Annotated in this window: 52 protein-coding genes (2 of these 52 cut by a window edge); 27 read left to right on the top strand and 25 right to left on the bottom strand. The window is 66.4% G+C overall.

All coding sequences use genetic code 11. From position 1 onward, the window contains the following. Positions 1-474 carry the 5' portion of a VOC family protein gene (locus IB273_RS02270; RefSeq protein ID WP_081516771.1) on the bottom strand. The gene continues 27 nt to the left of window position 1, outside the view, so 474 of the gene's 501 nt are visible here — the first part of the coding sequence; the start codon lies at positions 472-474; the stop codon falls past the left edge of the window. A gap of 302 nt (positions 475-776) precedes the next feature. Further along, positions 777-2,978: an OsmC domain/YcaO domain-containing protein gene (locus IB273_RS02265; protein ID WP_192223106.1), complete on the bottom strand. Its 2,202-nt coding sequence runs from the start codon at positions 2,976-2,978 to the stop codon at positions 777-779. Positions 2,979-3,139: 161 nt separating this feature from the next. Here IB273_RS02265 and IB273_RS02260 point away from each other — a divergent pair, with 161 nt between their 5' ends. Further along, the gene (locus IB273_RS02260; protein ID WP_225610063.1) at positions 3,140-4,375 is read left to right on the top strand and encodes an NAD(P)/FAD-dependent oxidoreductase; all 1,236 of its coding nucleotides are present in this window, start codon (positions 3,140-3,142) and stop codon (positions 4,373-4,375) included. Positions 4,376-4,685: 310 nt separating this feature from the next. Further along, entirely contained in the window at positions 4,686-5,327 is a 642-nt protein-coding gene (locus IB273_RS02255) for an HD domain-containing protein (protein ID WP_151186721.1), read from the top strand. Here IB273_RS02255 and IB273_RS02250 read toward each other — a convergent pair. Beyond that, positions 5,324-6,247, bottom strand: a complete 924-nt coding sequence (locus tag IB273_RS02250) for a LysR family transcriptional regulator (RefSeq protein ID WP_192223104.1) — start codon at positions 6,245-6,247, stop codon at positions 5,324-5,326. The two genes, IB273_RS02255 and IB273_RS02250, sit on opposite strands and share 4 nt — an antisense overlap. 144 nt (positions 6,248-6,391) lie before the next feature. Between IB273_RS02250 and IB273_RS02245 the strand changes: the two genes are divergently transcribed. From IB273_RS02245 to IB273_RS02230, 4 genes are all read left to right on the top strand, one after another. Continuing rightward, the gene (locus IB273_RS02245) at positions 6,392-7,150 is read left to right on the top strand and encodes an SDR family NAD(P)-dependent oxidoreductase (RefSeq protein WP_192223103.1); all 759 of its coding nucleotides are present in this window, start codon (positions 6,392-6,394) and stop codon (positions 7,148-7,150) included. A 413-nt stretch (positions 7,151-7,563) separates the two neighbouring features. Then, a complete protein-coding gene (locus tag IB273_RS02240) occupies positions 7,564-8,310 on the top strand; it encodes a gluconate 2-dehydrogenase subunit 3 family protein (RefSeq protein ID WP_192223102.1) in 747 nt (248 codons plus the stop codon). Positions 8,311-8,317: 7 nt separating this feature from the next. Further along, the gene (locus tag IB273_RS02235; protein ID WP_081516764.1) at positions 8,318-10,081 is read left to right on the top strand and encodes a GMC family oxidoreductase; all 1,764 of its coding nucleotides are present in this window, start codon (positions 8,318-8,320) and stop codon (positions 10,079-10,081) included. Further along, positions 10,078-11,304, top strand: a complete 1,227-nt coding sequence (locus tag IB273_RS02230; RefSeq protein WP_192223101.1) for a c-type cytochrome — start codon at positions 10,078-10,080, stop codon at positions 11,302-11,304. Before IB273_RS02235 ends, IB273_RS02230 begins: the two co-directional genes overlap by 4 nt. Before the next feature lie 149 nt (positions 11,305-11,453). Here IB273_RS02230 and IB273_RS02225 read toward each other — a convergent pair whose 3' ends face one another. Then, on the bottom strand, positions 11,454-11,774 hold the full coding sequence (locus IB273_RS02225; protein WP_081516762.1) for a DUF2025 family protein: 321 nt from the start codon (positions 11,772-11,774) through the stop codon (positions 11,454-11,456). A gap of 298 nt (positions 11,775-12,072) precedes the next feature. On the opposite strand from IB273_RS02225, the gene sfnG reads away from it, so the two are divergent. Beyond that, a complete protein-coding gene (sfnG, locus tag IB273_RS02220; RefSeq protein WP_192223100.1) occupies positions 12,073-13,167 on the top strand; it encodes a dimethylsulfone monooxygenase SfnG in 1,095 nt (364 codons plus the stop codon). A gap of 177 nt (positions 13,168-13,344) precedes the next feature. Here sfnG and ubiM read toward each other — a convergent pair whose 3' ends face one another. The 8 genes from ubiM to IB273_RS02180 all read right to left on the bottom strand — a co-directional run bounded on the left by ubiM (position 13,345) and on the right by IB273_RS02180 (position 21,836). Next, positions 13,345-14,517, bottom strand: coding sequence for a 5-demethoxyubiquinol-8 5-hydroxylase UbiM (gene ubiM, locus IB273_RS02215; RefSeq protein WP_151186714.1), 1,173 nt, complete (start codon positions 14,515-14,517; stop codon positions 13,345-13,347). A 124-nt stretch (positions 14,518-14,641) separates the two neighbouring features. Beyond that, positions 14,642-15,760, bottom strand: a complete 1,119-nt coding sequence (locus tag IB273_RS02210; protein WP_192223099.1) for a sigma-54 interaction domain-containing protein — start codon at positions 15,758-15,760, stop codon at positions 14,642-14,644. Beyond that, on the bottom strand, positions 15,757-16,962 hold the full coding sequence (locus IB273_RS02205; protein ID WP_192223098.1) for an acyl-CoA dehydrogenase family protein: 1,206 nt from the start codon (positions 16,960-16,962) through the stop codon (positions 15,757-15,759). Before IB273_RS02205 ends, IB273_RS02210 begins: the two co-directional genes overlap by 4 nt. 72 nt (positions 16,963-17,034) lie before the next feature. After that, positions 17,035-18,180 (bottom strand): FMNH2-dependent alkanesulfonate monooxygenase, encoded by a 1,146-nt coding sequence (gene ssuD, locus IB273_RS02200; RefSeq protein ID WP_081516757.1) that lies wholly within the window; start codon positions 18,178-18,180, stop codon positions 17,035-17,037. A 10-nt stretch (positions 18,181-18,190) separates the two neighbouring features. Then, a complete protein-coding gene (gene msuE, locus IB273_RS02195) occupies positions 18,191-18,748 on the bottom strand; it encodes an FMN reductase (RefSeq protein WP_081516756.1) in 558 nt (185 codons plus the stop codon). 165 nt (positions 18,749-18,913) lie between these two features. Continuing rightward, positions 18,914-20,029 (bottom strand): saccharopine dehydrogenase family protein, encoded by a 1,116-nt coding sequence (locus IB273_RS02190; RefSeq protein ID WP_192223097.1) that lies wholly within the window; start codon positions 20,027-20,029, stop codon positions 18,914-18,916. A 49-nt stretch (positions 20,030-20,078) separates the two neighbouring features. Then, positions 20,079-20,480 carry a GFA family protein gene (locus IB273_RS02185; protein WP_081516754.1) on the bottom strand — a complete coding sequence of 134 codons (402 nt, stop codon included), beginning with the start codon at positions 20,478-20,480 and terminating at the stop codon, positions 20,079-20,081. 216 nt (positions 20,481-20,696) lie between these two features. Continuing rightward, positions 20,697-21,836, bottom strand: coding sequence for an ATP-NAD kinase family protein (locus IB273_RS02180; RefSeq protein ID WP_151186709.1), 1,140 nt, complete (start codon positions 21,834-21,836; stop codon positions 20,697-20,699). A gap of 247 nt (positions 21,837-22,083) precedes the next feature. Between IB273_RS02180 and IB273_RS02175 the strand changes: the two genes are divergently transcribed. Next, on the top strand, positions 22,084-22,266 hold the full coding sequence (locus IB273_RS02175) for a PA1571 family protein (RefSeq protein WP_151186708.1): 183 nt from the start codon (positions 22,084-22,086) through the stop codon (positions 22,264-22,266). Positions 22,267-22,287: 21 nt separating this feature from the next. Here the strand turns inward: IB273_RS02175 and pdxB are convergent, their stop codons facing one another. Beyond that, positions 22,288-23,436, bottom strand: a complete 1,149-nt coding sequence (gene pdxB, locus IB273_RS02170; RefSeq protein WP_192223096.1) for a 4-phosphoerythronate dehydrogenase PdxB — start codon at positions 23,434-23,436, stop codon at positions 22,288-22,290. 143 nt (positions 23,437-23,579) lie between these two features. On the opposite strand from pdxB, the gene IB273_RS02165 reads away from it, so the two are divergent. Next, a complete protein-coding gene (locus IB273_RS02165; protein ID WP_192223095.1) occupies positions 23,580-24,983 on the top strand; it encodes an MATE family efflux transporter in 1,404 nt (467 codons plus the stop codon). A 153-nt stretch (positions 24,984-25,136) separates the two neighbouring features. Here the strand turns inward: IB273_RS02165 and rhtA are convergent, their stop codons facing one another. Further along, positions 25,137-26,012, bottom strand: a complete 876-nt coding sequence (rhtA, locus tag IB273_RS02160) for a threonine/homoserine exporter RhtA (protein ID WP_081516750.1) — start codon at positions 26,010-26,012, stop codon at positions 25,137-25,139. A gap of 52 nt (positions 26,013-26,064) precedes the next feature. On the opposite strand from rhtA, the gene IB273_RS02155 reads away from it, so the two are divergent. Then, entirely contained in the window at positions 26,065-26,667 is a 603-nt protein-coding gene (locus tag IB273_RS02155) for a helix-turn-helix domain-containing protein (protein WP_081516749.1), read from the top strand. 116 nt (positions 26,668-26,783) lie between these two features. Here the strand turns inward: IB273_RS02155 and phnX are convergent, their stop codons facing one another. Both phnX and IB273_RS02145 read right to left on the bottom strand, forming a co-directional pair. After that, positions 26,784-27,611 carry a phosphonoacetaldehyde hydrolase gene (gene phnX, locus IB273_RS02150; RefSeq protein ID WP_151186704.1) on the bottom strand — a complete coding sequence of 276 codons (828 nt, stop codon included), beginning with the start codon at positions 27,609-27,611 and terminating at the stop codon, positions 26,784-26,786. Between the two features lie 32 nt (positions 27,612-27,643). Beyond that, entirely contained in the window at positions 27,644-28,759 is a 1,116-nt protein-coding gene (locus tag IB273_RS02145) for a 2-aminoethylphosphonate--pyruvate transaminase (RefSeq protein WP_192223094.1), read from the bottom strand. A gap of 149 nt (positions 28,760-28,908) precedes the next feature. Between IB273_RS02145 and IB273_RS02140 the strand changes: the two genes are divergently transcribed. Beyond that, positions 28,909-29,769, top strand: a complete 861-nt coding sequence (locus IB273_RS02140; protein WP_151186702.1) for a LysR substrate-binding domain-containing protein — start codon at positions 28,909-28,911, stop codon at positions 29,767-29,769. A 159-nt stretch (positions 29,770-29,928) separates the two neighbouring features. On the opposite strand, the gene IB273_RS02135 is transcribed toward IB273_RS02140, so the two are convergent. Continuing rightward, complete coding sequence (locus tag IB273_RS02135; protein ID WP_081516745.1) at positions 29,929-30,807, bottom strand: LysR substrate-binding domain-containing protein; 879 nt, start codon at positions 30,805-30,807, stop codon at positions 29,929-29,931. 333 nt (positions 30,808-31,140) lie between these two features. Between IB273_RS02135 and IB273_RS02130 the strand changes: the two genes are divergently transcribed. The 7 genes from IB273_RS02130 (at position 31,141) to IB273_RS02100 (ending at position 38,599) form a co-directional block, all read left to right on the top strand. Next, complete coding sequence (locus tag IB273_RS02130; protein WP_081516744.1) at positions 31,141-32,499, top strand: MFS transporter; 1,359 nt, start codon at positions 31,141-31,143, stop codon at positions 32,497-32,499. A gap of 170 nt (positions 32,500-32,669) precedes the next feature. Next, positions 32,670-33,191, top strand: a complete 522-nt coding sequence (locus tag IB273_RS02125) for an RNA polymerase sigma factor (protein ID WP_192223093.1) — start codon at positions 32,670-32,672, stop codon at positions 33,189-33,191. 107 nt (positions 33,192-33,298) lie between these two features. After that, complete coding sequence (locus tag IB273_RS02120) at positions 33,299-34,222, top strand: FecR family protein (RefSeq protein WP_192223792.1); 924 nt, start codon at positions 33,299-33,301, stop codon at positions 34,220-34,222. Between the two features lie 123 nt (positions 34,223-34,345). Further along, positions 34,346-36,949, top strand: a complete 2,604-nt coding sequence (locus IB273_RS02115) for a TonB-dependent receptor (protein ID WP_081516742.1) — start codon at positions 34,346-34,348, stop codon at positions 36,947-36,949. Positions 36,950-37,141: 192 nt separating this feature from the next. Beyond that, on the top strand, positions 37,142-37,741 hold the full coding sequence (locus IB273_RS02110) for a biliverdin-producing heme oxygenase (RefSeq protein WP_192223092.1): 600 nt from the start codon (positions 37,142-37,144) through the stop codon (positions 37,739-37,741). A gap of 64 nt (positions 37,742-37,805) precedes the next feature. Continuing rightward, positions 37,806-38,171 (top strand): YbaN family protein, encoded by a 366-nt coding sequence (locus tag IB273_RS02105; protein WP_230986115.1) that lies wholly within the window; start codon positions 37,806-37,808, stop codon positions 38,169-38,171. Between the two features lie 59 nt (positions 38,172-38,230). Then, positions 38,231-38,599: a YajD family HNH nuclease gene (locus IB273_RS02100; RefSeq protein WP_192223091.1), complete on the top strand. Its 369-nt coding sequence runs from the start codon at positions 38,231-38,233 to the stop codon at positions 38,597-38,599. Positions 38,600-39,079: 480 nt separating this feature from the next. Here the strand turns inward: IB273_RS02100 and IB273_RS02095 are convergent, their stop codons facing one another. From IB273_RS02095 to IB273_RS02085, 3 genes are all read right to left on the bottom strand, one after another. Further along, on the bottom strand, positions 39,080-40,075 hold the full coding sequence (locus IB273_RS02095; protein WP_192223090.1) for an LLM class flavin-dependent oxidoreductase: 996 nt from the start codon (positions 40,073-40,075) through the stop codon (positions 39,080-39,082). Between the two features lie 343 nt (positions 40,076-40,418). Beyond that, positions 40,419-40,832 carry an arsenate reductase ArsC gene (locus IB273_RS02090; protein ID WP_081516738.1) on the bottom strand — a complete coding sequence of 138 codons (414 nt, stop codon included), beginning with the start codon at positions 40,830-40,832 and terminating at the stop codon, positions 40,419-40,421. Between the two features lie 79 nt (positions 40,833-40,911). Next, positions 40,912-41,403: a DUF1543 domain-containing protein gene (locus IB273_RS02085; RefSeq protein ID WP_081516737.1), complete on the bottom strand. Its 492-nt coding sequence runs from the start codon at positions 41,401-41,403 to the stop codon at positions 40,912-40,914. A 164-nt stretch (positions 41,404-41,567) separates the two neighbouring features. Here IB273_RS02085 and IB273_RS02080 point away from each other — a divergent pair, with 164 nt between their 5' ends. Together IB273_RS02080 and IB273_RS02075 are read left to right on the top strand one after the other, a co-directional pair. Next, positions 41,568-42,248 (top strand): TetR/AcrR family transcriptional regulator, encoded by a 681-nt coding sequence (locus IB273_RS02080; RefSeq protein ID WP_081516736.1) that lies wholly within the window; start codon positions 41,568-41,570, stop codon positions 42,246-42,248. 76 nt (positions 42,249-42,324) lie between these two features. Further along, the gene (locus tag IB273_RS02075; protein ID WP_081516735.1) at positions 42,325-42,618 is read left to right on the top strand and encodes a hypothetical protein; all 294 of its coding nucleotides are present in this window, start codon (positions 42,325-42,327) and stop codon (positions 42,616-42,618) included. Positions 42,619-42,625: 7 nt separating this feature from the next. Here IB273_RS02075 and IB273_RS02070 read toward each other — a convergent pair whose 3' ends face one another. Then, on the bottom strand, positions 42,626-43,762 hold the full coding sequence (locus IB273_RS02070) for a DUF1615 domain-containing protein (protein WP_412548055.1): 1,137 nt from the start codon (positions 43,760-43,762) through the stop codon (positions 42,626-42,628). A gap of 86 nt (positions 43,763-43,848) precedes the next feature. Next, positions 43,849-44,742 carry a DMT family transporter gene (locus tag IB273_RS02065; protein WP_192223089.1) on the bottom strand — a complete coding sequence of 298 codons (894 nt, stop codon included), beginning with the start codon at positions 44,740-44,742 and terminating at the stop codon, positions 43,849-43,851. A 130-nt stretch (positions 44,743-44,872) separates the two neighbouring features. On the opposite strand from IB273_RS02065, the gene IB273_RS02060 reads away from it, so the two are divergent. Then, the gene (locus tag IB273_RS02060; RefSeq protein ID WP_192223088.1) at positions 44,873-45,310 is read left to right on the top strand and encodes an Lrp/AsnC family transcriptional regulator; all 438 of its coding nucleotides are present in this window, start codon (positions 44,873-44,875) and stop codon (positions 45,308-45,310) included. 432 nt (positions 45,311-45,742) lie between these two features. Next, positions 45,743-46,000, top strand: coding sequence for a hypothetical protein (locus IB273_RS02055; RefSeq protein ID WP_192223087.1), 258 nt, complete (start codon positions 45,743-45,745; stop codon positions 45,998-46,000). 140 nt (positions 46,001-46,140) lie between these two features. Here IB273_RS02055 and IB273_RS02050 read toward each other — a convergent pair whose 3' ends face one another. The 3 genes from IB273_RS02050 to IB273_RS02040 all read right to left on the bottom strand — a co-directional run bounded on the left by IB273_RS02050 (position 46,141) and on the right by IB273_RS02040 (position 50,279). Further along, positions 46,141-47,511 carry a DUF1329 domain-containing protein gene (locus IB273_RS02050; RefSeq protein ID WP_192223086.1) on the bottom strand — a complete coding sequence of 457 codons (1,371 nt, stop codon included), beginning with the start codon at positions 47,509-47,511 and terminating at the stop codon, positions 46,141-46,143. 13 nt (positions 47,512-47,524) lie between these two features. Then, complete coding sequence (locus IB273_RS02045) at positions 47,525-49,486, bottom strand: DUF1302 domain-containing protein (protein WP_151186697.1); 1,962 nt, start codon at positions 49,484-49,486, stop codon at positions 47,525-47,527. 319 nt (positions 49,487-49,805) lie between these two features. Further along, positions 49,806-50,279: a DUF3859 domain-containing protein gene (locus IB273_RS02040; protein ID WP_151186696.1), complete on the bottom strand. Its 474-nt coding sequence runs from the start codon at positions 50,277-50,279 to the stop codon at positions 49,806-49,808. Between the two features lie 130 nt (positions 50,280-50,409). On the opposite strand from IB273_RS02040, the gene IB273_RS02035 reads away from it, so the two are divergent. The 5 genes from IB273_RS02035 to IB273_RS02015 all read left to right on the top strand — a co-directional run. Next, the gene (locus IB273_RS02035; protein WP_192223085.1) at positions 50,410-51,276 is read left to right on the top strand and encodes a pirin family protein; all 867 of its coding nucleotides are present in this window, start codon (positions 50,410-50,412) and stop codon (positions 51,274-51,276) included. Between the two features lie 146 nt (positions 51,277-51,422). Beyond that, the gene (gene fucP, locus IB273_RS02030) at positions 51,423-52,676 is read left to right on the top strand and encodes an L-fucose:H+ symporter permease (protein WP_151186695.1); all 1,254 of its coding nucleotides are present in this window, start codon (positions 51,423-51,425) and stop codon (positions 52,674-52,676) included. Between the two features lie 173 nt (positions 52,677-52,849). Continuing rightward, the gene (locus IB273_RS02025) at positions 52,850-53,341 is read left to right on the top strand and encodes a (2Fe-2S)-binding protein (protein WP_151186694.1); all 492 of its coding nucleotides are present in this window, start codon (positions 52,850-52,852) and stop codon (positions 53,339-53,341) included. Then, positions 53,338-55,575 carry a xanthine dehydrogenase family protein molybdopterin-binding subunit gene (locus tag IB273_RS02020; protein WP_192223084.1) on the top strand — a complete coding sequence of 746 codons (2,238 nt, stop codon included), beginning with the start codon at positions 53,338-53,340 and terminating at the stop codon, positions 55,573-55,575. The genes IB273_RS02025 and IB273_RS02020 overlap by 4 nt, the downstream gene beginning before the upstream one ends. Then, a protein-coding gene (locus IB273_RS02015) for a cytochrome c (RefSeq protein WP_192223083.1) crosses the window boundary here: on the top strand, positions 55,572-56,504 show its 5' portion. 348 nt of this gene lie beyond the right edge of the window; the window shows 933 of its 1,281 coding nt (coding positions 1-933); its start codon is at positions 55,572-55,574; the stop codon falls past the right edge of the window. Before IB273_RS02020 ends, IB273_RS02015 begins: the two co-directional genes overlap by 4 nt.

Genomic DNA, 56,504 nt, shown 5'->3' with positions numbered 1-56,504 from the left:
GGCGGCCATGTCCAGCTTCTTCATGCCCATCACCGCCTGCAGCGTGCGGCTGGCCTTCGCCGGGTTCGGGTCGGCCACCATGTCGCCGACGTGGCGCGGGCAGATCTGCCAGGACACCCCATAGCGATCCTTCAGCCAACCGCAGACCTGCGCCTCCTCCGGGCCACCGGCGCCGAGCTTGTCCCAGAAGTGGTCGATCTCCTTCTGGCTGTCGCACATCACCTGCAGCGACAACGCCTCGGTGAAGTTGAAGGTCGGCCCGCCGTTCAGCGCGATGAAGGTCTGCCCGTCGAGGACGAACTCCACCGTCAGCACCGAGCCGGGCACGCCGCCGTGGCGGTCCTTCTCGGCCTCGGGGTAGTAGGCGGTCTGGACGATCCGCGAGTTGGGGAAGATGGCGACATAGAACTCGGCCGCTTCCTCGGCCTTGCCGTCGAACCACAGGCAGGGGGTGACGCGTTGCAGGCTGGACATGGTGAATCTCCTGATTCTCGCGCGGTCGGCTTGACCGGCATGCAGCTTGGTCGCCTGGGCGACGGCGGAATCGACAAGTCTAGGCGGACTTTCGCGCTTCACCGGACGACCGGTCGAGCGGCATGCAGGACAGCCAACCCAATGGCCAGACATGAAAAAGGGCACCCGAAGGTGCCCTTTCCGTGCAGTTCCGTAGGGCGCATAACCCGGAACGGGTTATCCGCCGTTTGCTCCGCGGCGGATAACGCTGCGCGTTATTCGCCCTACTGACTCGCTGACTACGCGAAATCGACTTTGTCGGCTCAGCGGCCCGCCACCGCCCTGGCCCGTGCCTGGTGCAGTTTCTTGTAGCTGTCGATCAGGCGCAGGTGCTTGTCCAGCCCCTCCAGCCTGGTGCTGGTCGGCGTCAGGCCGTAGAAGCGCACGCTGCCGTCCAGCGAGCCGAGCACCGCGTCCATGCGCTCGTTGCCGAACATGCGGCGGAAGTTGGCCTCGAAGTCGGCCATCTCCAGCTCCTCGTCCAGGTGCACTTCCAGGGCGGCGCTGAGCGCCTGGTAGAACAGCCCGCGCTCGACGGTGTTGTCGTTGTACTGGAGGTACATTTCCACCAGCTCCTTGGCCGTCTCGAAGCGCTTCGCCACGAGATTGATCAGCAACTTGAGCTCGAGGATGGTCAGTTGGCCCCAGACCGTGTTGTCGTCGAACTCGATGCCGATCAGCGTGGTGATGTCGGTGTACTCGTCCACCTCGCAGGCTTCCAGGCGCTTGAGCAGCGACTTGAGGCGGACGATGTTCAGGCTGTGCAGGTTGAGGATGTCCGCGCGGAACGCCAGCGCCTTGTTGGTGTTGTCCCAGATGAGGTCTTCCACCGGGTAGATTTCCGAGTAGCCCGGCACCAGGATGCGGCAGGCGGTGGCGCCCAGGTGCTCGTACACGGCCATGTAGACCTCCTTGCCCTGCTCCTCGAGGATGCCGAACAGGGTCTGCGCTTCCTGCACGTTGGAATCGTCACCGTGGCCGGAGAAGTCCCACTCGACGAACTCGTAATCGGCCTTGGAGCTGAAGAAGCGCCACGACACCACGCCGCTGGAGTCGATGAAGTGCTCGACGAAGTTGTTCGGCTCGGTCAGCGCCTGGCTTTCGAAGGTCGGCCGCGGCAGGTCGTTGAGGCCTTCGAAGCTGCGGCCCTGGAGCAGCTCGGTGAGGCTGCGCTCCAGTGCTACCTCGAAGCTGGGGTGCGCGCCGAAGGAGGCGAACACGCCGCCGGTGCGCGGGTTCATCAGGGTCACGCACATCACCGGGAACTCGCCGCCCCGGGAGGCATCCTTGACCAGCACCGGGAAGCCCTGCTCCTCCAGGCCCTTGATGCCGGCGACAATACCCGGGTACTTGGCCAGCACTTCCTGCGGCACGTCCGGCAGCGCCAGTTCGCCCTCGAGGATTTCGCGCTTCACCGCGCGCTCGAAGATTTCCGACAGGCACTGCACCTGGGCTTCGGCCAGCGTGTTGCCGGCGCTCATGCCGTTGGACAGGTAGAGGTTCTCGATCAGGTTGGACGGGAAGTACACCGTCTCGCCATCGGACTGACGCACGAACGGCAGCGAGCAGATGCCGCGCTCGGTATTGCCCGAGTTGGTGTCGTAGAGGTGCGAGCCACGCAGCTCACCGTCCGGGTTGTAGACCTCCAGGCAGTGCTCGTCGAGGATTTCTTCCGGCAGCTCGTCTTTTGCGCCCGGCTTGAACCAGCGCTCGTCGGGGTAATGCACGAACGGCGCGTTGGCGATCTCCTCGCCCCAGTACTGGTCGTTGTAGAAGAAGTTGCAGTTCAGCCGCTCGATGAACTCGCCCAGCGCCGAGGCCAGCGCGCTTTCCTTGGTGGCGCCCTTGCCGTTGGTGAAGCACATCGGCGACTGCGCATCGCGGATGTGCAGCGACCAGACGTTGGGCACGATGTTGCGCCAGGATGCGATCTCGATCTTCATGCCCAGGCCGGCGAGGATTTCCGACATGTTGGCGATGGTCTGCTCCAGCGGCAGGTCCTTGCCCTGGATATAGGTGCTGGCACCGGCGGCGGTGCTCGGCATCAGCAGCGCCTGGGCGTCGGCGTCGAGGTTCTCGACTTGCTCGATGACGAAGTCCGGGCCGGTCTGCACCACCTTCTTCACCGTGCAGCGGTCGATGGAGCGCAGGATGCCCTGGCGATCCTTCTCGGAGATGTCCGCCGGCAGTTCCACCTGGATCTTGAAGATCTGCTTGTAGCGGTTTTCCGGGTCGACGATGTTGTTCTGCGACAGGCGGATATTGTCCGTGGGAATGTCGCGGGTCTGGCAGTAGAGCTTGACGAAGTAAGCCGCGCACAGCGCCGAGGAAGCCAGGAAGTAATCGAACGGCCCCGGTGCCGAACCGTCGCCCTTGTAGCGGATGGGCTGGTCGGCAATCACCGTGAAGTCGTCGAACTTGGCTTCGAGTCGGAGGTTGTCGAGAAAATTGACCTTGATTTCCATGCGGGCATTACCACGAAAAAGTAGAAAGCGAACTGCCGCGCATTATCCGGACAAAAGCGCCGCGGGGATATCCCGACGTGCCCGGCGCCGGTCGGGAAGCGTGCTTGCACAATCGACACGTGGTCGGCTACAGGCAGCCCGCACGGCGCCCTTGGGGTAAGATGCGCGGCTTTTGCGTCGCCCAGGCGCTCGTCCACGAGGAATCCACCGTGCTCAGATCCCAGGTCATCATCATCGGCGCCGGCGCCGCGGGACTGATGTGCGCCATGAGCGCCGCCGCGCGCGGTCGCCAGGTCCTGCTGATCGACCACGCCAACAAGGCCGGCAAGAAGATCCTCATGTCCGGTGGCGGGCGCTGCAACTTCACCAACATGTACTGCGAGCCGGTCAACTTCCTTTCGCAGAACCCGCACTTCTGCAAGTCCGCGCTGGCGCGTTTCACCCAGTGGGACTTCATCGCCCTGGTGGCCAAGCACGGCGTGCCCTACCACGAGAAGAAGCTCGGCCAGCTGTTCTGCGATAACAAGTCCAGCGACATCCTCGGCCTGCTGCTGGACGAGTGCGAGCAGGCCGGCGTCGACCTGCGCCTGGACACCTCGGTGAGCGAGATCGCCCGTCTCGACGAAGGCGGCTACCAACTGCAGACCAGCCTCGGCCTGGTGCGCTGCGAATCCCTGGTGATCGCCACCGGCGGCCTGTCGATCCCGACCTTGGGCGCCACCGGCTTCGGCTACCAGGTCGCCCGCCAGTTCGGCCACAGCGTGCTGCCGACCCGCGCCGGCCTGGTGCCCTTCACCATTACCGATCCGCAGCTCAAGGCGCTGTGTACCGAGCTGTCCGGCACCTCGGTGGAGGACTGCCGGGTCAGCTGCAACGGCCAGAGCTTCGTCGAGAACATCCTGTTCACCCACCGCGGCCTCAGCGGCCCGGCGATCCTGCAGATTTCCTCCTACTGGCAGCCGGGCGACACCATCAGCATCGACCTGCTGCCGCGCATCGACCTGCCCGTCTGGCTCGTCGAGCAGCAGCGCGAGCGCCCCAACAGCGAGCTGAAGACGCTGCTGGGCGAGCTGTTCACCAAGAAGATGGCCGGCCTGCTGGCCGAGCAGTGGTTCGTCTCCAAACCGATGAAGCAGTACACGCCGGCCGAGCTGAAGGCGATCGCCGAGCGCCTGGGCGACTGGCAGCTGGTGCCGGCCGGCACCGAGGGCTACCGCACGGCGGAAGTGACCCTGGGCGGCGTCGACACCCGCGAGGTGTCGTCCAAGACCCTGGAGTCGCTGAAATCCCCCGGCCTGTACTTCGTCGGCGAAGTGCTGGACGTCACCGGCCACCTGGGCGGCTTCAACTTCCAGTGGGCCTGGGCCTCAGGCTATGCGGCGGCGCAGTTCGTCTAAGGCAGACGCCCCACGCCGAGGCTTTCGAACGGTAGGACCGTAGGGCGCATAACCCGGAACGGGTTATCCGCCGATTGCCTGGCGGCGGATAACGCTGGCGCGTTATGCGCCCTACGATCTTCGCCCCGCATCGGCGCTCCTGCAGGTGAGCTCGATTTCAGAGGTTTACAGGCTGCTGGCAGCAAAGGATGCACGGCTGTCCGGATTTGCTCCCTCGCCCTCGTTGTCCCTCGGGGGGCGCGGATTTCCAATGGCATGGAGCGCGACGCAGCCCGCTTCGCGCCTTGGAAACCCAGCCCAGGAGCCCGCCATGAGCCTCGACCTGAACGGCGTCAAAGTCCCCGACAGCACCCTTGCCAAGGCCATCACCGAGATGGTCCGCGACAACGCCACCCCACTGCTCTTTCACCATTCCTCGCGCGTCTACTACTGGGGCGCGCTGACCGGCGCGCGCAAGGAACTGAAGTTCGACGCCGAGCTGCTCTACGCCGGCGCGATGTTCCACGACATGGGCCTGATGCCGCGCTACTGCAGCCAGTGCGAACGCTTCGAAGTGGATGGCGCCGACTGCGCGGCAGAGTTCCTGCGCAGCCACGGCATCGCCGAGAGCGATATCGATACGGTGTGGACCGCCATCGCGCTGCACACCACGCCCGGTATCCCGCAGCACATGAAGCCGGAGATCGCGCTGGTCACCGCCGGGGTGGAGATGGACGTGCTGGGCATCGCCTACCCGCAGTTCAGCGACGCCCAGCGTGACGCCGTGGTCGCCGCCCATCCCCGCGGCGGGCAGTTCAAGCAGGACATCCTGCAAGCCTTCTACGACGGCATCAAAGCCAAGCCGGAAACCACCTTCGGCAACGTCAAGGCCGACGTGCTGGCGATGAAGGATGCGGACTTCGTGCGTGGCAACTTCTGCGAAGTGATCCTGAATTCCGACTGGGCCAGCTAGGCCTTCACAGTCACGGGAGTACCCAGCACCCCGGGTTCGCCCAGCAACTGTGCCAGCCATTGCATGAACACCCGCACCCGCTGCGGCAGGCGGCGATGGGCGTAGAGCAGGGAGATTTCCATGGGCGGCAACGGGATGTGCTCCAGCACCGCCACCAGCCGCCCCGCTTCCAGGTCGTCCAGCACGCCATGGATCGGCACCTGGATGATCCCCAGCCCACCCATGGCCGCGCTTTCGTAGGCCTCGGCGTTGTTCACCGACAGCGCCCCGCCCATCGGCACGTAGCGCACTTCACCGTCGTGCAGGTACTCGAAACCTGGCGGCCGTGCTCCCAGCACCGTCACGTAGTGGATCAGCTGGTGCCCGGCGAGGTCGTCCAGCGCCTGCGGCACGCCGTGCTCAGCAAGGTAGGACGGGCTGGCGCAGGTCACCTGCGGGAACTGCCCGAGGCTGCGCGCCACCACCGAGGGGTCGTTCACCGAGCCGACCCGCACCACGCAATCGAAGCCCTCGCGCACCAGGTCGACGCGGCGGTCGGTGCAGCTCACCTCCAGCTCCAGCGCCGGGTGCCGCGCGAGGAATTCGCCCAGGCGCGGCATCACCAGCTTGCGCGCCATCACCGTCGGCATGTCCACCCGCAGGCGGCCACCGAGGGCTTCGTCGTCCTGTCGGAACAGGCCCTGCAACTCGTCGAGCTGGGCCAGCATGTCCTTGCTGCGCTCGTAGAGCACCAGGCCGTCCTGGGTTGCAGTGACGCGCCGGGTGGTGCGTTGCAGCAGGCGCGTGCCGAGCAGTTCTTCCAGCGCCTGGATGTGTTCGGACACGCTGGAGCGCGGCAGGCCGAGCTGCTCGCCAGCCTGGGTGAAGCTGGCCAGTTCGGTGACGCGGACGAAGGTGCGCAGCAGGTCGGGACGGATCATCGGGTAGCTCAGTCATTGTTCGGTACTGCCGACCAGTATTTCCGATTTATGCCGGTTTATCACCAGCAAAACGAACAATAAGCTTCACCTCAACCCCACCCGCTCTCCCGCCAACCCGCTCTCCCGCAAAAAAGGAATCTCGCCATGACCCGCAAGATCGCTCTCATCACCGGCGCCAGCCGTGGCCTTGGCCGCAACGCCGCCCTGCACCTCGCCGCTGCCGGCGTCGACATCATCGGTACCTACCGCAGCCAGGCTGACGAAGCCCACGCCGTCGCCACCGAGATCGAGCAGCACGGCGGCCGCGCGGTGATGCTGCAACTGGACGTGGCCGACAGCGCCAGCTTCGCTGCCTTCGCCGGGCAGATCCGCACCACCCTGGGCGACACCTTCGGCCGGCAGGACTTCGACTTCCTGGTGAACAACGCCGGCATCGGCCTCTACGCCAGCTTCGCCGAGACCAGCGAAGAGATGTTCGATCAACTGATGAACATCCAGCTCAAGGGCCCGTTCTTCCTGACTCAGAAGCTGCTGCCACTGATCGCCGATGGCGGCCGCATCCTCAACGTCTCCAGCGGCCTGACGCGTTTCTCGCTGCCCGGCTACGCCGCCTACGCAACCATGAAAGGCGCCATGGAAACCCTCACCAAGTACCAGGCGAAGGAGCTGGGCGCACGCGGCATCGCCGTGAACATCCTCGCCCCGGGCGCCATCGAGACCGATTTCGGCGGCGGCCAGGTGCGCGACAACGCCGAGCTGAACAAGCAGATCGCCAGCAACACCGCCCTGGGCCGCGTCGGCCTGCCGGACGATATCGGCGCGGTGATCGCCACCCTGCTCTCCGACGGCGGCCGCTGGATCAACGGCCAGCGCGTGGAGGCTTCGGGCGGGATGTTCCTCTGAACCCCCGCAGCTGCGTGACCTTGGCGTAGGAGCGGACTGCGTCCGCGATCGGTCCGCATCGCACCGGGTCATCGCGGACAAAGTCCGCTCCTGCACACCCTGTTAGTCCGCGGCGCGTCTGGCCCGCGGATTTTCTCAAAATCCGCAACAAGCCTTTACCGCGAAAAAACCTGCAACATTTTGTTACGGCCTCTAGTCTAAAAACGCGCGTGGAAAAGACGAAGCGCCAAACCGGCACAGGCCAGGGACCATTTCCGGCCAGCCGATCGGCACAGTGCCCCCTTGCGGGCCGACTTCGCACCCCCGCTCCGCTCGACTGCCGCGGCACAGAGCGCACCACCGTGAACAGACCTGGCAAGACCCTTCCATTCCCCCTCGACAACGAGCGGACGGGTATTGCCTCAGGAGCCGAAATGACCGAACACCCCAAGGGCTTCACCCGGCGCCAGCTGTTGAAGTCGTCCGCCGCCTCGCTGGCCGTCGGCGCTGCCGCCAGCGCCCAGGCCACCACCGTGATCGGCACGCCGAAATGGCTGCCCTTCGACCACAACGGCCCGCTGCACTACGACAGCCCCGGCTGGCAGTTCTTCACCGCCGAGGAAGCCACCGAGGTGGAAGCGATAGTCGAACAGCTGATTCCCGACGACGAGCTGAGCGTCAGCGGCAAGGACGCCGGCTGCGCGGTGTTCATCGACCGCCAGCTGGTCAGCGACTACGGCGACTTCGGTCGCCTGTACATGCAAGGCCCTTTCACGCCGGGCACTCCGGCCCAGGCCGATCAGTCGCCGCTGGTGCCGCGTGAGCGCTATCGCATCGGTCTCGCCGCGCTGGGCAAGTACTGCCAGGGCAAGTTCCAGAAGAACTTCAGCGCCCTGCCCGGCGAGCAGCGCGACCAGGTCCTGACTGACCTGGAAAAAGGCGCCATCACCCTCGAAGGCATCGACGCCAGACTGTTCTTCCAGCAGGTGCTGGACAACACCATGGAAGGTTTCTTCGCCGACCCGATCTATGGCGGCAACCGCGACATGGTGTCGTGGAAGATGCTCGGCTTCCCTGGCGCACGCTACGACTACCGCGACTACATCGCCCTGCACAACCAGAAGCTCGACCTCGTGCCGCTCTCCATCATCGGCAGCTCCGCCTGGACGAAAAAGGGATAACCACCGCATGGCCAAGAAACTACCTTCCACCGATGTGGTGGTCGTCGGACTCGGCTGGGCCGGTTCCATCATCGCCCACGAGCTGGCTGACGCCGGCCTCAATGTGATCGGCTTCGAACGCGGGCCGTGGCGCGACACCGCCGCCGACTTCAACCTCGCTTCGGCGGCTGACGAGTTGCGCTACAACCGTCGCCAGGAACTGATGCTGCGCACCCGGCAGAACACCTGCACGATGCGCAACAAGGAAACGGAAACCGCCCTGCCGATGCGCTCCTGGGGCTCGTTCCACCCCGGCAACGGCACCGGCGGCGCCGGCAACCACTGGGCCGGTATCACCTTCCGCTTCCAGCCCGAGGAATTCCGCCTGGCCAGTCATCTGAAGGAGCGCTACGGCAAGGAAGTGCCCGAAGAGCTGACCCTGCAGGACTGGGGCACCACCTGGGAGGAAATGGAACCGCACTACGACGCCTTCGAGCGGCTGGCCGGGGTTTCCGGCAAGGCCGGCAACCTCAAGGGCAGCATCGTCGAGGGCGGCAACCCCTTCGAGGGTGCGCGCTCGCGCGAATACCCCAACCCGCCCACCGCGCAGACCTACGCCCCGACCCTGTTCGCCGAGGCCGCGCGCAACCTGGGCTACAAGCCCTTCCCGGTGCCCTCGGCGCTGGCCTCCCAGGGCTACACCAACCAGCTCGGCGTGACCATGGGGCCGTGCACCTTCTGCGGCTTCTGCACCAACTACGGCTGCGCCAACTACTCCAAGGCCAGCGCCATCGTCAACGTGATGCCGGCGCTGATCCGCAAACCCAATTTCACCGCACGGACCAATTCCGAAGTGCTCAAGGTCACCCTCGACAGCACCGGCCAGCGCGCCACCGGTATCGTCTACGTCGACTCCAGCGGCGAGGAATGGGAGCAGCCGGCGGATATCGTGGTGGTCGCCGCGTTCATCTTCGAGAACGTGCGCCTGATGCTGCTCTCCGGCATCGGTGAGCCGTACAACCCGATCGCCAACACTGGCACCACCGGGCGCAACTTCGCCTACCAGACGGCCAACAGCGTGAAGCTGTTCTTCAAGGACAAGAACTTCAATCCCTTCATCGGTGGCGGTGCCATCGGCATGGGCATCGACGAGTTCAACAACGACAACTTCGATCACTCCGGACTCGGCTTCGTCGGCGGCGGCAGCACCCGCGTGACACCCATCGGTGCCGCGCCCATCGACTCGCGCCCGACGCCGCCGGGCACCCCGACCTGGGGCGCGAAGTGGAAGAAGGCCACGGTGGAAAGCTACCTGAGCAACATGTCCATCGGCTGCGAAGCCAGCAGCTACACCACCCGCGGCAACTACCTGTCGCTGGACCCGAACTACAACGACCCCCACGGCCGGCCGCTGCTGCGCATCACCTTCGACTTCCCGGAGAACGACCTGCGCATGGCGCAGTACTGCACCGACAAGGTGGCCGAGATCGCCCGCAGCATGAACCCGCAGCAGATCGTCCCGGCGCCGCGCAAGGGCCCCTGGTCCAACACCTCCTACCAGTCCTCGCACATCGTCGGCGGCTTCATCATGGGCGCCGACCCGAAAAACAGCTCGGTGAACAAGCACCTGCAGGTGTGGGGAGTACCGAATCTGTTCGTGGTCGGCTCCTCGGCCTTCCCGCAGAACCCCGGCTACAACCCGACCGGCACCGTCGGCGCCCTGGCCTTCAAGGCTGCCGATGCGATCCGCCGGCTCTACCTGAAACGCCCCGGGGAGATGATCAGCGCATGAAGACTCTCCTCTCCCTCGGCACCCTCGCCCTGCTCGGGCTCAACCTGCAATCGGCCGTCGCCGGCACGGCTGCTGACTCCTACAACCTGGTGGAAAAAGGCCGATACCTCGCCGTGCTGGGCGACTGCACCGCCTGCCACACGGTACCCGGCCAGGCGCCCTTCGCCGGTGGCGTGGCGATCGAGACGCCGTTCGGCAAGCTGGTGGGCGCCAATATCACACCCGATACGGAAACCGGCCTCGGCCGCTGGAGCTTCGACGACTTCCAGGCGGTGATGTCCACCGGCCATGGGCGCAACGGCAAGCGGCTGTACGGCGCGATGCCCTTCACCGCGTACACCAAGGTGCGACGCGAGGACAACCTGGCGCTCTGGGCCTACCTGCAGACCCTGGAGCCGGTGCGCAACCCGGTGGAAAGCAACCAGCTGCCCTTCCCCTTCAGCGTGCGCACCAGCCTCATCGGCTGGAACTGGCTGAACTTCACCCAGGGCGAATTCGTGCCCTCGCCGGACAAATCGCCGCAATGGAACCGTGGCGCCTACCTGGTGGAAGGCCTGGGCCACTGCGGTACCTGCCACACGCCGAAGAACCTGATCGGCGGCGACGACAACGACCGCTTCCTCGCCGGCGCCAACCTGCAGGGCTGGGTCGCCCCGGACATCACCGCCAACCCGCACAGCGGCATCGGCCAATGGAGCACCGAGGACCTCGTGCAGTACCTGAAGACCGGCGCCAACCGCTTCGACATCGCCTCCGGCCCCATGGCCGAAGCGGTGGAGAACTCGACCCAGCACTGGAACGACGAAGACCTGCTGGCCGTCGCGGTGTACCTCAAGGATGGTGCGGCCGACAAATCGGCACCGACGCCGGTGGCGGCCAGCGACGCGGCGATGGTCGCGGGCAAGGCGATCTACGCCGACCGCTGCTCTGCCTGCCACGTGAGCAACGGTACCGGGGTGAAGAACCTGTTCCCGACCCTCGCCGCCGCACCGCTGGTCAACCACGACGACCCGACCTCGCTGATCCGCGTGGTACTGGCCGGCAGCCGGGCCGGTGGCACCGAGGCTGCGCCCACCTCGCCAGCCATGCCTTCGTTCGCCTGGAACCTCGACGATGAGAAGGTCGCCAACGTGCTGACCTACGTGCGCAATACCTGGGGCAACGCAGCGGCGCCGGTCACCGCCGGCCAGGTGGCGGACCTGCGCAAGGAGCTCGCCCAGTAGGGTCCGGCAAGACACTCGAGCGGACGCCGTCCGCTCCGGCTGGTCCCGAATCCCGGTTTCTGCAGGAGCGGGCCCGCGAACCCCTCCCCGGCTTCGCGCTGCCCGGCGCTCCCCCGCCCCTGCGAACGCCCGGCGCGCGGGCGTGGTGATCACTTCAGGCAACGCTCGGCGGCGATCTCCGGCAGGTCGGTGCGGCGCAGGTAGGTCAGCAGCGCCTCGTTGAGGTTCAGGCGGTCGTGGATGTTCTGCTCGGCAAGAATCTGCAGGCACTCGCGGCTCAGGGTCATCACCACGCCGTTTTTCGGTGCCCAGACGAACTCGCAGGCCGGGCGGATACTGTCCTCGGCCACGTCCATGCCGAAGGAGTCCTCGCTGAAGCGCACGATGTACTTGCCGGTCTTGAGGTTGAAGCCGACGAAGCCGGACAGCCCGTCGGCGGCGTTGCAGATATCGCTGGAAGTGATGGCCATGCTGCCCCCTGGATTTGTTCTGTTATGGATTCGCACGCAGGAGGTCCCCGCTTCTGTGAGCGGGTGAACTTCGAATTCTGACAGCCTTGCCGGCGCCTGCTCAGGGGCCGGTTGTCGCACCCGGCACTGTTGCCTGACCAACACTTGCCCAGCAGCTGTGCGCCGTGCGGAACACCCGCCGCTGTCCTGGCCAAACGCCAAGCTGCTGATCCGCTGGGAATTTCCCCGCGTGGCACGGCTTTCGCTCTGCACAGCCTGCGGCACCTTCGCCGCTGTGCAGCCCCGAGGAGCCCGAGCCATGAGCCAACAACCGATCCGCTTCGCCTACTGGGTCCCGAACGTCAGTGGCGGCCTGGTGGTCAGCAAGATCGAGCAGCGCACCCACTGGGACATCGACTACAACCGCCAGCTCGCGCGCATCGCCGAGGACGCGGGTTTCGACTACGCGCTGACGCAGATCCGCTTCACCGCCGGCTACGGCGCCGAGTACCAGCACGAGTCGGTAGCCTTCAGCCATGCCCTGCTGGGCGCCACGGAAAAGCTCAAGGTGATCGCCGCCATCCTCCCCGGCCCATGGACGCCCGCGCTGGCGGCCAAGCAACTGGCGACCATCGACCAGCTCACTGGCGGGCGCATCGCTGTGAACATCGTCAGCGGCTGGTTCAAGGGAGAGTTCCAGGCCATCGGCGAACCCTGGCTGGAGCATGACGAGCGCTACCGCCGCTCGGAGGAATTCATCCGCGCCCTGAAGGGCATCTGGACCCAGGACAACTTCAGCTTCCACGGTGACTTCTACCGCTTCCACGACTACAACCTGAAACCGCGTCCACTGCAGCGCCCGCATCCGGAGATCTTCCAGGGCGGCAGCTCGCGGGCCGCGCGCGACATGGCTTCACGGGTCTCCGACTGGTACTTCACCAACGGCAACAGCGTGGAAGGGATCAAGGCACAGGTGGACGACATCCGCGAAAAGGCCGCGGCCAACGGTCATGCGGTGAAGATCGGGGTGAACGCCTTCGTCATCGCCCGCGATACCGAGGAGGAAGCCCGCGCAGTGCTCGCCGAGATCATCGACAAGGCCGACCCGGAAGCGGTAAACGCCTTCGGCCACGCTGCCAAGCAAGCCGGCGCCGCCTCGCCGGAGGGCGAAGGCAACTGGGCGAAATCCAGCTTCGAGGACCTGGTGCAGTACAACGACGGCTTCAAGACCAACCTGATCGGCACGCCGCAGCAGATCGCCGAACGCATCGTCGCGCTCAAGGCGGTGGGCGTGGACCTGGTGTTGACGGGCTTCCTGCACTTCCAGGAAGAAGTGCGCTACTTCGGCGAGAAGGTGCTGCCGCTGGTGCGCGAGCTGGAGCAGAAGAAGGCACGGCAGACCGAGGCTGCCTGAGGCGTCAGGAGCCGTACCATTCGCGAGCAAGCTCGCTCCTACAGTCACCGAGCCACTCGGTATGCTTTTCGTAGGAGCGAGCTTGCTCGCGAACGCTTTTACGCTCCAGAGCAAGCTCCGTAGGGTGCATAACGCCTACGGCGTTATCCGCCATTGTGGCGGATACCAAGCCAGCTATCAGGCCCCCTGGGTCAGATGCTTGGCAATCGCCGTGCGCAGCGGCGGCAGGTTCTGCGCCAGGCGCAGGCCGGCATTGCGCAGCAGACGCACCGGCGGGCGCGGGTCGGTGTACATGCCGACGATCAGCCGGGTGGCCTGGTACAGCGGCCAGGTCGCCAGGCGGTGGGCCATGGCGTAACGACGCAGCGGCCAGGTGCCGCCGATATCGCCGCCACGGCGATGGGTCGCGAGGATTTCATTGGCCAGCCGACGCTGGCTCTGCAGACCAAAGTTGAAGCCGTGGGCAGTGACCGGGTGCATGCCGACCGCGGCATCGCCGATCAGTGCGCTGCGCGGGCCGACGAAGCGGTCCGAGTACACACCCACCAGCGGGTAGCTGTGGCGCGGGCCGAGCAGCTGCATGCCACCCAGGCGGCGGTCGAAGCGGCGCTCCATCTCCTGGGCGAAGGCCTTCTCGTCCAGCTCCAGCAGCGGTGCCATCTCGCGCTGCGGCAAGGTCAGCACCACCGAAGAGCGGTCACCGTTGATCGGCAGCAGCGCCAGGGTCTGGCCGTAGCCGAACCATTCCCAGGCGACGTTGTGGTGCGGTTTCTCGTGGGCCATGCGGCAGACCATCATGGTCTTGCCGAAGTCCTCCATGTGCGCGCCGATGCCAAGCATGCGGCGGGTCTCGGAGAAGCGGCTGTCGGCCGCCACCAGCAGGCGCGCATGGACACGGCTGTCATCGTCCAGCGTCAGCGACACGCCATCCTGCTGCACCTGCAACGTGCGCAAGGCACGGCCGCAGACCAGCGAGACGTCCGCACATTCGTGCACCGCATCGAAGGCGGCGCGGCGGATCATCTGGTTGGACACGAAGTAACCCAGTTGCTCGGCGCCGGCGTGCTCGGCCTCGATGCGCAGGGTGAACAGCGAGGGGCCATTGAGCACCTGGGCATCGCGCAGCGGCGAGACTTCCTGCGGATCGATCCGCGACCACATGCCCAGCCGCTGCAGTTCGGCGCGGGAGGCGTGGGTCAGGGCGATCTCCCGGCCGTCCTCGGCGGGCTCGGACACGGCGGCCAGCGGCTGGCGGTCGATCAGCAGGATCGACAGGCCGTTGCCCGACAGCGAGCGGGCCAGGCAAAGCCCGGCGGGGCCGGCGCCGACGATGGCGATGTCCACGTGCATGGGAGACTCCTTTCGCGAGGGATGGGCGGTCCCGGAGTCTAGGCTGGCCACTGGTCCGTTTCGTTGCCGTGGATCAGTGGCCCGCGGCGAATACCTCCAAATAGACGGGCCCGAGCAGAGCGGGCTAGATCGACAGCCGCACGCCCCGCTGTGGATCGATCACCGCCGCGCTCCGGCGCTTGTTCACCACCAGCTCGCCGATCTCGATCAGCCGCGTGCGCGTGACGTTGCGGCTCAGGCCGAGAAGATTGGCGGTGTGGACCTGGTTGCAGTGGCAGAAGCGATAGGCCGCGCGCAACAGCGCATCTTCCACCCGCGCATGCAGGTTGCCGCCCTGCTCCTCGAACAGCCGCTGGAAGGCCTGCTGGAGAATCTGCTCGGCGCCCAGGGACTCCAGCCGTGGCTCCTCGCTGCGCTCGATGCGCAGGTTGGACAGGTGCAGGTCCTCCGCGCGCACCACGCCGTCGCGGCAGATCAGCAACGTATGGTGGATGACGTTTTCCAGCTCGCGGATGTTGCCCGGCCACGAGTAGCTGCGCAGCTTCTGCGCGGCCTCGGCGCTCAGCTGGCTCTGCCCGTAGCCCAGGCGCCGGCTGTACTCGGCGATGAAATGGCGGGTCAGCGGGAGGATGTCGCCGGGCCGCTCGCGTAGCGGCGACAGCTCCAGGCTGACCACGTTGAGCCGGTAGTAGAGGTCCTCGCGGAAATGCCCGGCGTTGATGGCCTTCTCCAGTTGCACGTTGGTGGCCGCGAGCACCCGCACGTCGATCGGGATGCTCTTGCGCGAGCCCAGGCGTACTACCTCGCGCTCCTGCAGCACACGCAGCAACTTGACCTGGATCGGCATTGGCAGGTCGCCGATCTCGTCGAGGAACAGCGTGCCGCCATTGGCTTCCTCGAACCAGCCGGCCTTGGCCGCCAGCGCGCCGGTGAAGGCGCCCTTCTCGTGGCCGAACAGCTCGGCCTCCACCAGCGACTCGGAGAAGGCCCCGCAGTTCACCGCCACGAACGGACCGCCGCGCCGCGCACTGAGGTTGTGGATGTGCCGCGCCACCAGCTCCTTGCCGGTACCGGTCTCGCCGATGATCAGCACGCTGGCCTCGCTGGGCGCGACCTGCTGCAGGTGGTCGAGCAGCGCCTGGGATTTCGGGTCTTCGAAGACCTGGGCGGTCGCGCGGATGGAGGTGGCCAGCGCGGGCGATTTGGGCAGGGTCAGCAGCCCCTCGGGTGTGGTCGCGTTCATGAGTAGAAGGTCGGTTGCGGCAGTTGCTGGTTCAGCGCCCAGTCGCCCAGCTCGCGGACCTTGTAGTCCACCGGGTCGTGCAGGGTCTGGGTGCGCAGGTTGCGCCAGTAGCGGTCGATGCGCAGCGCGGCATGGGTGGAGCGCGCGCCGGTGACTTCGAACAGGCGGTTGCAGATGTCCAGGCCATTGCGGGTGGCCGCGACCTTGGCGGTGGCGATGGCCACGGCGAGCCGGCCGCGCTCCTCGGCGTCCAGTGCCGCTCCTTTGTTCCAGGCTTCGTCGAGCAGTTGCGCAGCACGGCGCACCAGCAGGCGGGTGCTTTCCAGGCCAACCCAGAACTCGCCGTAGTGCGCGAGCACGTAGGGGTCTTCAGCCACCGTTGCGGCGCTGGAACGGAACCACGGGCGGGCCTCCTTGAGCGTGTACTGCCGCGCTTCCTCGAACGCGCCCTCGGCAATACCGAGGAAGACGTGGGTGAAGATCAGCTGGGCAATCAGCGGGCGCAGGCAGGCAAAGGGCGTGCTCAGCGGGCCCGGATCGAGCAGCAGCTCGCTCTCCTCCACCCGCACGCGCTCGAAGGTGGCGCTGCCGCTGTCGGTCTGGCGCTGGCCCATGTTGTCCCAGTCGTGGGCCAGGCTGATGCCGCTGCGCGCGGTGGGGATGGCGGCGATCAGCAGCTTGCCGCCCTCGCCGTCCAGCGCCGAGGCAATAAGCATCTGCGAATCCAGCGCGCCGGAGCAGAAGCTCTTGCGCCCGGAAAACTCGCGCCAGCCGGCGAAGCTGCGCGACACGGTACGGGTATCCAGCGGGTTGAGTGCGTTGCCCCAGAACCATTGATTGCGCGCGGTCAGCTCGAACCACGGCTGCCACTGCTCGGGGCGGGAGAACAGGCGCACGGTGGCCAGCATCAGGTGCTGGAAACCGAACACGTGGGCAATGGAACTGTCGACCACGGCGAACTGGCGGACGATGTCCAGCGTGGTGCTCCAGTCGGCGCCCAGGCCGCCGTACTCGCTGGGGATGATCAGCGACAGCAGGCCGCTCTGGCGCAGCTCGTCGCGCTCGGCCTTCGGCGTGCCGCCACGGATGTCGCGCTCGGCGGCGGTTTCGGCGAAACCGGCGGCCAGGCGCTGGGCAATCTGTCCGGGAGTCGCTTCGAACTGCCCGGATGTCTGTGCGTCGAGACGCGTCTTGGCGTTCACGCTCGCTTCCTCTTGAGTCTGTTCAGGGCAAGCCGGGCCTGTGCCCGGCAAGTCGGGGCGCGGAGAGCCGGGTCAGCCGGCCTTGCGTCCGGGCAGCACATCGTTGGCGATCATTTCGCCAAAGGGCCCGGTGAGGTTGGTCACGCCGCGCCCGGCAAGGCTGGCGTAGGGCTCAGGAAGCAGCGGGAAGACCAGCTCGGCGAAGCGATAGGCCTCTTCCAGATGCGGGTAGCCGGAGAAGATGAAGCTGTCGATGCCGAGGTCCGCGTACTCCCTGATGCGCTCGGCCACCTGCTGCGGGTCGCCCACCAGCGCGGTGCCGGCGCCACCACGGACCAGGCCGACACCGGCCCAGAGGTTGGGGTAGATCTCCAGCTGGTCGCGGCGCCCGCCGTGCAGCGCAGCCATGCGCCGCTGGCCTTCGGAGTCGAAGCGGGCGAAGGACTTCTGCGCATTGCTGATGGTCTCGTCGGAGATGTTGGCGATCAGCCTGTCGGCGGCCTGCCAGGCTTCCTCGGCGGTCTCGCGGACGATCACGTGCAGGCGAATGCCGAACTTCACGCTGCGCCCCTGCTTCGCGGCCTTCTCGCGGACGTCGGCGATCTTCTGCGCGACCGCTTGCGGCGGCTCGCCCCAGGTCAGGTAGACGTCGACCTGCTCGGCGGCCAGGTCGTGGGCCTCGGCCGAGGAGCCGCCGAAGTACAGCGGCGGATAAGGCTTCTGGATCGGCGGATAGAGCGCCTTGGCGTTCTCTACCTGCAGGTGCTTGCCGGCGAAGTCCACGGATTCGCCCTGCAGCACGCGGCGCCAGATGCGCAGAAATTCGTCGGTGACTTCGTAGCGCTCGGCATGGCTGAGGTGGATGCCGTCGCCACGGTTTTCATCCGGGTCGCCGCCGGTGACCACGTTGATCAGCAGGCGCCCGCCGGAGAGGCGATCCAGGGTCGCGGCCATGCGCGCGGAAACGGTCGGCGAGATGATTCCCGGACGGATCGCCACCAGGTAACGCAGGCGTTCGGTGAGCGGCGCCAGGGCCGAGGCGACCACCCAGGAGTCCTCGCAGGAGCGCCCGGTGGGAATCAGCACGCCGTAGTAGCCCAGGGAATCTGCGGCCTGGGCGATCTGCTTGAGGTACGGCAGCGACACCGGGCGCGCGCCCTCGCTGGTGCCGAGGAAGTGGCCGTCGCCGTGGGTGGGCAGGAACCAGAACACATTCATCGAAGGCTCCTCAGGCGGTCTTGCGCAGTTGCGGACGGGCGAACAGCGGCGCGGCGCGCTCGGCGGCCAGCTGGATGCGGGCGCGCAGGGTGTCGCTGGTGATCTGGTAGTTGGCGAAGTCCGCCTCGCTGGCGTACACGCCGATCGGCAGCGTGATCGACTGGAAGAAGCTGAACAGCGGGCGCAACTGATGATCGAGGACCAGCGCGTGGCGCTCGCTGCCGCCGGTGGCCGCGAGCAGCACCGGGGTGTCGATCAGGGCATTCATGTCCACCAGGTCGAACAGGTGCTTGAGCAGGCCCGGATAGGAGCCGCGGTAGACCGGCGAGGCCACCACCAGCAGGTCGGCGGTCTCGATCTCGCGCAGGGTGGCTTCCAGCTCGGCGGAAAGCTCCTGGCGCGACAGCGCGGCGCCCAGCGGGCGGGCGATGTCGGCCAGTTCGATGACTCGGGCTTCTACCGGAAGCTGCTCGCCGAGGGCGTCGAGCACGGCCTGGGTGAGCACCAGGGTGCGCGAGGGGCGATAGGTGCCGCCGGAGACGGCGACCACTTTGATGGGGCTGGTCATGGGTTTTCCCTGTTGACTGTTGCGCTAGGTACAGAAGCCTTGAGCAAGGGCCGTACCAACAGGGAAATGTATGATTTTCGGGCACTTCAGCCGGTTTTTCCGGCGCTTCATGTCACTCAGGCAACAACGCTGCTGATCGACTGTTGCCTGGGCAACAGTCTGCTATCAATGCGCAGCCAGTTCGCGCAGCCCCTGGGAGATGTCCAGCCCTTCCAGTTCGGCCACGTATTCATCCGTGGTGAGCAGGCCGATACAGGGGGTCGCGCCGCGCTGCCGCAACTGCCCGGCGGCGAGCTTGCGCGCCAGCGCCACCGCCGCCATGCAGGGGATGTTCGGGCCGTGGTCCTGATGCGCGAGAATTTCCCAGCACAGCGCCAGGGGTTTGCCGTCGCCATCGACGCCCTGCAGGTGGACGAACATGCCGCTGCGCCCATCGCCCAATGGCTGCATCGCCACAGCCAGGCGGTGCAGGCTGGCGCCCAGGCGCGCAGCGTCCTTCACCAGCCCGGCGCGCACCAGCCACGACAGTCCCCAGGTGCCGAACTGGGTGAGCTTCAGGCCGAGTCCGGCGGAGAAACGCACGTCCTGCACACCGGGGTAGCGCTGCGGGAACAGGTCGAGGTCCGGTACATCACAGTGGGCCAGCCAGCGTTTGCCCAGCGGGGCGGGAAAGCGGTGGCGATTCAGCCCCTGCCAGCCGTGCACGTCCTGCCAGCGCCCCTGGCGCCACTGGCGCAAAGGTTTGCCGCAGTAGCCCAGCACCGCGGAGACCGTGGCCTGGCCGGGAATCTTCGCCGAGGAGCTGATGCCGTGGTGGATGCTGTCCAGGCGCTGGAAGCGTGGCAACAGATCGTCGATCACCGAGGCCGCCAGAGCAGGCACCGAACTGGCGCCGCTGCATACCAGCACCCCCGCGCTGCGTGCGGCGCGGTCGAGTTCGTGGATGCCGCAGACGAACTGGCGGGCGTCGGCCAGATCGATGTAATGGGCGCGAGCGCCGATGGCAGCGCGGGCAACGCGATAGTCCTGACCCTGGAACGGCCCGGCGGTGGAAATCACCAGGTCGACCTTCAGTTCATTGAGGCGGCCGGCCAGCGTCGGCTGGTTCATGTCCAGGCACACCGCCTCGCCGCCCACCTGCGCGGCCAGTTCATTGGCGCGGCGCTGGTCGCGCCCGCCGACCAGCACGCGGATGCCTTCGATGCCGCTGAGGCGATGCACGATCAGGCTGCCGAAGTTGCCGTAACCGCCCAGCACCAGCACGCGAAATTTCCGTTCCATTGCCACTGACCTTATTGCTCCCTGACTGCTGCTGGCGGTGCCAGCTCCTTCATCCCGACCTGGCGCCCCCGTGATGGGGCAGATTGTCCTCCAGCGGCCACCAACTGGCGCGGGAGTCGACGTAGTAATGTGCTTCGAGCTTTGTCCGCACGGGCTCGTCCAGGGTTCCCGCACGCACCCGCAAAGTGTCCGGCAGCGCATCGCGAGCGCTGTAGATGGGCGAGCCGCAGGTGCGGCAGAACACGCGTTTCTTTTCCGGCGTGGCGCGGTACTCGGCCAGCTCCGACTCACCGCTGAGCAGACGGAACGCCGTGCGCTGCACCGGGACATTGGTGGCGAACGGCCCACCCTGCGCCTTGCGACACTGGCCGCAATGGCAGACCTGGATTGGCGCCAGCTCGCCGCTGATCTCGTAGCGCACCGCGCCGCACAGACAACCGCCCGAATGCATGCCCTGCCCCCTCTTCCGGTTTCGCGGAGCGAAGGAGTCTAGATCAGGCTCGGTTACCTGCACCACCGTACCGAGGAGTGGTTGTTCAGCTTTCGCGGCTCCGATCTCACCGCGTGCGGCCTTGGATGGATGCCAGCACCACCACACCCGTAGGGCGCATAACCCGGAACGGGTTATCCGTCAGCACGGCGGATAACGCCTCAGGCGCTATTAGCCCTACGCAGGCAGCTCGTCTTCGCTGCCCCAGCCCAGCGGATAGAGCAGTTCTTCCTTGTAGCCGGCCCACACCCGCACCGCCGCCGGGAAGCTCGCGTCCAGCCCGGCGTCACCACTGTCCACCAGCAGCGGCCGGCCCTCGAGGGTGCCGAGCTTGCGCTTGGTGGCGATCACCCGCAGTCGCTCGATGCCGATGGCGCGCAGCACGCGCGGGCTGATCTGCTGGTTGCCGCGCCCGAGAATGTGGCCCTGACCACCGATGGCAGTCACCAGCAGGAAGGCCGGGTGCCCGTCCACCAGCTCGAACAGCTGCGCCTCGGTGACGTCGCGAGCGATCACTTCGCCGTTCTCGATCACATCCACGCCCAGCAGGGTGGTGTCCAGGTGCAGGTCGGCAGCCAGCCCGTGCAGCGTCGAGCCGGGGCCGAAGACGTAACGCACATCGTCCTCCCAGCTGTCCTCCAGCCAGGCGGCGAGATCGGCGAGCACCAGCTCCTCGGTCTCCATGCCGGCCTGCTTCACGTGCTGCATGAAGTGGCCTTCCTCGGGCACCGTCAGTTCGGCGTACCAGCGCGCGGCGACGCGTCCCTCACGCAGCGCGGCTTCGTCGAGATCGCGCACTTCTCCCTGGGTCAGGCGCACCAGCCCGCCATCCACCAGCCGCCGCGCCAGCTCCCCGGCCGCGCGCGGGCTGATGGTGTAGACCCCGGAATGGATCTTCACCCCGGCGGGAATGCCCAGCACCGGCTGGCCTTCGCGTGCCACCTCGGCCACATCCCGCGCGGTGCCGTCGCCACCGGCAAAGAGGATCAGCGCCACGCCGGCCTCCTGCAGCGCCTGCACGGCGTGACGGGTATCCGCCGCGCTGCTCTGCTCTTTCTCCAGCGCCCCAACCAGGCGATGGGCGAAACCCATGTCCGCCAGCAGGTCGGCGCCCATCGGGCCGGGAAAGGTGAGGAACTCCAGGCGCTCGCGCACCGGCAGCAGGTGCTCCAGGGCAACCCGCGTGCGCTCCGCCGCCCGTGGTTCGGCGCCGCGGGCCAGGGCCAGCGAGGCCACGCCATCGCTGCCCTTGAGCGCAGTCGGGCCGCCGATACCGGCCAGCGGATTGATGATCAGCCCTATGCGAATCCTGTCCATACTCAACCTCGAGGGAAACTTCTTCGAACCACCGGCGCAACGCCGGGTCGGACCAGGGAAGCGGCAACTCCACTGACTATAACGACAAGCAAACGACCGGGGACCTCGCGATTGGCACGCAATCTGCGAGCGCTCGGGTCGTCTGTCTTCGGTGACGATTTTCAGGCGCTGCCCTTGGCCGCCTCTGTCACCGGGGTTTCATCTGATCTGCCTAGACTGCAATGCACTGATGTAGAGGAGATTGGCCATGAGCCTGCAAACCCACCGTGAATCCGCCCCCCGCCCCACTCCGCGCCAGCCGCAACAGCCGGTCGGCGGCTCGATCATCGATGCCCAGGGCCGTGAAGTGCCGATTACCGAAGACATGATCCAGCGCGCCTGCCAGGAACTGGACAAGACCTGCGAGCCGCCACACCGCCAAGCGGAATAACAGCGCGGCAGCACGTCCGCCCTACTCCCCGACCCGGTTGGCCCCCAGCGCGGTCAGCAGGCTTTCCAGGCGCGGCGAATCGCCCTGGATGTCTACCCACAGCCCGGTGATTTCCCGGCGCGGCGGGTAGTGCTTGCGCAGCGCGTCGAAAGCCGCCCGCCGGGTCTGGGTGTCTCCGATCAGACTGCGACGGAAATCGGCGTCATCGCTGCGCGGGTCGTACACCGCGCGGCAGAGCATCGCCAGCGCCCAGTCCGGATCGCATTCCTCTTTCAGACTCAGTTCGGCCAGCCATTGCGCCGGCAGCAGGTCGTCGAGATCGACGGCCTGCTCGCAACGCTGCCAGGCGCAGAACGCCTCGTAGATCTGCGCCGTGCCGCGCAACTTGCCATCCAGGCTGTAGCCGGCGATGTGCGGGGTGGCGATACGGCAGTGATGGGCCAGTTGCACGTTCACTTCCGGCTCGCCTTCCCAGACATCCAGCGCCACGTCGATATCCGCGCCGGACTCCAGGTGGATGCGCAGCGCCGTGTTGTCGACCACGCCGCCTCGGCTGGCATTGATCAGCCAGGTGCCGGGGCGCAGCGCCTTGAGGCGCTGCGCGTCGATCAGGTGGCGCGTCGGGTTGTCGCCGTCGCGGGTCAACGGTGTGTGCAGGCTGATCACGTCGCACTCGCGCAGCACTTCTTCCAGGCTGCGGAAATCACCCCCTTCGGCAGCGGCGCGCGGCGGGTCGCAGACGCGCACGTCCCAGCCCAATCCGCGCAGCACATCCACCAGGCGACCACCCACCTGCCCGGCACCGATCACGCCATAGCGGCGTTCGGAGAGCTTGGCGCCGTGTACGTCGGCCAGCGCCAGCAGGCTGCCCAGCACCCAGTCCACCACACCGCGGGCGTTGCAGCCCGGCGCACTGGACCAGGCGATGCCGGCCTCGGCGAAGTAGTCCAGGTCCAGGTGATCGGTACCGATGGTGCAGGTGCCGACGAACTTCACCTGGCTGCCCTGGAGCAGCTCACGGCTGACGTCCGTCACCGAGCGCACCAGTAATACTTCGGCATCACCCAGGGCGGCGCGGTCGATCGCGCGTCCGGGCAGGCGACGGATGTCGCCATGGGCGCCGAAGAAGGCTTCGACCAGGGGAATATTTTCATCGGCAAGGATACGCATGGACTGACTCCAGAAATCGTCACCGGCTACTTTACCAGCGCCGTTGCGCGCGGTCCCGCGCCACACACGCCAGGCTTTGCTGCCCGGGCGGACAGCCCTTAAACTGGCCGGCTTCCCGTTCATTTCTTCTGCCAAGGAAAGCCGTGACCAGCCTCACCCAGCCCGTCTCCCGCGGACGGCGCACCGCCACCGAACTCAAGGAACTGCTGACCCTCGCAGCGCCCATCATGATCGCCCAGCTGGCAACCACCGCCATGGGCTTCGTCGATGCGGTGATGGCCGGCAGCGTGGGCCCGCGCGATCTGGCCGCGGTGGCACTGGGCAACTCGATCTGGATTCCGATCTTCCTGCTGATGACCGGCACCCTGCTCGCCACCACCGCCAAGGTGGCCCAGCGCTACGGCGCCGGCGACCAGGCCGGCACCGGCCCGCTGGTGCGCCAGGCGCTGTGGCTGGCACTGCTGGTCGGCCCGCTGGCGGGGGCGACGCTGTGGCTGCTCTCCGAGCCGGTGCTGCGGGCGATGAAGGTCGAGGAAGCGCTGATCGAGCCGAGCTGCTTCTACCTGCGCGGCATCGCCTGCGGCCTGCCGGCGGTGGCGCTGTATCATGTGCTGCGCTGCTTCAGCGATGGCCTGGGGCGCACCCGGCCAAGCATGGTGCTGGGCATCTGCGGACTGATGCTGAACATCCCGATCAACTATGTGCTGATCTACGGCCACCTCGGCTTCCCGGCGCTGGGCGGCCCCGGCTGCGGCTGGGCCACCGGCTCGGTGATGTGGTTCATGCTGCTGGGCATGCTGGTCTGGGTGAACTGGGCGAAGGTCTACAAGCCGAGCCAGCTGTTCAGCCACTGGGAGCTGCCGAAGCCGCAGGTGATCGGCAGCCTCGTAGGGGTCGGCCTGCCCATCGGCATCGCGGTGTTCGCCGAGTCCAGCATCTTCTCGGTGATCGCCCTGCTGATCGGCGAACTCGGCGAGAAAGTGGTGGCGGGCCACCAGGTGGCGCTGAACTTCAGCGCACTGGTGTTCATGATCCCCTACTCGCTGGCCATGGCCGTGACCGTCCGCGTGGGGCAGTCGCTCGGTGCCGGTGCGCCGCGCGATGCTCGTTTCGCTGCCGGCGTGGGCATGGGCGCGGCGCTGGCGTACGCCTGCATTTCCGCCAGCGGCATGCTGCTGATGCGTGAGCATATCGCCGGGCTCTATACGCAGGACCCGGACGTGCTGGCGCTGGCCGCCACGCTGCTGGTGTTCTCGGCGCTGTTCCAGTTCTCCGACGCCGTACAGGTCACCGCCGCCGGCGCCCTGCGCGGCTACCAGGACACCCGCGCGACCATGATCATGACCCTGTTCGCCTACTGGGGCATCGGCCTGCCGGTGGGCTACAGCCTCGGCCTCACCCACTGGCTGCAGGAGCCCACCGGCCCGCGCGGCCTGTGGGAGGGCCTGATCGTCGGTCTGACCTGCGCCGCGGTAATGCTGTGCATTCGCCTGTCGCGCAGCGCCAGGCGGCAGATCGTGCTGAACGAGATGCGCACGGCGGGCTGATCGCCCACAACGCAGAAAGCCGCCCGAGGGCGGCTTTTTTATTTGGGAGTCGTGCAGGAAAAACACTGCGTAGGATGGCGTGGAGCGCAGCGATACCCATCCTACAAAAGCAAAAAGCCGCCCAAGGGCGGCTTCTTCGTAGCGCAGGGAGGATCAGTCGGTAACCAGCGCCGGCTTCGGCCGGCTGCTCAGCGTCGTGCCCACCGAGGCGACGATGATCGCGCCGATGGCGATCCACTGATGCGAAGTCAGCTGCTCGCCCAGGAACACCAGGCCGGACAGCGCGCCGAAGGCCGGCTCGATACTCATCAGGGTACCGAAAGTCCGCGCCGGCAGGCGAGTCAGCGCCACCATTTCCAGGGTGTAGGGCAAGGCGCTGGAGAGGATCGCCACGCCCAGCAACGCCGGGAACAGGCTGATGTCGAACAGCGCCATGCCGCTGTGCGCAAGGCCGATGGGCGCCACGCAGATCGCCGCGATGCTGATGCCCAGCGCCGCCCCCTGCGCGCCCAGGTCGTTACCGGCGCGCTGGCCGAAGATGATGTAGAGCCCCCAGCAGACGCCCGCCCCCAGCGCCAGCGCGGCGCCCTTGGGGTCGATGCCGTGGCCGAAGTCGGCGATCGGCAGAAGCAGGCCGAGGCCGACCACGGCGATGGCGATCCACAGGAAGTCGATCGGCTTGCGCGAATAGAACAGCGCGACTGCCAGCGGCCCGGTGAACTCCAGCGCCACGGCAACGCCCAGCGGAATGGTCTGCAGCGCCATGTAGAAGGTCAGGTTCATCAGGCCCAGCGTCACGCCGTAGATGAACAGCGGCTTGAGCGGCTTGCCGCGCAGCGAGGTGCGCCACGGGCGGAGGATCGCCAGCAGGAGGATGGCCGCGAAGATCAGGCGCATGGAGGTCACGCCTTCGGCGCCGAGCACCGGGAACAGGCTCTTGGCGACCGATGCGCCGGTCTGGATCGAGGCCATGGACACGATCAGGATGAGAATGGGAAAGGCAGTGGAAATAAAGCGAGAGCGAGGCATGATGCGGACCTGAACAGGCGTTGCAACGGTTGGGATTTCTTGGTTGACTGTTATGCGCAACATAATGCGCAAAAAGGCCAGAATGAGCAATATACTGCCCACTCCTTCCGAACGTCCCAGCGTGCTGGTGCACGTCGCCGATAACGTGAAGACGCACCGCCGCAATGCCGGCTTCAGCCAGGACGCGCTGGCCAAGGCCTCGGGCGTCAGCCGGCGGATGCTGGTCGGCATCGAGAGCGGCGACACCAACGTCAGCCTCGCCACCCTCGACCGCATCGCCGCCGCTTTGACAGTCACCTTCGCCGACCTGGTTCGCCCGCCGTCCACCGGCGGCCTGTCCCGCGTCGACGCCGTCGCCTGGGGCGGCCAACAGGCCGACAGCCGCGGCACCCTCCTCGCCAGCACCCCCGCCACCCGTCAGGCCGAGCTCTGGCACTGGACGCTCGCCCCCGGCGACCGCTACAACGCCGAGCCCGATGCCGAAGGCTGGTACGACATGGCCTATGTCATCGAAGGCCGGCTGACCATCGTCCTTGCCGAGGAAACGGTGGAGGTCGACGCCGGCGGTTTCCACGTATTCAAGAGCAACCAGCCGTTTTCCTACCAGAACCATGGGGATGTGCTGGTGCGGTTTGTGCGGAACGTTGTGAACTGATTACTGCTGACAGTCGCGCCTGTCGGCGCTGATCGCGGGCATGGCCCGCGACCGTATGCACTACCCCCCATGAAAAAGGCCCGCACAAAGCGGGCCTTTTTCATGAACACCAGGCGTCAGCTGCCCTGCGGCATCTCACCCCGCGCCAGGCGCGCATTGATGTCGGCAATCACCGCCGGCAGTTCGGCGATGGTGTCGATCAGGTAGTGCGGGCGCGAGCCTTCGAACATCTGGCCGATGCGGCGACGTTCCTGCTCCAGTTTCTCCGCCGGCAGCGCCTTGTACTGCTCATAGGTCAGCCCCAGGGCGTTGCCCGAGCAGGTCAGCGCCACGGTCCACATGCCGGCACTGCGGCCTTCGAGGATGCCCGGCCAGGTGTCATCGACCTTCACGCAGGCCGCCACGTCGTTGATGCCCAGTGCAATCACGTTGGCCAGTGCCTGGGCCGGGTGCGGACGGCCGTTGGGCACTTCATCGGTGGCCACCACGTGGTCGGCGACGTAGCCGTTGGTCTTTGCCAGGGCGACGACCTTCTCCATCACCACCGCGGGGTAGCCGGAGCAGGAACCGATCTTCAGCCCTTGCTTGCGCAGTGCGGCGATGGCATCCAGCGCGCCGGGAATCAGCGCCGAGTGCTCGGCGATCTTCTCGATCTGCAGCGGCATGAAGCGCTCGTAGATGGCGGTGACGTCATCGTCGCTCGGTACGCGACCGAACTTGGCCTTGTAACGTTCGGCGATGGCCGGGATGTCGCACAGGGTGCGGATGTGGTCCCACTTGCCCATGCCCATCGGGCCGCGGGCTTCTTCCAGGCTGACCTGGACGCCGAACTCGGCGAAGGCCTCGACGAATATCTGGGTCGGCGCGAAGGAGCCGAAGTCGACCACGGTGCCGGCCCAGTCGAGGATGACGGCTTGCAGTTGCTTGGGTTGTGCGTAATTCATGGCGTTCAATCCTGTGGGAATTCGGGCGGGCGTCAGATTTCGAAGACTTCCATTTCCTTCAGCGTCTCGGCGATGGCCGCGACGGCGGCGCGCATGCCGCTGGCGTCGACCTGGCCGATGCAACCGACGCGGAAGGTTTCCACCTGGGTCAGCTTGCCCGGGTAGAGGATGAAGCCCTTCTCGCGCACCCGGTTGTAGAACTCGGTGAAGGTGTAGCGGGCGTCACTGGGGGCATGGAAGGTGACGATGATCGGCGCCTGGATCTCGGCCGGCAGGAAGCTGCGGAACCCCAGTTCGGCCATCTCCGCCAGCAGAGTCTGGCAATTGTTTGCGTAACGCTGATGACGGGCCGCGAGACCGCCCTCTTCCTCGTACTGGCTCAGCGCTTCGTGCAGCGCGGCCACCACGTGGGTCGGCGGGGTGAAGCGCCACTGGCCTGTCTTGGCCATGTAGGCGTGCTGGTCCTGCAGGTCCATGGACAGCGAGTGGCAATTGCCGGCGCTGGCGTTCAGGGCGGTGCTGCGGGCGAAGACGAAGCCCATGCCCGGTACGCCTTCCAGGCATTTGCCGGAAGCGGCGATCAGCGCATCGAAGGGGATGTGGCGGGCGTCGATGTCCAGCGCGCCGAAGGAACTCATGGCATCGATGATCAGGCGCTTGCCGTGGGATTCGATGACCCTGGCGATCTCGGCCAGCGGGTTGAGGATGCCGGTGCTGGTTTCGCAGTGGATCAGCGCCACATGGGTGACGCTCGGGTCTGCGCTGAGCAGGCGGTCCACGTCGGCGGCGGTGGTCGGCACGTCTTCTTCGGTTTCGAAGGTGCTGAACTCGCGGCCGATCACCTGGCAGATCTTCGCCAGACGCTTGCCGTAGGCGCCGTTGATCAGCACCAGCACCTTGCCGTCACGCGGTACCAGGGTGCCGATGGCGGCTTCGACGGAGAAGGTGCCGCTGCCCTGCAGGGGCACGCAGGTGTGGGTCGCCTCGCCGTGGATGATCGCCAGCAGGCGCTTGCAGACGTCGGCGGTCAGGTCGTTGAAGTCGCGGTCCCAGGAGCCCCAATCGACCATCATGGCGCGACGGGTGCGGGGGGACGTGGTCAGCGGACCGGGAGTCAGCAGGATGGGGGCTCGCTCGGCAGTGCTCATGCTCGATTCCTCTTTCGTGGGAACGTCGTCAGGGCTGAATTCGGTTGGGCCGGGGCGGGTTCGCGGCGGCCTGGGCATAACTTGCCGGCCGGGCAGATATCGTTCAAATTGTTTATCACGATGCACTGCATAAGCCAGACATATACCTCATGAACCTCTTCCAGCTCCGCGCCTTCGACGCCGTCGCCCGCGAACGCAGCTTCACCCGCGCCGCCGAGCGCCTGTTCATCAGCCAGCCGGCCGTGACCGGGCACGTGAAGGCGCTGGAGGAGCACTACCAGGTCAATCTGTTCCGCCGCACCGCGCGCGGCGTGGAGCTGACAGAAGATGGCGTACGCCTGTCGGCCATCAGTCGCACCCTGTTTGCCCTGGAGGAGGAAGCCGAAGCCGTGCTCGACGCCAGCCGCGAGCTGGTGACCGGGCGTATCGAAGTGGCCGCCGACGGCCCGCACCTGGTGATGCCGATGCTTGCCCGGCTGCGCGCGCGCTACCCCGGCATCACCGTCAACCTGCGCCTGGGCAATGCGCAGGAGACCCTCGCCGCGCTGATGGACGAGCACGTCGATATCGCCGTGCTGACCGAGGTGGAGCCGCGCGCCGGACTGTTCCTGCGCGAGCTGGTGGAGTCGCGCATCTGCGCCCTGGTGCCGGCCAGCCACGCCTGGAGCGAGCATGCTGGCGAACTACCGCTGGGGGAGCTGGACCGGCAGATCATGGTGCTGCGCGAGCCTGACTCAATCACCCGGCGCACCTTCGATGCGGCCTGCTCGGCGGCATCGGTCGAGCCCCGCGTGCTGCTGGAACTGGACAGCCGCGAGGCCGTGACCGAAGCGGTGGCAGCGGAGCTGGGGATCGGCATCGTGTCGTCGCTGGAGGTCAGCCCGGACCCACGGGTGAAGGCCATTCCACTGGGTGGCGATGGGTTGCTCAACCGCCACGCCATCGGCTGCCTGGAGCGGCGCCGGGGGTTGCGGGTGGTCAGTGCGTTTCTGGAATTGGCGGAGGGCTGAGGGTCATCGCCTGAATCGACTGCAGGAGCGCCGCGCGCCGATATCCCCTGTAGGGCGCATAACGCCCAGAGCGCTATCCGCCGTCCTGGCGGATAACCCGTTCCGGGTTATCCGCCCTACGAGTGCGACGGAACCTTCGGATGGATGCGAACAGCCGCCCTACTCCGCTGGCAAGTCTTCCTTCACCAGATCAAGAAAGGTCGCCACGATCCGCCGGGTGCTCTGCTCACGCAGGCACACCAGCGTCTCGCTCATGCGCCAGTGGCAATCGAGGATCGGCAGCGCATGCACACGCGCATCGGCCCCCAGTTCGGCAGCCGACACCACGCCGACGCCAATTCCCACCGCTACCGCTTCCAGCGACGCTTCGCGGCCCTCCACCTCGATGGCCGGGCGGATGCGCCAGCCAGCGCGGGCCATTTCCGCCTCGAGCATCTGCCGGGTCACCGAGCCCTGCTCGCGCAGCACCAGCGGCGTGTCGTCGAGGTCGGCCAGTTCGATGGACTCGCGCCCGGCCCAGGGATGGCTGCGGCCGACGAAGGCGACTATGGGGTCGCTGCGCAGGGTGAAGGTCAGCAGGCGCTCGTCCTGCACCTCGCGGCCGAGCAGCGCCAGGTCCGCCTGGTAGTCGAACAGGCGTTGCAGGGATTCGTCGGTATTGCCCGTTTCCAGCTTCACGCGGATGCCCGGATGGCGCTGGCAGAAGCGCGCGATCTGCGGCAGCACGTGCACCGGCGCGTCCACCGCCAGGGTCAGGCTGCCGGTCTGCAACGCGCTGGATTCCTGCAGCAGCTCCTGCGCCTCCGCCTCGATCACGAACAGCCGCTGGGTCACCGCCAGCAGGCGCTCGCCCAGTTCAGTCAGGCGTACCGAGCGCTTGTTGCGATGGAACAGCAGCACGCCGTAGCGCTCCTCCAGCTTGCGCACCTGGTCGGAAACCGCCGGCTGGGTGAGGAACAGTCGCTCGGCGGCGCGAGTGAAGCTGCCGTGTACGGCAACGGCATGGAAGGCCTTGAGTTGAGCGTGGGAAACGGACATGGGCACGCCTCGGCGGGAAGGTTCTGACCGTCTTTTCACCAGCAGACGGAAAGCGACTACAAAGTCATTCGCGCGGAACACTAACGTCATGGCCCTCTGTCATACAAGCTCAGCTTATTTTTGAAATCTGATAAATCGATTTCAGTTATTTATTCGAAATTGTTTCCATCCCTCCACCGCCGCCGAACCTGATGGGTTCAGCAAGGCGGTACAGAACAGCTCCAGCGCTTCTGACCCGCACCGCAAAGACGGTGCGACGTGCTTCGAAAACAAAAATAAAAAAGGCGTTACCCACTGACTGCCGGCACAGCACAACAACAAAGAGGTCAGATCATGCTCAACCCTCACGGCACCGCTTCGCCGCGCGCTTCGCTGGCGCGCTGGAAATGGCAGATCTTCGCCATCACCTGGCTGGCCTACGCAGCCTTCTACTTCACCCGCAAAGCCTTCTCGGTGGCCAAGCTCGGCATCGCCGAAGACCCCACTTTCCATCTCGACAAGATCGCGATGGCCAACCTCGACGCCATCTACCTCACCGCCTACGCGGTGGGCCAGTTCACCTGGGGTGTCTTCGCCGACCGCTACGGCCCCCGCGTGGTGGTGTTCGGCGGCCTGCTGATCTCCGCCGTCGCCGCGCTGGTGATGGGCAGCTTCGCCACCCTGCCGATCTTCGCCACCTGCATGGTGGTCCAGGGCCTGGCGCAATCCACCGGCTGGTCCGGGCTGTGCAAGAACATCGGCAGCTTCTTCGCCACCCATGAGCGCGGCCGCGTGCTCGGGCTGTGGAGCACCTGCTACGCCTTCGGCGGACTGGTCGCCTCGCCCTTCGCCGGCTGGTGGGCCTATGAGGTGTTCGGTACCTGGCATGCGGCGTTCTACTCCACCGCCGCGGTGGTCGGTGCGGTCGCCATCCTGTTCCTGCTGCTGCAACGCAACCGCCCGCAGGACGTCGGCCTGCCGCCGGTGGAAGCCGATGTGCAGCAACCCGGGGCGGTGAACTACGCCGGCTTCAAGCAGGAGGGCGCGAACGGCAAGTCCCTGCGCATCCTCGGCAAGGTGCTGCGCAACCGCACCGTGCTGACCCTGGGGCTGGCGTACTTCCTGCTCAAGCCGGCGCGCTACGCGATCCTGCTGTGGGGCCCGGTGATCGTCTACGAACGCATGCCGGGGCTGGGCAAGGTCGGCGCGGCGATCCTGCCGTCGGCCTTCGAGGTTGCCGGGCTGCTCGGGCCGATCCTGATCGGCTATGCCTCGGACCGCATCTTCGGCGCGCGGCGCATGCCCGCCTGCGTGATCAGCCTGCTCGGCCTGACCGTCTGCCTCGCGCTGTTCGTCCCGGCCATGCAGACCGGCAGCAGCCTGCTGGTGCTGGCCCTGCTGTTCATGATGGGCCTGACCCTGTACGGACCGGACTCGATGATCAGCGGCTCCGCCGCCGTGGACTTCGGCACCGGCGAAGCGGCCGGCACCGCGGCGGGTTTCGTCAATGGCTGCGGCTCCGTCGGCGCGATCCTCGGTGGCCTGCTGCCAGGCTACTTCGACACCTACACCGTGTTCATCGGCTTCACCGTCACCGCGCTGATCGCCGCCGGCATCCTCATCCCGCACTGGAACAGCCGCCCGGAAGCAGCCGACCAGGCACAACCGGCCAACGATCAGCCCCGCCTGAACGCACGCCCCGTGCGCTCCTGAGTCCCGCTTACCCCTCACCGGCCGGCTGAGGGAATGGGCGAGGCGCCCCGCGCGCCTCGCCCTTTTTTCGTTGGCGCCTACACATCCGGAACCACGGATGGACTTGTGCCATGCGCCTCCTCTGAATAACATTGATTATCATTTAAAAGTTATTCCTGCTGGACGCCCTTGTGAGCACTTCCAACCTCGACGCGGTCTTCCTGGCCCAGCGCCTGCCTTTGCTGCGCACGCTCGTACGGATGGTGAAGAACCCGAGCATCGCCGAAGACCTGGTGCAGGAAACCTACCTGCGCGTCGCCCGCACCCTGCTCGATCGCCGCATCGATCACCTGGAACCCTTCCTCTTCCAGACCGGCCGCAACCTCGCCCTGGACCACCTGCGCCACCTGCGCATGCAGTCGCGGACCATGCTCGAGGACGTGCCTTTCGACGTGGTGCAGGCCGTGCCGGCGCCCGCCTCCAGCGCCGAGGACCAGTTGCACGCGGAAAAGCTGCTCGAACGCCTGGGCGCCACCCTCGAAGAGCTCAGCGAGCGCCAGCAGCGCATCTTCATCCTCAGCCGCCTGCACGGCTGCGGCTACGCGGAGATCGCCGAGCAGCTCGACATCTCGCCCAGCACCGTGCAGAAGGAACTGAAACTGATCATGGCGATCTGTGTCGGACTGGTCAGCCGCCTTGAGGAATCGGTATGACGGACTACCGTTCGCCGGCCGATTCGACAACAATGCGCGGCTCACCACCCCAGCACCGCCCCGAGGATCGCCCCTTGCCCTACGCCGCGCCGCCCGACGACCAGCAGATGGCCGAAGCCCTCGACTGGCTGATCCTCGAGGACGACATGGACGCCGCCACCCGCGCGCGCTTCGATGCCTGGCTCGCCGCCAGCGAAGGCAACGCGCGTGCCTACCAGCGCGTGCGCGATGCGTGGCAGTCACCGTTGCTGCCGGTTGCCGCTGCGCGCCTGGAACGCAAACGGGCGCAGGAAAAAGTCCGGCCGCTGCGTCGCCCGCGGCGCTTCTGGAAACCCGTCGCCACGGCCGCGGCGCTGGTACTCGCCATCGGAGTCGTGGTGCAGGGCGACCTGCTGACGCGCCTGCGTGCGGACCATCTCACCGCGGTCGGCGAACGCCAGAAAGTCCAGCTGGCCGACGGCTCGAACGTACTGCTCAACACCGACACCGCATTCTCCAGCAAGGTCGACGACCAGCAGCGCGTTGCCCGCCTCTACCGCGGCGAAGTCTTCTTCGACGTCGCCCATGACCGCAGCCACCCCTTCGAGGTGGAGGCCGGGCCGGTGCAGGTCACGGTGCGCGGCACCGCGTTCGCCGTGCGCTACCTCGGCAACGAGGCGGAAGTCAGCGTGCAGCGTGGCGAAGTGGACCTGCGCACGCGGCTGGACGACGCCCGCGTCAGCCTCGGTGCCGGCGACAGCATCCGCGTCGGCCCGCAGGGCTTCGGCGAGCGCCAGCACGGCGCCGAGGCCGAATCCCAGCTGGCCTGGGTAAAGGGCCGCATGGTGTTCGAGAACTGCCCGCTCAGCCAGGTGCTGGCCGAATTGCGCCGCTACTACCCCGGCTGGATCGTGAATACCAACGAGCGCCTGGAGAACGTCAGCGTCACCGGCAACTGGCGCCTGGACGACCCGCTGGGCGTGGCACGTTCGCTGGCGCAGATCACCTCCGCCGAGCTGCACGAATACCCGAAACTGCTGATCCTCAACTGAGCCCCCGCCACACGGCAGAAAGTTTTTTTACGCGATCCGAAAGGCTCGTTCGTTTAGTCAGAAGCCAATGCAATAGATTCGCATTTACGAATGCGAACAAAGACTGACTAAGAGAGCCCTTCGATGACCATTGCTTCTTCGCGTGCCCCTCTGCGCCGGCTGTCCGCGCCGGCCAGCATCTCGCTGCTCGCCCTGTCCATCGGCCTCGCCAGCCTGCCGGCCACTTCCGCCCAGGCGGCGGAAGCCAGCCAGACCCAGGCCGGCTACAGCTTCGACATCGCCCGCCAACCACTGCCACAGGCACTCAACGCTTTCAGCGCGGTGACCGGCTGGCAGGTTGGCGTGGCCGGTGACCTGGCTGACGGCGTGGTCTCTCCGGGCGTCAGCGGCCGCCTGCCGGCGGAGCGCGCGCTGAAGACCCTGCTCGGCGGCACTGGCCTGACCGTGCGCCAGCTCGGCCCGCGCAACGTGGTGCTGGAGCGCAACCTCTCCTCCGTCGCCGAGATGCAACCGCTCACCGTCACCGCGACCCGCCAGGCACAGAGCGTCACCTCGGTACCCTCCACGGTGAACGTCGTCGGCCGCGAAGAGCTGGATCGCAAGAACGTCAACAGCATCAAGGAGCTGGTGCGCGATATGCCCGGCGTCTCTGTCGGCGGCACCGGCAACCGTGCCGGCATCACCGGCTACAACATCCGCGGCATCGACGGCGACCGCGTGCTGACGCAGATCGACGGCGTCGAGATCCCCAACAGCTTCTTCAACGGCCCCTACGCGCAGACCGAGCGCAACTATGTCGACCCGGAAATCGTCAAGCGCGTGGAAGTTCTGCGCGGCCCGGCCTCGGCCCTGTATGGCAGCAACGCCATCGGCGGCGCGGTGAGCTACTTCACCCTCGACCCGGACGACATCATCAAGGACGGCCAGGACGTCGGCGCGCGCCTGAAGACCGGCTACAGCTCCGCCGATGACAGCTGGCTGACCTCCGCCACCGTCGCCGGCCGCCACGACGACTTCGACGGCCTGCTGCACCTGAGCCAGCGCAACGGCCACGAGACCGAGTCCTACGGCAGCACCGGCGGCACCGGTCTTTCGCGCACCGAAGCCAACCCCGAAGACGTGCGCACCACCAACGTGCTGGCGAAACTGGGCTGGAACTACGCCGAAGGCAGCCGCTTCGGCCTGGTCTACGAGAAGTACAAGGACGACGTCGACACCGACCAGAAGAGCGCCTACGGCGGCCCGTACTTCAACGGCGCACCGACCATCCCCGACAGCGTGCTGCCCGGCGGCATGTACCAGTGGCGCACCGGCAACGACACCATCACCCGCGAACGCTACGGCCTGGAACACCAGATGCTGCTGGACAGCGCGGTGGCCGATCACCTGAAGTGGACCTTCAACTACCAGATCGCCAAGACCGACCAGAGCACCGACGAGTTCTACTACCCGATCACCCGCCAGGTGCTGCGGACCCGCGAGACCCAGTACAAGGAGCGCCAGTGGGTGCTCGACCTGCAGATGGACAAGGCCTTCGCCCTGGGCGACACCGACCACCTGCTGACCTACGGCACCACCCTCAAGCGCCAGAAGGTCACCGGCTACCGCGAAGGCGACGCCACCTGCCTGGCCGTCAGCCGCACCTGCACCACCATCGGCGGCCCGAGCTCGGTGGCCTCCGACCGCCTGGCCCGCAGCAGCGACTTTCCCGATCCGACCATCGACACCTACGCCCTGTTCGCCCAGGACGAGATCCGCTGGAACGACTGGACCTTCCTGCCCGGCCTGCGCTACGACCACACCCGCCTGAAGCCGCACATCACCGACGAGTTCCTCAACACCGTCGACCAGAGCGGCGAAGGCGAAGTGAGCAGCGAAGACAAGAGCTGGCACCAGCTCTCGCCCAAGCTCGGCGTGACCTATTCGTTCAACGACAACTACCTGTGGTACGGCCAGTACGCCCAGGGCTTCCGCACCCCTACCGCCAAGGCGCTCTACGGCCGCTTCGACAACCCCACCACCGGTTACCGTGTAGAGCCCAACCCGGACCTGGACCCGGAACGCAGCCAGAGCTACGAGACCGGCCTGCGCGGCAACTTCGAGGAAGGCTCGTTCGACGTGGCGGTCTTCTATAACAAGTACCGCGACTTCATCAACGAAGACGCCATCACCCCCGGCTACGACGAGCCGACCTTCACCAGCAACAACATCAAGAACGCCATCATCAAGGGCGTGGAGCTGAAGGGCCGCCTGGAACTGGGCGCCTTCGGCGCGCCGCAGGGCCTCTACACCAAGGGCTCGGTGGCCTATGCCTACGGCCGCAACAAGGACACCGGCGAGCCGATCAACAGCGTCAACCCGCTCACCGGTGTGTTCGGCCTGGGCTACGACGAACAGGCCGGCCGCTACGGCGCCCTGCTCGACTGGACCCTGGTCAAGCGCAAGACCCGCGTGGACGACAGCCAGTTCAACGCCCCCGACGGCACCAGCAGCCAGTTCAAGACCCCGGGCTTCGGCATCCTCGACCTGACCGGCTACTACAAGCTGACCGACGACCTGACCCTCAACGCCGGCCTGTACAACCTCACCGACAAGAAGTACTGGCTGTGGGATGACGTGCGCGGCTACGACGGCGTCGGCGAAGCCTCGGTACTGGCCCCGGCCAACCTCGACCGCCTGACCCAGCCGGGCCGCAACTTCGCGATCAACCTGGTGTGGGATATCTGATGCACACGCGCCCTCGCTGAGCGTAGGGCGCATAACCTGGAACAGGTTGTCCGCCGCCCGGCGCGGCGGATAACGCTGACGCGTTATGCCCCCTGCAAAAGCGCGCCCGCACAGTGAACGCCGACAATCTTTACGCTTTCCCCGAATTCGTTCGTCTCGTCTGTAAAGACCTGTAATTTCAAGGAATTGGACATGACCACCCTGGAACTCCCCGCCCTGCGCTCGCAGCGCCTGAACGCGCTGACCCACGCCCCCCACGAGCGTCTCGACCACGCCGTAAAGGCCCGCGAGCCCTTCTCCAGCCGCGAGCGTTTCGCCCGTTTCGTGGTCGCCCAGTACCTGTTCCAGTCCGAGCTGCAGGCCCTGTATCAGGACGCCGAGCTGGGCAAGATCTTCCCCGACCTGCCGCAGCGCTGCCGCGCCGAACAGGCCCGCCTGGACCTGGCCGACCTCGACACCGAAGTGCCCGCCCCGGTTGCCGGCGCCATCAGCAACCCAAGCCAGGCCCATGCCCTGGGCTGGCTGTTCGTCTCCGAAGGCTCCAAGCTCGGCGCGGCCTTCCTGATCAAGCGCGTTGCCGCGCTGGGCCTGGACGAGAACACCGGTGCCCGTCACCTGGGCGAGCCCGAAGGCGGCCGTGCCGAAGGCTGGAAGCGCTTCACCCGCACCCTCGACGGCCTGGAGCTGAGCGACGCCGAAGAGCGCGAAGCCGAAGCCGGCGCCGTGGCCGCTTTCGAGCGTTTTTCCCAACTGCTGCAACACAGCTACGACAGTGCTCCCGCCACCGTCTGAGGCCCTCGAGCGCGCGCCTGCCGATGCGGCGCGCGCCAATCCCTTCGGCCCCGCGCGCTCGCGGCTGGCCCGACTGGCATTCGCGTTGCTGGCTTACACCAGCCTCGGCGTGGGCATGGTGGGATTGGTGGTGCCGGGGTTGCCGACCACCGAGTTCGTCCTGCTCGCCGCCTGGGCCGCGTCGAAGAGTTCGCCGCGCTTGTCCGCCTGGCTGGAGAACCACCGGCTGTTCGGTCCCATCCTGCACAACTGGCGCAATGGCCGCGCCGTCGCGCGCCGCGCCAAGATCAGCGCCAGCCTCGCGATGCTCGTGGCGCTTGCGATCATGCTGATCACCCTGCCCCACGGCCTCTGGCTGTATGCAGTGATCCTCGGTATGGCAGTTGGCAACCTGTGGATCTGGTCGCGCCCGGATACGCCCAGGCCGTAGCCAGCGCGCGGCAGCGGACTTATGCTGGAAGTCCGATTCCACACTCTCTTCTACGAGCCATGAACCAGCCCACCAGCAAAGTCGACGCCGTCCTCGCCGAAGCCCAGCGCCGCCGCGAAACCAGCTACCGCGAAAAAGCCCTGAAGATGTACCCCTGGATCTGCGGGCGCTGCGCCCGCGAGTTCAGCGGCGTGCGCCTGCGCGAGCTGACCGTCCACCACCGCGACCACAACCACGACAACAACCCCGAGGATGGCTCCAACTGGGAGCTGCTCTGCCTGTTCTGCCACGACAACGAGCACCAGCGACAGGTGGACCTGCATTACCAGAACAGCAACGACGCGGGCGCCAAAGGGCCGAAGGTCACCCACAAGGGCCTGGCCGGGTTGGCGGATCTGCTGAAGAAGAAGGATGACGGCGAGGTCTGAGGCCCCCCCATTTGCTGCCGCAGGTTTCTGCCGATCCAGGCGGATGGGTAGGAGCGGACTCCGTCCGCGATTGGCCTGCATCGCGCCGGACACTATCGCGGACAAAGTCCGCTCCTACCGGATAGATCTGCGCCCTCACCCTAACCCTCTCCCAGGGGGAGAGGGGACCGTTCGGTGCCGGATGAAACCACAGCGTCAGCCGGCACGATTTGCTCCCTCTCCCTGAGGGAGAGGGCTGGGGTGAGGGGGAAAGCACAAACACCGAACTACCAGGGAAAGACAGTTGCTCCTACGCCATTCTCGGACGCTGAATCTCCCTGTAGGAGCGGGCCATGCCCGCGATCGCGCCCATGGGGCGATCCTGAAGGCGAGGCTCGGCGCAGTCCTGTAGAAGCGAGCTTGCTCGCGAACCCAGCCCCGCTGCGAGACCATTCGCGAGCAAGGGCTAGGCGCCCCCCTCGGTCCTACGAAGAGCCTCGATCAGCGCAGGCCGGCAACGATCTCCAGCGAGCGCAGGCGCAGCTCGTGGTCGTAGATGTCGCTGGTGAAGATGATCTCGTCCACACCAGTCTGCTCCAGCAGGATTTCCAGGCGGCTGCGCACCTTCTCCGGGCCGCCGATCACCGCCAGGCCGAAGAAATTGCCCACCGCATCCTGCTCATGGGGCAGCCACAGGCCGGCCATGCTCTTCACCGGCGGTTTCTGTTTCAGGCTGTCGCCACGGATCAGCGCCAATACGCGCTGGAAGGCGGTGGTCGCCAGGTATTCGGCTTCCTCGTCGGTCGGCGCGGCCACCAGCGGTACACCAATCATGGCGTAGGGCTTGTCGAGCACCGCCGAGGGCTGGAAGTTCTCGCGATAAATGCGCAGCGCGTCGTGCAGGTAGCGCGGCGCGAAGTGCGAGGCAAAGGCGTAGGGCAGACCTTTCTGCGCGGCCAGATGGGCGCTGAACAGACTGGAGCCCAGCAGCCAGATCGGCACGTTGGTGCCCTCCCCCGGAATTGCCAGCAGCGACTGCTGCGAGCGGCGCGGGCCGAGGAGCATTTCCAGTTCGGCAACCTGCTCGGGGAAGTCCGCGCCGTCGCCCAGGCGATCGCGACGCAGCGCGCGCATGGTCGCCTGGTCGGCGCCGGGCGCGCGGCCCAGGCCCAGGTCGATACGGCCGGGGTACAGAGTTTCCAGGGTGCCGAAGTTCTCCGCCACCACCAGCGGCGGATGGTTGGGCAGCATCACCCCGCCGGAGCCGACGCGGATGCGCTCGGTCTTGCCGGCGATGTGGCCGATCAGCACGGCGGTGGCCGAGCTGGCGATGCCGTCCATGTTGTGGTGCTCCGCCAACCAGTAGCGGGTAAAGCCCAGGCGCTCGACGTGCCGGGCAACCTCGACGGCGTTGTTCAGCGCCTCGGCGGCGCTGCCCTGGTCGCGCACGGGCACCAGGTCGAGCATGGAGAAGGCAACATCTGACAGGGACTTCATAGGCACTCCGATTCGGGTCACACAGGCGCTGACACGCAACGCCGCGGACATGACTTTGACCGTGACTCTATCGAGGCACTCCGCGCCTGACCACTTGTCGGGATCGATAGTGCTCATGCCGCCGAGTGATACAGGGCCGCCAGCGTATTGCCATCACCTGTTCACCGGACGGTCACCGCTCTGTCATGCGGAGTGGCCAGAATGCCCTTGCGCTGAAGGACCAGCGCCCCATCTCTACGGGAATCCGCCGCCAATCCTCCCCAGGCAACGGCGAAATCCTGTGGCCTACGAAGCAAAAAGCCCGCATCCGTGCGGGCTTTTTGCTTTGTCATCGCCGGAAGCTTCAGTCGCGGTTCTTCACCATTTCGAAGAGCTTCAGGCGATCGCTGATTTCCTGCAGGGTGTGGCGGAACGGGTCGTGCTGTTCGCTGTGGGCCGGATCGGCGAAGTTCCACACGATCACTTCGCTGGAGGTCGGCAGTTCGTCGCCCTCGTCGGTGGACTTGTCGCACAGGTCGATCAGGTAATCGAAGTGCTGGCCGCGGAATTCGTCGATGGACTTGCTGCGCAGGCCTTCGGCGGAGATACCGGCGTGCTCCAGCACGTTGCGCGCGCGGGGGTCGATGGCGGTCGGGTGGATGCCCGCGCTGAACGCTTCGAAATGCTCGCCATCGGCGTGCCGCAGCAGTGCTTCGGCCATCGGCGAGCGGGCGTCGTTGGCGATGCAGACGAACAGGACTCGGCGTTTCTCGGTCATCTTTACCTCGGCACTGGGGCGGCTATGCGCCCTATATACGTCAGGTTTTATGACAGGGCCGTGTCAGCAGCATGAAGGCTCACAACACGATGTAGTCGCTGCGCTGCACAATGCCGCGGCTTTCGCCTTCCACCAGGTGCACGTAGCGCCCGCCGACCTGGTCGATGGCGATGCAGTCGTCGACGTCGATCACCGCGTCGGTGTGCGCCTTGTCCCAGCTGCGCGGCATGCGACGCTTGGCGCGCACCTTGGCGTCGGCGGCGTCGCGCGCGGCCACCAGCACGTACTGGTGCGCCTCGCCGAAGCTGCCCAGTTCATAGCCGCCCAGGTTGACGAAGAACAGCCGTTGCTCGCCCGGCGCCGGCATTGCCTCGCTGAACTCGACGCGGTAGGCCTCGACGCCGTCCACTTCCAGCCAGGAGTCGATGTGCAGGCCATCCGGGCTACCGAACCAGGACTCGCGCAATTGCGGGTAGGTGGATTTCAGGTTGTCGCCAATGACGAAAGCCACATCGTGGATTTCGATCCGCGCGCGCGGATGGCGTCCGCCCAGCATGACTACGAACAGCATTTCAGACCCTTCCCAGGTTTCAGATTTGGTCTGACAGATCCGTCATACGGCAGGTTCAATCTACTGGCGGATAAATGGCCATCCGCCAGTCAATCCGGTGGGTGGCAATCGCTATATAGAAAGTTATATTCTGAATCTTCGTTTCACTGCCCCGATGTTTTCCCATGCCCCAGACCGCGCCTGCCCCGACGCGACGCCGACAACGCCCTGCCCTCAGCATCCGTGATCGCAACCGTCAGCGCATCCTGCTGGCCGCAGGCGAAGAGTTTGCCGAGAAGGGTTTCACCGCCGCCAAGACCCAGGACATCGCCAGCCGCGCCGAGCTGCCCAAGTCCAACGTCTACTACTACTTCCAGAGCAAGGAGAACCTCTACCTGCGCCTGCTGGAAAACGTGGTGGACGCGGTGCTGGAAGCCGCCGCCCTGCTGCGCGAGTGCGACGACCCCGCCTGGGCGCTGCCCGCGCATATTCGCGCGCGCCTGCACATCGCCCGGCAGTGGCCGCACGCCTACAAGGTGTTCGCCAGCGAAATGCTCCACGGCGCACCGCACCTGCCGCCGGAGTGGCTGCAGCGCCTGCGCGCGGGGTCGCGCCGCAACGTCGAATGCATCGCCGCCTGGATCGACCGCGGCCTGCTCGCCCCGGTAGACCCGCAGCACCTGCTGCTGAGTATCTCCGCGGCCACCCGCACCTACGTCGACTTCGACTGGCAGATCGCGATGATTACCGGCAAGGCGCAACCCGCCGCCGATGACTTCGAGGCGGCAGCGGCGACCATCACCCGCCTCGTCCTGCGCGGCACCGAAGCAGAACCGGCGGCGCGCCTGCGTCCCTTGCCGCTGTAGCGGCCAACGGCGGCTGCACTAAGCTGAGAATGTCCGCACGGCCATGCGCCGTGCCTGCATTCGTCTGGGAGACGCCATGAAATCGCTACTGATCGCCGCATCGCTGATCGTTGTGCAGCCCGCCTTTGCCGCCATCCCCATGCTCAACTACGACTGCCCGAACGATATCCAGATCCACACCGACGAGAACGGGCCGGTCTACATCAATGGCCAGGAAGCCAAGGTCACGCAGAACACCGACAGCACCGTGGTCGCCAAGGGTGAAGGCGTGACCGTGCAGATCAGCACCAACGACGACGGTACTGTCAGCGTCTCCTACACCGGCCCGAACGGCGACAGCGGCGTCTGCGACCCCGCCGAGGGCGACTGATCAAGCGCTACGGCGCCCGCCCCAGGCAGCGCTGGTAGCGCTCGTCGACGCGCTGGGCGAACCAGGCAGTGGTGAGCTGACGGGTGATCTTCGGGCTGTGCAGCGTGATGCCCGGCAGCATCGCCCGCGGCATCGACTTGCCAGCAGCGCGTTCGGCCACCGCGAAAACCTTGGTGTAGAGCTCCGACTTCGTGAACTCCGGCTTGTCGCCGAGCTCCAGGTCGCGGCGGATTTCCCTTTCGCTCATGCCCAGCTTCGGCCCCAGTGTGCGCACCGCCTTTTCAGTGCTGCCGGCGTCGTAGCTGCCGTAGAGGATCAGGTCGCCATCCAGTGCCAGGGTGATGCCGGTGAGGTCCGCCACCACGCGCTGGAACGCCGCGTTGCGGCTGGCGTACCAGCCCGCGTTGAAGTCGGCGAAACGGTACAGCTGGCGCGGGTAGTTCACCGGGTAGCCGAGCAGATGGGCGATGCCGAAGTACATGCCGCCACGACGGCTGAACACCTCGCGGCGGATGCTGCCGTCCACCGGATACGGATAGCCTTCGGCATGGGCCTGGGCGAATTCGATGCTGACCTGCATCGGCCCGCCGGTATGCACCGGGTTGAAGCGGCCGAACAGCTGCTGGCCCAGCGGTACCCCGCCGATGAAGTCATCGAAGATCGCGCTCAGCTCCCGCTCGGTTTTCGCACTCGCCAGGCGTTGGCTGTAGGTGCGGCCGTTCGGCGATTTCAGCGCCAGCGCGGTATCGATGAGGAAGCCCGGCACATGCACCTTGCTCGCACGCCGGTCGATCTCGGCGCGGGCGATCTTGCCCAGTCCCGGCACGGGCGGGTCGGCCTTGAAGTTGGACTCCTGCTCGGTGATCGCCACCACCGAGCAGAGGTTTTCGGTGGTCGCCGGAATGCGCTGGGTGGTGAAGGCGACCTGGATGTCCTTCGCCCAGCCCTGGCGGTCGGACGCGCCAGCGGGAATCAATTTGATCAGCTTGCCGCGTATTTCTTCCGGGGTCGGCTCCGGCACGCTGGGTGCGCGGCTGCTGCAGCCGGCCAGCGCCAGCAGCGCGGCCACGCCCAGCAGATGAATGAATCGTGATGAAGGCCTTTTCAGGCTGAATGAATCTGCCGTCAGGGCAGCCGCAGTCATAGTCCGTTCCTTGCTTGATTTCTGCCGCCTACAGGACCTGTGCCCGGCGGCACAGGTTCCCCGGCATTGTCAGGCAAGCACGGATTTCAGCGCCAGGCCAGGCGCCGCAGGTTCAGGCTCCAGCCGCGCTGCATGCCGGCAGCGGCCAGCAGGATGGCGGCCACGCCCAGCCATTGCAACGGAGTCAGGCGGTGGCCGAAGGCGAACCAGTCGACGAAGATCGCGGCTATCGGGTAGATGAACGAGAGAGCGCCGGTCAGCGCCGTGGGCAGTTTCTGGATCGCGCCATAGAGCAGCACGTACATGATGCCGGTATGCACGATACCCAGGGTCGCCAGGCTGGCCCAGGCGCTGGTGGCCTGCGGCAATGGCGACAGGTTCGCCCAGGGCGCCAGCAGCAGGACGCCGGTCACCGCCTGGATCAGCGCGATCAGGTGCGGCGGCACGCCGCTCAGGCGCTTGATGATCAGCGCCGCCACCGCATACAGGGCCGCCGCGCCGAGGGCCAGGGCGATGCCGCCCAGATAGTCGCTGCCCACCTGCCCCGCCTCGCCGTGTGCGCTGACGATGGCCAGCATGCCGACGAAGGAAACGCCGAGCCAGGCGAGCTTTTGCGCAGTGACCTTCTCGCCGAGGAACAGCGCGCCCAGCAGCACCAGCAGGAACGGCTGCACGTTGTAGACCGCCGTGCCGATGGCGATGGACGCCCGCGAGTAGGAGCCGAACAGCAGCACCCAGTTGCCGACGATGGCCGCGCCACTGAGCAGCGCCAGGCCGAAGGTGGCGCGGGTGAGAATGCCGGGGCGCAGGAATCCCATGGCCGCGCAGATCACCAGGAGCGTCGCGGCGCCGAACACGCAGCGCCAGAACACCACGTCCAGCACCGGCTGGCCCGAGACCACCACCAGCCAGCCGATGGTGCCGCAGATCAGCATGGCGCTTATCATTTCCAGGGTGCCGCGTCTGATGGATTCGTTCATGGATCACCTCCGCTTGTTGGTGATCAGTATGAACAGGTGGATTCGTGCACTCCATCGCCTGGCGCAGGCAAATCCCAGAGATCACCTTTATTATCAAGGCAACTCTTCGACTTCACCTTTCGAGGCAAAGATGACCGACGACATCGACCAATTGCTTCTCTCCGCGCTCATGGAGGATTCGCGCCTTTCCCTCAAGGCCCTGGCCCAGGTCAGCGGCCTGAGTTCGCCCAGCGTCGCCGAGCGCCTGCGCAAGCTAGAGGAGCGCCAGGTGATCACCGGCTACACGGTGAACGTCGACCCGCGCGCCTTCGGCTACCAGCTACAGGCCATCGTCCGGGTGCGCCCGCTGCCGGGGAAACTGCAGGATGTGGAGAAGCAGATCCTGGCGATCCCCGAATTCACCGAGTGCGACAAGGTGACCGGCGAGGACTGTTTCTACGCCCGGATGTGCGTGCGCTCCATGGAGCAACTGGACGAGATTCTCGATCACCTCAACGGCTTCGCCGAGACCAACACCGCCATCGTCAAGAAGAGCCCGGTGAAGCGGCGGTTGCCGCCGATGGCGTGAAGCCCGCCCTACGATCTCAGCCCTACCCGGCGCCGAAAATGATCCAGGCTCGACGTAGGATGGCGTGGAGCGCAGCGATACCCATCAAGCCCGTCCGGCGCCGCATTTCCGAGCCTGCGCACTCCGCAGGGCGCATACAGCGACGCGTTTAATCCGCCCGACCTCACGGCCAGCACGGCTGGATTGACACCCTACCCTTGAGTCCCTAACTTTGCCTCGCTGCCCCACCTTGGCAGTTCGGGATTGGCGTCCCGGAAATAGGAAGGTGCCGAGAATCTCTCGGTACCTGGCATGGTTGCACCTGCGTTATGGGGGGACCGTGCAGGGCATCTTCGGATGCGCCGGTCTCCTATTCCGGTACGCCAACCTGTACGGTCCACCCACCCTGATTGGCGTCAGGACGTGGAAACTCCGCAAATAGGGGATACAATCATGAATTTCACAGCACCATCCCTGCTCCACCTCAAAGACGACATTTCCAACCTGTCGCTCCAAGACGCCGCCGACTGCCGTCATCAGGCCCTGTGCAATATGCTCACTTTCCTCGCCGGTATTTCCGACCACGGGAATCCGTCGACGGATGTGCTGGCCGGCACATTCGCCTGCCTGGAATACCTCGCAAAAGATTCAGCCCAGCTGTACGCCGCCGCCGAAGCTCGGTCTCGGGCAAAGGCACAGGCACGGGCGTAGCGGAAGGTTCGGAGCGCTGCCGGACGATGGGTATCGCTGCGCTCCACGCCATCCTACCCGGAGCGCCTGCCTGACCCGTCACAGCGCCCGGGAGACGAAAAAGACAAAGGCCCCTTTCGGGGCCTTTGTCGTTCACACGCTTAGCGCGATGCCTTGCGGCGCAGCGCCGACGGGCTGAAGTTGGAATCGTCCGGCGCCGGCTGACTGAAGTCAGCGGTGCCCGGCTCCTCGTTGTCCAGCCACTGGATGCTGTAGCGGTGTGCCTGGAGGTCGTGGAAGGTGTCCAGCGCAGTCCACACCATCGGCTGCTCGTAGAAGCCCTTCAGGTAGGCCAGCGACACACGCCACAGTTCACCGCGACCATCGTACTGGTCCACCACGGCGGCACCCCAGCTGTCCTCGTCGAGGTAGAGGGTGCGGCGCGAGTAGATGTGCCGCGCGCCGGCCTTCAGCTTGCCATCCACCACCCAGACGCGGTGCAGCTCGTAGCGGGTGTACTTGGGATTGACGTGGCCGGGGGTGAGCAGGTCCTTGTACTTAACCTCCGGGCTGGTGATCTGGTAGTTGTTGTAGGGGATGTAGATTTCCTTCTTGCCCACCAGGGTCCAGTCGTAGCGATCCGGCGCGCCGTTGTACATGTCGGTGTCGTCGGCGGTACGCAGGCCATCGGAGTCTTCGATCGGGGTGTCGTAGGCCAGCGTCGGGGCGCGGCGCACGCGGCGCTGGCCGGGGTTGTAGCCCCAGGCCTGGCGCGGTTCCTTGACCTGGTCGAGGGTCTCCTGCACCAGCGCGCCGTTACCGGCCAGGCGGGCCGGGGCGGTGGTGAAGGTCATGTAGTAGAACATGGTGTTGCCGAGCTTCTCGAAGCTGCCCTTGGGGTCGTAGAAGCGGAACAGCGCCTCGTCCTGCGAGGTCACCAGCGCGTACGCGCCGTTGCGCTGTACACCGGCCTGGGATGAGCGCCGCACGATGTAGGTACCACGGTAGCGGGCGATGTGGTTCCACACTGCTTCCACGCCGCTCTGCGGGATCGGGAACGGCACGCCGCCGTAGGCATCGGAGAAGCCGTTGCCGCCTTCCACCAGTTTGGCGCTGGTGGCGTTCTTGTAGATGTTGTCGTAGATCCACTGCGGCGCCGAGCCGGTGCGGTGGGTCTCGTAGACCGGCATCTGGTAGCTGTCCGGGTAGGCGTTGAACAGCGCGATCTGCCCCGGTGTCAGGTTGGCCTTGTACTGGTCGAGGTTGGCCTTGGTGATGACGAACTTGGGCTTCTCGCCGGCGAACGGGTCGACATGGTGCGAGCCCGGCCCCTTGTAGCCGGCGGGCGCAGAAGTCAGGCCGCCGCTCCAGGCGGGAATGCTGCCGGCGGCATTGCCGGCCTTTTCCGCGCCCATGGGCGTCAGGCTGCTCTTGAGCTGGGCGGCCTGGTCGGCCGAGACGGCAGCACGCGCATCGGTGACGGCCAGGGCCGTCAGCGTGGCAAGGACGATCAGGGAACTCTTCTTGTACATGGTTCTCTCCGGATCAGAACGAGTATTTCGCGGTGATCGAGACGTTGTCGCGGTCACGCGCGGAGTTGCTGGAGCCGGCGCCGTAGTAGCTGGTGTACTGGGTGCCGACCTCGAAGGTGTTCAGGTAGCTGGCGTCGATGCCGAGGGTGTAGGCCTTGCGGCCTTCGATGAAATTGCCGGTGCGGTCGGAGTTGCCGCTGAAGTCCTCCTGGTAGACGGCGTAAGGCGAAAGCTTCACCCCAGCGTAGACGTCGTTCCAGCTGCCGGTGAGCAGCAGCGTGTAGCCGTAGCTGTCGCGGCTGATCTGCACGTCATCGTCATTGCCGCCGACGTAGGCCTTGTCCTGGGCGCCGACGAACTTGCGCTTGCTGCCGTCCCAGGCGGTGTATTCCAGGCTGCTGCCGCGGATGTGCTCGGAGGCCAGCTCGGCCACGCCGGTCATGGAGTCGAAGGTCAGGTGCGGGCCGAAGTTGTAGATGGTCGACAGCGAGATGTTGTAGGTCTCGGCACGCTCGTAGTTCTCGAACAGCTCGCCACGGCACAGCTGCTTGCCGGCCACCGGGGCGCAGGCCTGGCCGGCCGGCGTGTTGGCATCGAACAGGTTGGTCTGGCCAAGCACGCCCTGGGTCAGCAGGTCGCCCAGCAGGTCGTCGGTGGCGGAGATGCTGATCGGCATGTTCGGCCGGTAGGCAATCTCGCCGGACACCGAGGCATCGCCCAGGGTCGTGTTGAAGCTGAAGCCGTACATACGGATGTTTTCGACGTAGTCACGGCGTGCTTCGGCGTTGCTCGCCATGTCCAGCGTGGCCAGCCCCGGCACCGCTTCGCCCAGGCCCAGCGGGCCGAGCAGCGAGTTGAGTTCGTCGACATCAACCCCCTGGTAACCGCGCAGGTCGACGGCGATCTGCGGCTCCTTGGCGTGGTAGTTGACGAAGTAGAAGCCGAACTCGGTGGAGTTCAGTTCCTCGGCGATGTAGCGGAACGCCACGCCGAACTGGCCGCTGTCGCTGGCTTCGATGTCCTTGCCGACGTTGGCGACCTTGAAGGTGCCGGTATTGGGGTTCAGGTAGGAGTTGGGCCCATGCGGCCCGTTGCCCAGCAGGCCGAGGGAAGCCACGGTCGGGTAGCCGGCCAGCAGCTCCTTGATCAGCGGGTTGTCCTCGGTGGTGTAGGCGGTGTTGCCGCCGTCGCTGAACAGGTCGGTGTCGGAGAAGTAGGTGCCTACCGAGTCCAGGCGGGTCTCTTTCCACTTCCACTGGTAGAAGCCTTCCATGGAGAGGTCGTCGGTGAGGCCGAAGTTGAGGCTCAGCGCCTCGGTCGGCACCAGCACTTCCTTGAGTTCCGAGCCCGGCAGGTGGAAGCGCGCGGCGTCCACCGGGTTGATGGTATTGATGCCGCCCCGGTAGAACACACCCTCGCCCCAGTTCAGCACCTGGCGGCCAACGCGGCCGGTCAGCGGGTGCTCGGCGACGTCCCAGCTGCCGGACAGGTAGGCATCCAGCAGCTCGGCCTTGCGCCCGGCGATGTGGCGGGTGTCGTCGGTGAAATGATCGTCCTGCGGGAACGACTGGCTGGGACGCTCCACGCCATTGGTGGTGTCGTAGTAGTCGTTGCGCTTGTCCATGATCTGCGTGTCGTAATAGGCAGTGCCACGCATGAACAGGCCGTAGTTCTGGTACTTGGCCGAGAGATCGGAGGTGAGCTTGAAGACCTGGGAGACCAGGCCCGTATCGAAGTTGCGGTTGCCGTCGTCGGCGTTGATGTCGCTGATGTTGCTCTTGTCACGCCCCTGCACGCGCCACATGGCGCCGTAGGACAACGTACTGTCGAGCGAGCCGGTGATCTCGTTCTCGGCCAGCTTGAACTCCAGGGCCTGGGCCGACCCCGCCACCAGCAGCGGCAAGAGTCCCATTACCGCCCCCGCCCGCCGCGGCGCCCAGAAAATGGACGAACGCGCACCCAATCGACTGTTCATAGACAGCATTACCTCCATGGCCAAGATTTATCGCCCCGGTCATTGCGGCCGGCGCTGTTCTTATTCGTTTCTCGGCTGCCGACGACCTCGGAATAACCGGGCCACCGTGCAGTAACACTCCTGCCAGAGCGCTTTCGGGCGCCTTGGCCCCCTCTCCTCTTCTGCTTGCACGCCGGGAGTTGGGACTATCGTGCAGGCAAAGTAACAAACTGTTTCTCCCCTGCCAATGGAAAGGATGTAATCCGTGCCTTTCAAAGGGCAAAGAAAAGCCCGGCACATGGCCGGGCTTTTCTCTTACAGAGAGTTCACACAGCGAGATTTACTCGACGGTGAAGGTCTTCTCTGCCAGCAGGCGGTCGCCCTGGAACACCATGAAGCGCCACTGGCCCTGCACCACCTCGTGGTTCTCGGTGAACTGGTAGGCCATCACGTCAGTGGGCGCGCCCACGACCAGCTTCTGCACGACCTCGAGCTTGTCGTGACGCTGGCCGTCCGGGGTCACCACGCCGGGGGTGAAGTACAGCAGGGTCAGCGGGGTGTCGCCTTCCTGCTTGCCGCTGAGCTGGTAGCGCATGCCGAACTTGGTGCCCAGCTTGGCCGGAACGCGGGTCGTGGACTCCAGCTGCTCCTTGCTGCTGGTCAGCACGCGCTCACCGGGCTGGTAATCCTTGTAGTTGCTGACGAAGACGCCGTACTCCACCGGGCCGTTGACGCGCACTTCGGCAAAGGCCGAGGAAGCGAAGGCACAAGTCAGGGAGAGAGCCAGGACTGCTGGCAGGCGGGAAATGGACATGTCGCGCTCCTTGTTGGGGTCCGCGCGAGGCTATGACATCGCCGTGACAGCCTGATGACAGCTTGACGCCGCGCGGGTCGGTGCGGCGCCAAGCGTCTATCATGCGTGGATCGGACCACTGGACACCATCATGAGCGACAGCCTGCTAGCCATCCGCCCACGCGCCGAAGACGTCGAGGGCGTGCCTATCCTGCGGCCCCTGCCCTCGGCCCAGCGCCGCAGCGTCGGGCCCTTCGTGTTCTTCGACCACATGCTCGAGAGCAGTTTCGCGCCGGAGCACGGCATGGACATCCGCCAGCACCCGCACATCGGCCTGTCCACCCTCACCTACCTGTTCGAAGGCCAGGTCCAGCACAAGGACAGCCTCGGCTCGGACCAGCTCGTGCTGTCCGGCGACGTCAGCTGGATGACCGCCGGGCGCGGCGTTGCCCATGTCGAGCGGACCCCGGCCGACCTGCTGCACAGCGGCTCGCGCCTGCATGGTCTGCAGGTCTGGCTGGCCCTGCCGCGCGAGCTGGAAGGGTGCGAACCCAGCTACAGCCACCACGCCAGCGCCAGCCTGCCGGAGAGCGACAGCCTGGGCGTGCGCGTCCGCATGATCGCCGGCTCCGGCTTCTGCCTGGAGTCGCCGGTGCCGGTGCGTTCGAAGACGCTCTACGCCGACCTGCAACTCAGCGCCGGCGCGACCCTGGCGATCCCGGACGAACATCCCGAGCGCGCGCTATACCTGATCGAAGGCGAAGCGCTGCTGGACGACGAATCGCTGCCGCTGCACCAGTTGATCGTGCTGCCGGAAGGCGAGACTTTCACCCTTTCCGCCTGTGGCGACTGCCACGCCGTGATGATCGGTGGCGACGCGCTGGACGGGCCCCGGCGGATGAACTGGAACTTCGTCGCCAGCGACCCCGATCTGATCGACAGCGCCCGCGCCCGCTGGGCCGCCCGTGACTGGCCGACGGTGCCGGGCGAGCAGGAACGCATCGAACTGCCGCGCTAGCCATACAGAGACGCCGATCAGAAATCGCCGCCACGCAGCCAGAACCGGCGAATGCCTGAGGACTTGCGCAGCGGCTTGCCGCACCATCGCGCGCCCCGAACCCTTGCCGACGGCAAGCCCGCTACTTCTGGCCCAAGGAGTCCGTGATGGACCAGTCGACCGCCAACCGCCACACCAGCGCCCTCACCGTGCTGACCCTGCTGTTCTTCATGTGGGGCCTGATCACTTCGCTGAACGACATCCTCGTGCCGCACCTCAAGGCAGTCTTCACCCTGTCCTACGTTGAGGCCTCGCTGGTGCAGTTCTGCTTCTTCGGCGCCTACTTCATCATGTCCTTCCCCGCCGGGCGACTGGTGGAGAAGGTCGGCTACAAGAGCGGCATCATCGTCGGCCTGGCCACCGCCGGCATCGGCTGCCTGCTGTTCTACCCGGCGGCCGGCGCGCAGTCCTACCCGTTCTTCCTCGCCGCGCTGTTCATCCTCGCCTCGGGCATCACCCTGCTGCAGGTCGCGGCCAACCCCTACGTGAACATACTCGGTCCGGCGGCCACCGCCGCCAGCCGGCTTAACCTGACCCAGGCCTTCAACTCGCTGGGCACCACGGTCGGCCCGCTGGTGGGCTCGGTGACCATTCTCGCCATCGGCGCCGGCGCCGCCTCGCAGATCGGCAGCTCCGCCGCCAGCGAAGCGGACTCTGTGAAGACCCCCTACCTGGTGCTGGCCGGCCTGCTGTTCGCCATCGCCGTGCTGATCGCCCTGTTCCGCCTGCCGAAGATCCACCACGGCGAGCCCACCGACGGCGTGGCCGGGCGCCAGTCGATCTTCGCCCACCGCCACCTGGTCTTCGGGGTCATCGCGATCTTCTGTTACGTCGGCGCCGAGGTGTCCATCGGCAGCTACCTGGTCAGCCTGATGGGCCAGCCGGATATCGCCGGGCTGCCGGCGGACCAGGCCGGCAAGTACCTGTCGTTCTACTGGGGTGGCGCCATGGTCGGCCGCTTCATCGGCAGCGCACTGATGCGCGCCATCGCGCCGAACCGCCTGCTGGCCTTCAACGCCGTGGCCATCGCCGTGCTGATCGGCATCGCGCTGAGCATCGGCGGGCACGTGGCGATGTGGGCGCTGATCCTGATCGGCCTGTTCAACTCGATCATGTTCCCGACCATCTTCTCCCTCGCCCTGGAAGGCCTGGGCAACCTCACCAGCAAGGGTTCCGGCCTGCTCTGCATGGCCATCGTCGGCGGCGCCGTGATGCCGCTGGTGCAGGCCTTCTTCGCCGACCGTATCGGCCTGCTGCCTTCGTTCGCCGTACCGCTGGTTTGCTACCTGTACATCGTCTGGTTCGGCGCACGCGGCTATCGCGCCGACCAGGCCTCCACGGCTCCCGCCGGCAACGCCTGACGCAGATCCCTGACGGGGCGCAGTACCTGCGCCCCTATCACCTGATTCCTACAGCCCTTTCGGCCTGCGCGCCCTAGCTGGCGTCAGGCTGCTCCCGAAGACTTCCTTCCTTTTCCCTATGCCCGGCCGACGCCAGGTGTCGGGCACGACACTCTCAGGAAGGAGCCCACCCCATGGCTGATCCCCTCTCGCTGGTCGTCAACGGCCAGCCCCGACAGCTCGCCGTGGCAGCCGATACGCCCCTGCTGTACGTCCTGCGCAACGACCTGCAGCTCAACGGCCCCAAGTTCGGCTGCGGCCTGGGCGAGTGCGGCGCCTGCACCGTCCACCTCGATGGCGTCGCCACCCGCTCCTGCATCACGCCGGTCTCTGCCGCCCTAGGGCGCCAGGTCACCACCCTGGAAGGCCTCGGCACGCTGGAGGCCCCGCATCCGGTGCAGCAGGCCTTCATCGACGAGCAGGCCGCGCAGTGCGGCTACTGCACCAACGGCATGGTCATGACCAGCGCCGCGCTGCTCGCGCGCAACCCCAAGCCCAGCGACGATGAGATTCGCCAGGAACTGGCCTACAACCTGTGCCGCTGCGGTACCCATATTGAAATCCTCAACGCCGTGAGAAGGGCCGCCGGCCGCAGCGGTGACGACGGACAGGGGAGCCCCGCATGACCCTGCTCAGCCGCCGCAACTTCCTCAAGGCCGGCGGCGTGCTGCTGGTCAGCGTCCAGCTGCCACGCCTGTCGCTCGCACAGGGCACTGACGCCACGCTGCCGCTCGATCAGGTCGACAGTTTCATCGCCATCGCCGCCAACGGCACCATCACCGCGGCCTGCGGCCATGTCGATCTGGGCACCGGCATCCGCACCGCCCTGAGCCAGATCGTCGCGGAGGAGCTGAATGTCGATATCCATCAGGTGACCCTGCTGCTGGGCGATACGCGCTACACCCCCGACCAGGGGCCGACCATCGCCAGCTCGAGCATCCAAGTCAGCGCCATTCCCCTGCGGCGCGCGGCGGCCGAAGCACGGGAATTCCTGATGCAACGCGCGGCACAGGTCCTGAGGACCGACATCCGGCAGCTCGACTGCGCTGACGGCGCCATCTTCGTCAAACGCAAACCGGCGCGCCGTATCGGCTATGGCGAGCTGCTGCAAGGGCAGCGCTTCGAGCTGAAGATCAACGCCAGCGCGCCGCTCAAAGCACACAGCGAATACCGGGTGGTCGGCCATTCGGTACCGCGCCTGGATATCCCGGCCAAGGTCACCGGGGGGCTGACCTACGTGCACGACATGCGCCTGCCGGGAATGCTCCACGGCCGCGTGGTGCGCCCGCCCTACACCGGGGCCGACGTCAACGCGCCCCTGGGCCGGAGCCGGCTGGAAGTCGATGAGCAATCCGTGGCCCGGTTGCCCGGCTTCGTCCGCCTGGTGGTGATCGGGGACTTCATCGGCGTGGTGGCCGAGCGCGAAGAGCAGGCGATCCGCATCGCTCGGGCGCTGAAGGTCCGCTGGAAAAGCTGGAGCGACCTGCCGCCGCTGGGCCTCGACGACCTGGAAAAGACCCTCCGCGAGCACCCCAAGCAGCCACGCATGCTGCAGGACGACGCGCAGATGGATGCCGTGCTCAGGCAGGTCGACCGTCCGCTGCAGCGCACCTACGTCTGGCCCTACCAGCAGCATGCTTCCATCGGCCCGTCCTGTGCGTTGGCAAACCTCGAGGACGGCGTGATGAAGGTCTGGTCCGGCAGCCAGAATCCCCACGACCTGCGCGCCGACCTGATAACGCTGCTGGGCATGCAACCCGAGCAGGTCGAAGTCATCAGGATGGAAGCCTCCGGCTGCTACGGGCGCAACTGCGCCGATGACGTGTCCGCCGACGCCGCCCTGCTCGCCCTGGCTGTCGGCCGCCCGGTGCGTGTGCAATTGATGCGCGAACAGGAACACGGCTGGGAACCCAAGGGCTCGGCGCAACTGATCGAAGTCCGTGGCGGGCTGGACAAGGACGGCAACGTGGCCGCCTACGACTTCGCCACCTGCTACCCCTCCAACAACGGCATCAACCTCGCGCTGCTGCTCACCTCGAAGGTGGACGCCAAGCCCCAGGTGACGCGGATGGGCGACCGCACCGCCGTGCCGCAGTACGCCTACCCGCACATGCGCGTGGTCTGCAACGACGCCGCGCCCATTGTCCGGGCGTCGTGGATGCGCGGGGTGTCGGCATTGCCCAACGTCTTCGCTCACGAGTCCTATATCGACGAACTGGCACAGATGGCCGGCGCCGACCCCATCGAGTTCCGCCTGCGCTACCTGCACGATGAGCGCGCGGTCACGTTGATCAGGGCACTGGCCGCGTCCGCCCACTGGCAGCCGCGCGCCTCACCCAATCCGCAGGCGCGCCAGGGCAATCTGCTGGTCGGCCGCGGCTTCGCCTATGCGCGGTACTTCCACAGCGACTTCCCGGGGTTCGGTTCGGCCTGGGCCGCCTGGATCGTCGACGTCGAGGTCGAACCGCACACTGGCGCCGTCCGCGTAACCGACGTCCACGTCGCGCAGGACTGCGGGCAGATGGTCAACCCCGACGGCGTGCGCCATCAGGTCCACGGCAACGTGATCCAGGCGACCAGCCGGGCACTGATGGAGTACTCGACGTTCGACCGCAGCGGGGTCACCAGCCTGGAATGGGGCGGCTATCCGATCCTCGGGTTCCCACAGGTGCCGAAGATCACCGCGCTCCTGCTCGACCGCCCCGGCACCCCGCCGCTGGGGGCCGGCGAGTCCACCTCGGTGCCCAGCGCCGCAGCCATCGCCAATGCCCTGTACGACGCCACCGGCGTGCGTTTCACCCGTCCACCGTTCACGCCCGAGCGGGTTCGCGCCGCGCTGCAGGAGAAACAAGCGTCATGAACAAGACCTCTCTGGCCATTATCGGCGGGCTGGCCGCACTCGTCGTGACGGGAATGATCGCCACCGGGAAACCGAGCATCGCTCCGATCGACCCGCCGGCTGCCCAAAGCTTCAGCGCCGAAGCCATCGCCCGCGGGCAGCAGCTGGCTGCGCTCGGCGACTGCGCGGTGTGCCACACCCGTGACGGCGGCGCGCCACTGACCGGCGGTCGCGCCATGGTGACGCCCTTCGGCACGCTCTACACCTCCAACCTCACTCCGGATCGCGAGACCGGTATCGGCGTCTGGTCCTTCGAAGCCTTCAAGCGGGCGATGCGCGAAGGCATTTCGCGCGAGGGCGACTACCTCTACCCGACCTTCCCCTATACCGCGTTCACCCGTGTCGGAGACGAAGACCTGCGCGACCTGTACGCCTACCTGATGACCCGCCCGGCCGTCGTAGCGGATACGCCGGACGACCGCCTGCCCTTCCCCTACAACCAGCGCCGGATCATGGCGGGCTGGAACTTCCTGTTCTTCGACAAGGGCGTCTTCCAGCCGCAGCCGCATCGCGATGCCGCGTGGAATCGTGGCGCCTATCTGGTGGAAGGGCTGGGTCATTGCAGCGCCTGTCACACGCCACGCAACGCGCTGGGCGCCGAGCGCACCGGCAAGGATCGCTTCGCCGGCGCAACGGTGGACGGCTGGCAGGTTCCGCCGCTCAACGGTGGCAGCAAACCCGCCATCCCGTGGACCCAGGCGACGCTGTACGACTATCTGCGCAACGGCTTCTCGCGCTACCACGGAGCCGCCGCCGGCCCGATGGCGCCGGTAGCCGCCGGGCTCACGCAGCAACCGGACGCCGACTTGCAAGCCATGGCGCGCTATCTTGCGACCTTCCTCCCGGAGCAAACCGGCGACTTCTCACCGGAGCAACGGGCCGTCGAACTG

Origin of the sequence: Pseudomonas sp. PDM19 (assembly GCF_014852215.1) — a bacterium.
Taxonomy (GTDB): Bacteria; Pseudomonadota; Gammaproteobacteria; order Pseudomonadales; family Pseudomonadaceae; genus Pseudomonas.
The sequence above is the reverse complement of the archived record's forward strand: the minus strand, read 5'-3'. Positions and strand labels throughout refer to the sequence as shown.

Coding starts and splice junctions, on each gene's coding strand:
- IB273_RS02070 (WP_412548055.1), bottom strand. CDS start 43,762: ATGACTGCGGCTGCCCTGACGGCAGATTCATTCAGCCTGAAAAGGCCT.
- IB273_RS02050 (WP_192223086.1), bottom strand. CDS start 47,511: ATGTACAAGAAGAGTTCCCTGATCGTCCTTGCCACGCTGACGGCCCTG.
- IB273_RS02180 (WP_151186709.1), bottom strand. CDS start 21,836: ATGGACAGGATTCGCATAGGGCTGATCATCAATCCGCTGGCCGGTATC.
- IB273_RS02135 (WP_081516745.1), bottom strand. CDS start 30,807: ATGTCCGTTTCCCACGCTCAACTCAAGGCCTTCCATGCCGTTGCCGTA.
- rhtA (WP_081516750.1), bottom strand. CDS start 26,012: ATGCCTCGCTCTCGCTTTATTTCCACTGCCTTTCCCATTCTCATCCTG.
- IB273_RS02155 (WP_081516749.1), top strand. CDS start 26,065: ATGCGCAACATAATGCGCAAAAAGGCCAGAATGAGCAATATACTGCCC.
- IB273_RS02235 (WP_081516764.1), top strand. CDS start 8,318: ATGGCCAAGAAACTACCTTCCACCGATGTGGTGGTCGTCGGACTCGGC.
- IB273_RS02225 (WP_081516762.1), bottom strand. CDS start 11,774: ATGGCCATCACTTCCAGCGATATCTGCAACGCCGCCGACGGGCTGTCC.
- IB273_RS02035 (WP_192223085.1), top strand. CDS start 50,410: ATGAGCGACAGCCTGCTAGCCATCCGCCCACGCGCCGAAGACGTCGAG.
- IB273_RS02255 (WP_151186721.1), top strand. CDS start 4,686: ATGAGCCTCGACCTGAACGGCGTCAAAGTCCCCGACAGCACCCTTGCC.
- IB273_RS02090 (WP_081516738.1), bottom strand. CDS start 40,832: ATGACCGAGAAACGCCGAGTCCTGTTCGTCTGCATCGCCAACGACGCC.
- IB273_RS02260 (WP_225610063.1), top strand. CDS start 3,140: ATGCGCGGCTTTTGCGTCGCCCAGGCGCTCGTCCACGAGGAATCCACC.
- IB273_RS02085 (WP_081516737.1), bottom strand. CDS start 41,403: ATGCTGTTCGTAGTCATGCTGGGCGGACGCCATCCGCGCGCGCGGATC.
- ubiM (WP_151186714.1), bottom strand. CDS start 14,517: ATGCACGTGGACATCGCCATCGTCGGCGCCGGCCCCGCCGGGCTTTGC.
- IB273_RS02065 (WP_192223089.1), bottom strand. CDS start 44,742: ATGAACGAATCCATCAGACGCGGCACCCTGGAAATGATAAGCGCCATG.
- IB273_RS02025 (WP_151186694.1), top strand. CDS start 52,850: ATGGCTGATCCCCTCTCGCTGGTCGTCAACGGCCAGCCCCGACAGCTC.
- IB273_RS02250 (WP_192223104.1), bottom strand. CDS start 6,247: ATGATCCGTCCCGACCTGCTGCGCACCTTCGTCCGCGTCACCGAACTG.
- IB273_RS02080 (WP_081516736.1), top strand. CDS start 41,568: ATGCCCCAGACCGCGCCTGCCCCGACGCGACGCCGACAACGCCCTGCC.
- IB273_RS02060 (WP_192223088.1), top strand. CDS start 44,873: ATGACCGACGACATCGACCAATTGCTTCTCTCCGCGCTCATGGAGGAT.
- msuE (WP_081516756.1), bottom strand. CDS start 18,748: ATGACCAGCCCCATCAAAGTGGTCGCCGTCTCCGGCGGCACCTATCGC.
- IB273_RS02120 (WP_192223792.1), top strand. CDS start 33,299: ATGGCCGAAGCCCTCGACTGGCTGATCCTCGAGGACGACATGGACGCC.
- IB273_RS02055 (WP_192223087.1), top strand. CDS start 45,743: ATGAATTTCACAGCACCATCCCTGCTCCACCTCAAAGACGACATTTCC.
- IB273_RS02045 (WP_151186697.1), bottom strand. CDS start 49,486: ATGAACAGTCGATTGGGTGCGCGTTCGTCCATTTTCTGGGCGCCGCGG.
- ssuD (WP_081516757.1), bottom strand. CDS start 18,180: ATGAATGTGTTCTGGTTCCTGCCCACCCACGGCGACGGCCACTTCCTC.
- IB273_RS02145 (WP_192223094.1), bottom strand. CDS start 28,759: ATGAGCACTGCCGAGCGAGCCCCCATCCTGCTGACTCCCGGTCCGCTG.
- IB273_RS02115 (WP_081516742.1), top strand. CDS start 34,346: ATGACCATTGCTTCTTCGCGTGCCCCTCTGCGCCGGCTGTCCGCGCCG.
- sfnG (WP_192223100.1), top strand. CDS start 12,073: ATGAGCCAACAACCGATCCGCTTCGCCTACTGGGTCCCGAACGTCAGT.
- IB273_RS02095 (WP_192223090.1), bottom strand. CDS start 40,075: ATGAAGTCCCTGTCAGATGTTGCCTTCTCCATGCTCGACCTGGTGCCC.
- IB273_RS02185 (WP_081516754.1), bottom strand. CDS start 20,480: ATGCATTCGGGCGGTTGTCTGTGCGGCGCGGTGCGCTACGAGATCAGC.
- IB273_RS02190 (WP_192223097.1), bottom strand. CDS start 20,029: ATGGAACGGAAATTTCGCGTGCTGGTGCTGGGCGGTTACGGCAACTTC.
- pdxB (WP_192223096.1), bottom strand. CDS start 23,436: ATGCGTATCCTTGCCGATGAAAATATTCCCCTGGTCGAAGCCTTCTTC.
- IB273_RS02230 (WP_192223101.1), top strand. CDS start 10,078: ATGAAGACTCTCCTCTCCCTCGGCACCCTCGCCCTGCTCGGGCTCAAC.
- IB273_RS02210 (WP_192223099.1), bottom strand. CDS start 15,760: ATGAACGCGACCACACCCGAGGGGCTGCTGACCCTGCCCAAATCGCCC.
- IB273_RS02075 (WP_081516735.1), top strand. CDS start 42,325: ATGAAATCGCTACTGATCGCCGCATCGCTGATCGTTGTGCAGCCCGCC.
- IB273_RS02130 (WP_081516744.1), top strand. CDS start 31,141: ATGCTCAACCCTCACGGCACCGCTTCGCCGCGCGCTTCGCTGGCGCGC.
- IB273_RS02110 (WP_192223092.1), top strand. CDS start 37,142: ATGACCACCCTGGAACTCCCCGCCCTGCGCTCGCAGCGCCTGAACGCG.
- IB273_RS02100 (WP_192223091.1), top strand. CDS start 38,231: ATGAACCAGCCCACCAGCAAAGTCGACGCCGTCCTCGCCGAAGCCCAG.
- phnX (WP_151186704.1), bottom strand. CDS start 27,611: ATGAATTACGCACAACCCAAGCAACTGCAAGCCGTCATCCTCGACTGG.
- IB273_RS02040 (WP_151186696.1), bottom strand. CDS start 50,279: ATGTCCATTTCCCGCCTGCCAGCAGTCCTGGCTCTCTCCCTGACTTGT.
- IB273_RS02175 (WP_151186708.1), top strand. CDS start 22,084: ATGAGCCTGCAAACCCACCGTGAATCCGCCCCCCGCCCCACTCCGCGC.
- IB273_RS02140 (WP_151186702.1), top strand. CDS start 28,909: ATGAACCTCTTCCAGCTCCGCGCCTTCGACGCCGTCGCCCGCGAACGC.
- IB273_RS02265 (WP_192223106.1), bottom strand. CDS start 2,978: ATGGAAATCAAGGTCAATTTTCTCGACAACCTCCGACTCGAAGCCAAG.
- IB273_RS02245 (WP_192223103.1), top strand. CDS start 6,392: ATGACCCGCAAGATCGCTCTCATCACCGGCGCCAGCCGTGGCCTTGGC.
- fucP (WP_151186695.1), top strand. CDS start 51,423: ATGGACCAGTCGACCGCCAACCGCCACACCAGCGCCCTCACCGTGCTG.
- IB273_RS02240 (WP_192223102.1), top strand. CDS start 7,564: ATGACCGAACACCCCAAGGGCTTCACCCGGCGCCAGCTGTTGAAGTCG.
- IB273_RS02020 (WP_192223084.1), top strand. CDS start 53,338: ATGACCCTGCTCAGCCGCCGCAACTTCCTCAAGGCCGGCGGCGTGCTG.